The sequence below is a fragment of the Frigoribacterium sp. VKM Ac-2836 genome, from assembly GCF_013248995.1.
In the GTDB taxonomy this organism is placed as follows: Bacteria; Actinomycetota; Actinomycetes; order Actinomycetales; family Microbacteriaceae; genus Frigoribacterium.
Genome location: NZ_JABRPK010000002.1, coordinates 337928 through 395598 on the forward strand (window position 1 = coordinate 337928; position 57671 = coordinate 395598).

The 57671-nt window shown below is 72.1% G+C and carries 52 protein-coding genes (2 of these 52 running past the window's edge); 25 read left to right on the plus strand and 27 right to left on the minus strand.

Features of this window, described 5'->3' with window-relative positions; genetic code table 11:
• The 4 genes from HRF36_RS07960 to HRF36_RS07975 all read right to left on the minus strand — a co-directional run.
• A protein-coding gene (locus HRF36_RS07960) for an ABC transporter substrate-binding protein (protein WP_173208729.1) crosses the window boundary here: on the minus strand, positions 1-214 show its 5' portion. The gene continues 1139 nt to the left of window position 1, outside the view; the window shows 214 of its 1353 coding nt (coding positions 1-214); it begins with the start codon at positions 212-214; its stop codon lies off the left edge, out of view.
• Between the two features lie 76 nt (positions 215-290).
• Entirely contained in the window at positions 291-2477 is a 2187-nt protein-coding gene (locus HRF36_RS07965; protein WP_173208731.1) for a beta-galactosidase, read from the minus strand.
• Between the two features lie 473 nt (positions 2478-2950).
• Positions 2951-3949, minus strand: coding sequence for a LacI family DNA-binding transcriptional regulator (locus HRF36_RS07970; RefSeq protein WP_173208733.1), 999 nt, complete (start codon positions 3947-3949; stop codon positions 2951-2953).
• Positions 3950-4039: 90 nt separating this feature from the next.
• The gene (locus HRF36_RS07975) at positions 4040-4519 is read right to left on the minus strand and encodes an SRPBCC family protein (protein WP_173208735.1); all 480 of its coding nucleotides are present in this window, start codon (positions 4517-4519) and stop codon (positions 4040-4042) included.
• 129 nt (positions 4520-4648) lie between these two features.
• Between HRF36_RS07975 and HRF36_RS07980 the strand changes: the two genes are divergently transcribed.
• From HRF36_RS07980 to HRF36_RS07995, 4 genes are all read left to right on the plus strand, one after another.
• Positions 4649-5578: an aldo/keto reductase gene (locus tag HRF36_RS07980; protein WP_173208737.1), complete on the plus strand. Its 930-nt coding sequence runs from the start codon at positions 4649-4651 to the stop codon at positions 5576-5578.
• Positions 5579-5775: 197 nt separating this feature from the next.
• The gene (locus HRF36_RS07985) at positions 5776-6228 is read left to right on the plus strand and encodes an S-ribosylhomocysteine lyase (protein ID WP_056259958.1); all 453 of its coding nucleotides are present in this window, start codon (positions 5776-5778) and stop codon (positions 6226-6228) included.
• The gene (mtnN, locus tag HRF36_RS07990) at positions 6225-7064 is read left to right on the plus strand and encodes a 5'-methylthioadenosine/S-adenosylhomocysteine nucleosidase (RefSeq protein WP_173208739.1); all 840 of its coding nucleotides are present in this window, start codon (positions 6225-6227) and stop codon (positions 7062-7064) included. The genes HRF36_RS07985 and mtnN overlap by 4 nt, the downstream gene beginning before the upstream one ends.
• 116 nt (positions 7065-7180) lie before the next feature.
• Positions 7181-8635: a nucleobase:cation symporter-2 family protein gene (locus tag HRF36_RS07995; RefSeq protein ID WP_173208741.1), complete on the plus strand. Its 1455-nt coding sequence runs from the start codon at positions 7181-7183 to the stop codon at positions 8633-8635.
• A gap of 192 nt (positions 8636-8827) precedes the next feature.
• Here the strand turns inward: HRF36_RS07995 and HRF36_RS08000 are convergent, their stop codons facing one another.
• Together HRF36_RS08000 and HRF36_RS08005 are read right to left on the minus strand one after the other, a co-directional pair.
• Positions 8828-11599: a molybdopterin-dependent oxidoreductase gene (locus tag HRF36_RS08000; protein WP_173208743.1), complete on the minus strand. Its 2772-nt coding sequence runs from the start codon at positions 11597-11599 to the stop codon at positions 8828-8830.
• Complete coding sequence (locus HRF36_RS08005; RefSeq protein ID WP_173208745.1) at positions 11596-12564, minus strand: FAD binding domain-containing protein; 969 nt, start codon at positions 12562-12564, stop codon at positions 11596-11598. Before HRF36_RS08005 ends, HRF36_RS08000 begins: the two co-directional genes overlap by 4 nt.
• Positions 12565-12792: 228 nt before the next feature.
• Between HRF36_RS08005 and uraD the strand changes: the two genes are divergently transcribed.
• Both uraD and uraH read left to right on the plus strand, forming a co-directional pair.
• Positions 12793-13356, plus strand: a complete 564-nt coding sequence (gene uraD / locus HRF36_RS08010) for a 2-oxo-4-hydroxy-4-carboxy-5-ureidoimidazoline decarboxylase (RefSeq protein ID WP_173208747.1) — start codon at positions 12793-12795, stop codon at positions 13354-13356.
• Positions 13353-13679, plus strand: a complete 327-nt coding sequence (uraH, locus tag HRF36_RS08015; RefSeq protein ID WP_173208757.1) for a hydroxyisourate hydrolase — start codon at positions 13353-13355, stop codon at positions 13677-13679. The genes uraD and uraH overlap by 4 nt, the downstream gene beginning before the upstream one ends.
• Positions 13680-13697: 18 nt before the next feature.
• Here uraH and HRF36_RS08020 read toward each other — a convergent pair whose 3' ends face one another.
• On the minus strand, positions 13698-14228 hold the full coding sequence (locus tag HRF36_RS08020; protein WP_173208759.1) for a nucleoside deaminase: 531 nt from the start codon (positions 14226-14228) through the stop codon (positions 13698-13700).
• A complete protein-coding gene (gene pucL, locus HRF36_RS08025; protein ID WP_173208761.1) occupies positions 14225-15118 on the minus strand; it encodes a factor-independent urate hydroxylase in 894 nt (297 codons plus the stop codon). The genes HRF36_RS08020 and pucL overlap by 4 nt, the downstream gene beginning before the upstream one ends.
• A gap of 113 nt (positions 15119-15231) precedes the next feature.
• Between pucL and HRF36_RS08030 the strand changes: the two genes are divergently transcribed.
• From HRF36_RS08030 to HRF36_RS08050, 5 genes are all read left to right on the plus strand, one after another.
• Positions 15232-16377 carry an acetamidase/formamidase family protein gene (locus tag HRF36_RS08030; RefSeq protein ID WP_173208763.1) on the plus strand — a complete coding sequence of 382 codons (1146 nt, stop codon included), beginning with the start codon at positions 15232-15234 and terminating at the stop codon, positions 16375-16377.
• Complete coding sequence (locus HRF36_RS08035) at positions 16370-18058, plus strand: AtzH-like domain-containing protein (protein WP_371740080.1); 1689 nt, start codon at positions 16370-16372, stop codon at positions 18056-18058. Before HRF36_RS08030 ends, HRF36_RS08035 begins: the two co-directional genes overlap by 8 nt.
• Before the next feature lie 90 nt (positions 18059-18148).
• A complete protein-coding gene (locus tag HRF36_RS08040; protein ID WP_371740081.1) occupies positions 18149-19396 on the plus strand; it encodes an alanine--glyoxylate aminotransferase family protein in 1248 nt (415 codons plus the stop codon).
• Positions 19393-20649, plus strand: a complete 1257-nt coding sequence (locus tag HRF36_RS08045; RefSeq protein ID WP_173208765.1) for an allantoate amidohydrolase — start codon at positions 19393-19395, stop codon at positions 20647-20649. Before HRF36_RS08040 ends, HRF36_RS08045 begins: the two co-directional genes overlap by 4 nt.
• Positions 20646-21566, plus strand: a complete 921-nt coding sequence (locus HRF36_RS08050) for a MurR/RpiR family transcriptional regulator (protein ID WP_217271257.1) — start codon at positions 20646-20648, stop codon at positions 21564-21566. Before HRF36_RS08045 ends, HRF36_RS08050 begins: the two co-directional genes overlap by 4 nt.
• A 24-nt stretch (positions 21567-21590) precedes the next feature.
• Here HRF36_RS08050 and HRF36_RS08055 read toward each other — a convergent pair whose 3' ends face one another.
• From HRF36_RS08055 to HRF36_RS08070, 4 genes are all read right to left on the minus strand, one after another.
• Positions 21591-22313 (minus strand): MBL fold metallo-hydrolase, encoded by a 723-nt coding sequence (locus tag HRF36_RS08055; RefSeq protein WP_173208766.1) that lies wholly within the window; start codon positions 22311-22313, stop codon positions 21591-21593.
• The gene (allB, locus tag HRF36_RS08060) at positions 22310-23704 is read right to left on the minus strand and encodes an allantoinase AllB (protein WP_173208768.1); all 1395 of its coding nucleotides are present in this window, start codon (positions 23702-23704) and stop codon (positions 22310-22312) included. Before allB ends, HRF36_RS08055 begins: the two co-directional genes overlap by 4 nt.
• A complete protein-coding gene (locus HRF36_RS08065; RefSeq protein WP_371740082.1) occupies positions 23697-24482 on the minus strand; it encodes a DUF1275 family protein in 786 nt (261 codons plus the stop codon). Before HRF36_RS08065 ends, allB begins: the two co-directional genes overlap by 8 nt.
• A gap of 443 nt (positions 24483-24925) precedes the next feature.
• Complete coding sequence (locus tag HRF36_RS08070; protein ID WP_371740083.1) at positions 24926-26332, minus strand: carboxylesterase family protein; 1407 nt, start codon at positions 26330-26332, stop codon at positions 24926-24928.
• Positions 26333-26372: 40 nt separating this feature from the next.
• On the opposite strand from HRF36_RS08070, the gene HRF36_RS08075 reads away from it, so the two are divergent.
• The 3 genes from HRF36_RS08075 to HRF36_RS08085 all read left to right on the plus strand — a co-directional run bounded on the left by HRF36_RS08075 (position 26373) and on the right by HRF36_RS08085 (position 29222).
• Positions 26373-26594, plus strand: coding sequence for a DUF1653 domain-containing protein (locus tag HRF36_RS08075; RefSeq protein ID WP_173208770.1), 222 nt, complete (start codon positions 26373-26375; stop codon positions 26592-26594).
• Between the two features lie 103 nt (positions 26595-26697).
• Entirely contained in the window at positions 26698-27951 is a 1254-nt protein-coding gene (locus HRF36_RS08080) for an AI-2E family transporter (protein ID WP_254281160.1), read from the plus strand.
• Between the two features lie 377 nt (positions 27952-28328).
• A complete protein-coding gene (locus HRF36_RS08085) occupies positions 28329-29222 on the plus strand; it encodes a phospholipase (RefSeq protein ID WP_254281161.1) in 894 nt (297 codons plus the stop codon).
• Positions 29223-29463: 241 nt separating this feature from the next.
• Here HRF36_RS08085 and HRF36_RS08090 read toward each other — a convergent pair whose 3' ends face one another.
• The 4 genes from HRF36_RS08090 to HRF36_RS08105 form a co-directional block, all read right to left on the minus strand.
• Positions 29464-30177 carry an ATP-binding cassette domain-containing protein gene (locus tag HRF36_RS08090; protein ID WP_217271089.1) on the minus strand — a complete coding sequence of 238 codons (714 nt, stop codon included), beginning with the start codon at positions 30175-30177 and terminating at the stop codon, positions 29464-29466.
• A 112-nt stretch (positions 30178-30289) separates the two neighbouring features.
• Positions 30290-32392 carry a hypothetical protein gene (locus HRF36_RS08095; RefSeq protein ID WP_217271090.1) on the minus strand — a complete coding sequence of 701 codons (2103 nt, stop codon included), beginning with the start codon at positions 32390-32392 and terminating at the stop codon, positions 30290-30292.
• 100 nt (positions 32393-32492) lie between these two features.
• Positions 32493-32879: a lactococcin 972 family bacteriocin gene (locus tag HRF36_RS08100; protein WP_173208775.1), complete on the minus strand. Its 387-nt coding sequence runs from the start codon at positions 32877-32879 to the stop codon at positions 32493-32495.
• Between the two features lie 185 nt (positions 32880-33064).
• Positions 33065-33361 (minus strand): hypothetical protein, encoded by a 297-nt coding sequence (locus tag HRF36_RS08105; RefSeq protein WP_173208777.1) that lies wholly within the window; start codon positions 33359-33361, stop codon positions 33065-33067.
• A 113-nt stretch (positions 33362-33474) separates the two neighbouring features.
• Between HRF36_RS08105 and HRF36_RS08110 the strand changes: the two genes are divergently transcribed.
• A complete protein-coding gene (locus HRF36_RS08110) occupies positions 33475-34329 on the plus strand; it encodes a transglutaminase family protein (protein ID WP_173208779.1) in 855 nt (284 codons plus the stop codon).
• Positions 34330-34389: 60 nt separating this feature from the next.
• On the opposite strand, the gene HRF36_RS08115 is transcribed toward HRF36_RS08110, so the two are convergent.
• A complete protein-coding gene (locus HRF36_RS08115; RefSeq protein WP_173208781.1) occupies positions 34390-35838 on the minus strand; it encodes a glucose-6-phosphate dehydrogenase in 1449 nt (482 codons plus the stop codon).
• A 62-nt stretch (positions 35839-35900) separates the two neighbouring features.
• Here HRF36_RS08115 and HRF36_RS08120 point away from each other — a divergent pair, with 62 nt between their 5' ends.
• A complete protein-coding gene (locus HRF36_RS08120; RefSeq protein ID WP_173208782.1) occupies positions 35901-36113 on the plus strand; it encodes a hypothetical protein in 213 nt (70 codons plus the stop codon).
• Between the two features lie 103 nt (positions 36114-36216).
• Here the strand turns inward: HRF36_RS08120 and HRF36_RS08125 are convergent, their stop codons facing one another.
• Complete coding sequence (locus HRF36_RS08125) at positions 36217-36891, minus strand: SDR family oxidoreductase (protein ID WP_173208784.1); 675 nt, start codon at positions 36889-36891, stop codon at positions 36217-36219.
• 16 nt (positions 36892-36907) lie between these two features.
• Positions 36908-37237, minus strand: coding sequence for a DUF3140 domain-containing protein (locus tag HRF36_RS08130; RefSeq protein ID WP_173208786.1), 330 nt, complete (start codon positions 37235-37237; stop codon positions 36908-36910).
• Between the two features lie 54 nt (positions 37238-37291).
• Here HRF36_RS08130 and HRF36_RS08135 point away from each other — a divergent pair, with 54 nt between their 5' ends.
• A complete protein-coding gene (locus HRF36_RS08135; RefSeq protein ID WP_173208788.1) occupies positions 37292-38332 on the plus strand; it encodes a glycosyl hydrolase family 18 protein in 1041 nt (346 codons plus the stop codon).
• A gap of 177 nt (positions 38333-38509) precedes the next feature.
• Here the strand turns inward: HRF36_RS08135 and HRF36_RS08140 are convergent, their stop codons facing one another.
• Entirely contained in the window at positions 38510-38953 is a 444-nt protein-coding gene (locus HRF36_RS08140; RefSeq protein WP_173208790.1) for a hypothetical protein, read from the minus strand.
• 178 nt (positions 38954-39131) lie between these two features.
• Here HRF36_RS08140 and HRF36_RS08145 point away from each other — a divergent pair, with 178 nt between their 5' ends.
• From HRF36_RS08145 to HRF36_RS08170, 6 genes are all read left to right on the plus strand, one after another.
• Positions 39132-39755, plus strand: coding sequence for a hypothetical protein (locus tag HRF36_RS08145; RefSeq protein WP_173208792.1), 624 nt, complete (start codon positions 39132-39134; stop codon positions 39753-39755).
• An 85-nt stretch (positions 39756-39840) separates the two neighbouring features.
• On the plus strand, positions 39841-40731 hold the full coding sequence (locus tag HRF36_RS08150) for a hypothetical protein (protein WP_173208793.1): 891 nt from the start codon (positions 39841-39843) through the stop codon (positions 40729-40731).
• Positions 40732-41176: 445 nt separating this feature from the next.
• The gene (locus HRF36_RS08155) at positions 41177-43225 is read left to right on the plus strand and encodes a glycosyltransferase family 2 protein (RefSeq protein ID WP_254281162.1); all 2049 of its coding nucleotides are present in this window, start codon (positions 41177-41179) and stop codon (positions 43223-43225) included.
• Positions 43222-43953, plus strand: coding sequence for an efflux RND transporter periplasmic adaptor subunit (locus HRF36_RS08160; protein ID WP_173208795.1), 732 nt, complete (start codon positions 43222-43224; stop codon positions 43951-43953). The genes HRF36_RS08155 and HRF36_RS08160 overlap by 4 nt, the downstream gene beginning before the upstream one ends.
• Before the next feature lie 179 nt (positions 43954-44132).
• On the plus strand, positions 44133-46160 hold the full coding sequence (locus HRF36_RS08165) for a glycosyl hydrolase (protein WP_173208797.1): 2028 nt from the start codon (positions 44133-44135) through the stop codon (positions 46158-46160).
• 134 nt (positions 46161-46294) lie between these two features.
• Positions 46295-48004, plus strand: coding sequence for an ATP-binding protein (locus tag HRF36_RS08170; protein WP_173208799.1), 1710 nt, complete (start codon positions 46295-46297; stop codon positions 48002-48004).
• A gap of 115 nt (positions 48005-48119) precedes the next feature.
• Here HRF36_RS08170 and HRF36_RS16280 read toward each other — a convergent pair whose 3' ends face one another.
• Positions 48120-49760, minus strand: a complete 1641-nt coding sequence (locus HRF36_RS16280; protein ID WP_173208801.1) for a PQQ-binding-like beta-propeller repeat protein — start codon at positions 49758-49760, stop codon at positions 48120-48122.
• 212 nt (positions 49761-49972) lie between these two features.
• Between HRF36_RS16280 and HRF36_RS08180 the strand changes: the two genes are divergently transcribed.
• Positions 49973-50128 carry a hypothetical protein gene (locus HRF36_RS08180; protein WP_173208803.1) on the plus strand — a complete coding sequence of 52 codons (156 nt, stop codon included), beginning with the start codon at positions 49973-49975 and terminating at the stop codon, positions 50126-50128.
• Positions 50129-50335: 207 nt separating this feature from the next.
• Here HRF36_RS08180 and HRF36_RS08185 read toward each other — a convergent pair whose 3' ends face one another.
• The 5 genes from HRF36_RS08185 to HRF36_RS08205 form a co-directional block, all read right to left on the minus strand.
• Positions 50336-51004 carry a response regulator transcription factor gene (locus tag HRF36_RS08185; RefSeq protein WP_173208805.1) on the minus strand — a complete coding sequence of 223 codons (669 nt, stop codon included), beginning with the start codon at positions 51002-51004 and terminating at the stop codon, positions 50336-50338.
• Entirely contained in the window at positions 51001-52314 is a 1314-nt protein-coding gene (locus HRF36_RS16285) for a histidine kinase (protein ID WP_173208807.1), read from the minus strand. The genes HRF36_RS08185 and HRF36_RS16285 overlap by 4 nt, the downstream gene beginning before the upstream one ends.
• Before the next feature lie 10 nt (positions 52315-52324).
• Positions 52325-53500 carry an amidoligase family protein gene (locus HRF36_RS08195; RefSeq protein ID WP_173208809.1) on the minus strand — a complete coding sequence of 392 codons (1176 nt, stop codon included), beginning with the start codon at positions 53498-53500 and terminating at the stop codon, positions 52325-52327.
• Positions 53501-53577: 77 nt separating this feature from the next.
• A complete protein-coding gene (locus HRF36_RS08200; RefSeq protein WP_173208810.1) occupies positions 53578-54330 on the minus strand; it encodes a hypothetical protein in 753 nt (250 codons plus the stop codon).
• Between the two features lie 201 nt (positions 54331-54531).
• Positions 54532-55032, minus strand: coding sequence for a MarR family transcriptional regulator (locus HRF36_RS08205; protein WP_173208812.1), 501 nt, complete (start codon positions 55030-55032; stop codon positions 54532-54534).
• Between the two features lie 128 nt (positions 55033-55160).
• Here HRF36_RS08205 and HRF36_RS08210 point away from each other — a divergent pair, with 128 nt between their 5' ends.
• Positions 55161-55961 carry an SDR family NAD(P)-dependent oxidoreductase gene (locus HRF36_RS08210; RefSeq protein WP_173208814.1) on the plus strand — a complete coding sequence of 267 codons (801 nt, stop codon included), beginning with the start codon at positions 55161-55163 and terminating at the stop codon, positions 55959-55961.
• Positions 55962-56215: 254 nt separating this feature from the next.
• On the opposite strand, the gene HRF36_RS08215 is transcribed toward HRF36_RS08210, so the two are convergent.
• A protein-coding gene (locus tag HRF36_RS08215) for a PQQ-binding-like beta-propeller repeat protein (protein ID WP_173208816.1) crosses the window boundary here: on the minus strand, positions 56216-57671 show its 3' portion. It continues 215 nt past the right edge of the window; only the last 1456 of its 1671 coding nucleotides appear in the window; the start codon falls outside the window, past its right edge — the gene reads right to left on this strand; the stop codon is at positions 56216-56218.

Sequence of the window (57671 nt, forward strand, 5' to 3'; positions counted from 1 at the left end):
CCTCGAACAGGTCGACCTCTTGCTGGACGTCGGGCACCCAGGTCCAGAAGGTCAGGGTGGTGTCGGTGTCCATGGCCTTGTCGATGTCGGCCTGCGACACCGGGGCGGTGGTCGCGCCGCCGCCCGATCCGCCGGACGGCGCGCAGCCGGTCAGCACGAACGCCGACACGACGGCGAGTGACACGAGCGCCTTTGCTGTGGTCTTTCTCTTCATGGTGGTTCTTCCTCGAGGGGGTGGGGGAGTGGTGCGGGGTCGGGTGGTGCGGGTGCGGCGGGGAGGAGCGGGTCGCCTACGACGCCGTGTCGACGAGTTCGTAGACCTGGGCCGCGCGCGGGGCGAGGGTCAGGGTGGTGCCGGCGGCGACGACCTCGCGGGTCTCGAGGTCGCGCACGGCGGAGGGGGTGGTGACGGCGGCCTCGTGGGCCGACCAGTTCGAGACGAAGGCGAGCCCGGGGGCGTCGACTCGTGAACCGGTGGTGACGGTGACCGTCTCGGTCGCCGCCCACGCGCGCGCCGCCGTGGCCGGCACGAGCCAGCGGGCGATCGAACGCGAGAGCTCGGGGTTGGGCACGGTCGCGACGTAGCTGACCCGCCCGGCTCCGGAGGCGCGGGTCGTCAGCAGCGCGTCGGCCCCGATCTCGGTCGGCGCGGCCCGCAGCACGACGGTGGCGTCGTCGACGTGCAGGACGTCGGCCCAGCGGGTTCCGGCCGAGCCGGGCTCGAGGGCGAAGGGCGGGTCGGCCGGGTGGGCGCCGGTGCCGGGGACCGGACCCGCGCCTCCTGCGGTCGTGTCATCGGCGCGCTCGGCGGTCCCGCCGCCCTCGACGTGGACGGCGAGGGGCTCGTCGAGGTTGGTGTACTCCTCGTACCAGACGCCCGCGGAGCCCGAGAGGCGGGCGGGGGCGGGGTCGCGTCGGGCTCGGGCGAGCTCGTCGCCGTAGGCCGTCCGGATGCCGATCACGAGGTGGCCGCCCGCCTCGGCGTAGGCGGTGAGCGCGGCGAGGGTCGCGTCGTCGACCACGTAGAGCGCCGGCACGACGAGCACCGGGTGCGACGCGACGAGCTCGGCGGGGTCGGCGGCGACGAACTGCGCCACGTGCTGGATGCGCACCTGCACACCGGTCTCGGCCAGGCCGCGGTAGTGCGCGTCGAACAGGTGCAGGTACGACTCGGGGTCGGGGCTGCCGTCGGCCCGTGCCAGCGGCGGGTAGGTCTCGAACGACCACTTGGTCTCGGTCGACCAGAGCATCAGCACGTCGGCATCGGGCTCGAGGCCGTCGATCGCGCCGCCGACGGCCTTGAGGGTGGCGCCCAGGGCCGCGACCTCGCGGTAGATGCGGCCGGGGCGCTGGCTGTGCGGCAGCACGCCACCCCAGTAGGTCTCGACGCCGAAGTGCAGGGTGTGCCAGTGCCAGTACTCGACCATGCGGGCGCCCCGGGAGACGAGGGCCAGGGCGGCCTGCTTGATCTGGCCGTCGAACGGCGGGTGGTTCTGCCAGGGGCCGCCGATCGACTGCGCGTTGGTCTCGGTGACGAGGAAGGGCGCCTGCGCCGACGAGAACGCCCGGTCGCCCCATTGCTGCAGGGCCCAGACGCCGGTGTGCCACCAGCCGGCCTCGCGGGGCACCTCGACGCCGAGGGTCAGGCCGTCCTGCATCTTGTAGTACGGGTTGCCGGCCGTCACGTCGAGGCTCTCGACGAGCCGTTCGTCGGCAACCTGCGGCCGCGAGTACGAGATGCAGGTGGTGACGAACTGGTCGTCGCGGGCGTAATCGCGGACGACGTCGGCCTGCCAGGCGATCAGCTCGTCGGCCAGCTCGCCCTGGAACCGTCGCCACTCGAGGTCGTACTGCGGCTGCACGTTGCCGTCGGGGCGCCAGAGTTGTGACCACTCGGTCAGACGGTGTGACCAGTAGACGAGGCCCCACTCCTCGTTGAGACGTTCGACCGTGCCGTACTTGCGCTGCAGCCAGGCGACGAAGCGGTCGAAGACCTGGTCGTTGCGCGGACGTTCGTTGCCGGGCTCGTTGTCGACCTGCCAGCCGATCACGGCGGGGTGCTGCGCGTAGCGTTCGACGACCTTGCGGACGACGCGTTCGGCGTAGAAGCGGTAGGCGGGGTGGCTCTGGTCCATCTCCTGGCGGGCGCCCCAACCGGCGCGGACACCGGTCGTGCGCTCGGCCGCGATCTCGGGGTGACGCACCTGGAGCCACGGCGGCACCGCGTAGGTCGGGGTGCCGAGGACGACCGCGATGTCCCGGGCGTGGGCGCCGTCGAGCACGGGCTGCAGCCAGTCGAGGTCGAACTCGCCCTCGCGCGGCTCCCACGTCGACCAGACCGACTCGCCCACCCGGATCACCGTGAAGCCCGCCTCGACCATCAGGTCGAGGTCGCGGTCGAGGGTGCCCGCCTGCTGGTACTCGGCGTAGTAGGCGGCTCCGAAGAGAACCCCGGAGTGGCGTGGTGCTGACGTCATCGTTGACCCGTTCGTGTGTGTCGGCTGCGGTGGCGACCGCCGATGTCGTCTGGGTGTCGACGGTGATGTCGACCCGTGATGTTGTCGATAACATCGGCGTCTGCGGAGAACGTAACCCACGCCTCGGCGCCAGCGCAAGACCCATTTCCGACGGGCTCCCGCGTGTCGGTGCCGCGCCTCCTGCCCCTGCGCCTCTCGCCCCGGCGCGTGCCCCGGCCTCGGTGTGCACATCGCGACCGCAGCGGTCTTGATCGGGCCTCCGCGTGGAAACGAGCGGCGTGTCGGGGGCTCGTTGTCGCGATGTGCACGCCCGGGACGTCTCGGCCGGTCGGGTTCGGCACGTCGAGCGCGTGCGACGGTGCGGCGGTGCGGCGGTGCGGCGGTGCGGCGGTGCGGCGGTGCGGCGGTGCGGCGGTGCGACGGTGCGGCGTGACGGAGCCCAGGAGGCACGGGGCGGCCCGCACCCCGGGGCGTCAGCCGCGCGCGGGTGCGGTCGAGGCCCGCGGGACCAGGGACGGCACCGGCAGGCGGGTGGCCGTGTCGGGGCTGCGCCCCTCGATGCGGGCGATCAAGGTGGTGATCACGTGCGCCCCCTCGAAGCCGAAGTCGAGCGCCACGGTCGACAGCGACGGCACCATGAACCGTGCCTCGGGTGCGTCGTCGTTGCCGACCACGCTGACCTCGTGCGGCACCGAGACCCCCGCGGACGCGAGGGCGGCGAGTAGTCCCATCGCCATCGCGTCGTTGGCGACGGCCACGGCGGTGAAGTCGTCCGTGCGGGCGGCGAGCCGCAGCCCGATGTCGTAGCCGGCCGCGGCGGACCAGTCGCCGACGTCGGTGACCGTCACCGCGCCTCCGGATCGGGTCATGGCCTGGCGGAACCCGTCGGCCCGCTCACGGGCGGCCAGCCATTGGTCGGGCCCGGCGACGTAGGCGACGCGTCGGTGACCGAGGCTCACCAGGTGTTCGGCCGCGACCCGACCGGCGTGCTCGTTGATCGACTCGGTGGTGCCCTCGACCATCAGGCCGAAGTCGCGCGCGACGGGGACGGAGATCGCGCGACGTTCGAGCGCGGAACGCGCGACGGCGGTCTGCGCCGTGACGACGATGCCGGCGATCTGCTGCCCGAGCATGAGGTCGAGGGCGTCGTCGACCGAGCGCTCGTCGACGCCGTCCATCGACACGATGTCGGTGACGTAGCCGAGCGAACGGGCGGCCTCGGTGGCGCCGGAGATCGTTCGAGCGGGCCCGGACTGGTGCATGTTGTCGGCCAGCAGCCCGATGCGGTTCGACTGCTGGAGGCGCAGGTAGCGGGCCGCCGAGTTGGGGCGGTACTCGAGCTCGGCGAGTGCCTGCTCGACCTTGTCGCGGGTGGCGGGGCGGATGCCCTCGAAGCCGCGCAGGAACCTGCTGACCGTCTGGTGCGAGACGCCCGCACGCCTGGCCACGTCGTAGATCGTGGCGTCCTTCATGACCCGAGGCTAGCGCTGCCTCGTGCCCGCGTGGGTGACGGCGAGACCCCGGGGCCTCGGTGGGGCCGGCGCCGGGACCGGGGGCTTCGGCTAGGGCGAGCGCTCGATCTCGCGGGTGATGCCGACGAGCACACGGCGCATGTAGGGCGCCCAGGCGAAGCGGACGATGCCCCGAACGATCAGGCCACGCCCCGGGCGGGCGAAGAACGAGTAGGTCCAGTCGACCCGGGTGCGTCCGCTGGGTGTCGCGCGGTAGGTCCAGTCGGCGCGGCCGCCGGTCACCAGACGCCCGAGCAGCCCGGTGAACTCGCTCAGTTCGTAGACGAAGACCCCGTCGGGCTCCACGCGGACCAGGCTCTCGACCACGCTGCTGCCGTCCGACAGCTCGAGCCGGCGGGTGCGCCCCACGGCGTCCCACGGCCCGGTCTGGTCGTGGACGGCGACGACGGCCGGGATCACCCCGGCCCGCGGATAGAACCCGACGGGGGTCAGCGGCGTCGCGACGCTCCACGCCCGGTCGAGCGGGGCGGCGGCGACGCGTGCGGTGCTCGCGCTCGCGGTGACGGTCATGAGGGTCGTTCGGAACGGAGGGCGGGAACGACGGGACGGGTCCTCCCCAGGCGCCCCGCACCTCCCCGCGGTCCACCGAGGAGGCGCGGGTCGGCGACCGAGGGCGCCCGACGAGAGCAGACTGGCCGCGTGAAGACGACGACGTTACCCACCACCGACCGCCCCGCCTCGACCATCGTCCTCGGGCTCATGCGCATCTCGGGCATGACCGACGACTCGATCCGTGAACTCGTGGCCGAGGCCAGAGACCTCGGCATCGACTTCTTCGACCACGCCGACGTGTACGGCGACCACCCGCACCACTGCGAACAGCGCTTCGGCGACGCCGTCGCCATGACCCCGTCCGAGCGCGACGCCGTCCAGTTGCAGAGCAAGGTCGGAATCCGCGACGGCTTCTGGGACTTCTCCACCGAGCACATCCTCGAGTCGGTCGACGCCTCGCTCGCGGCCCTGCGCACCGACCGCCTCGACGTGCTGCTGCTGCACCGCCCCGACGCCCTGGTCGAACCCGACGAGGTCGCGGCGGCCTTCGACCAGCTGCACGCCAGCGGCAAGGTGCGGCACTTCGGGGTCTCGAACCACACCCCCGCCCAGGTCGAGTTGCTGAAGCGGAGCGTCACGCAGCCGTTGATCGCCAACCAGGTGCAGCTCAGCATCACCCACGCTCCGCTGATCGCCGCCGGCGTCGCGGCGAACATGGCCGGGCTCGACCAGTCGCTCGACCGCGACAACGGCATCCTCGACTACAGCCGCCTGAACGACATGACGCTGCAGGCCTGGTCGCCGTTCCAGAAGGGGTTCTTCGACGGGGTCTTCCTCGGCGACCGCGAGGGCTACCCCGAGCTGAACGACGTGATCGACGAGCTGGCGGCGAAGTACGACGTGCCGCCGTCGGCGATCCCGGTCGCCTGGATCACCCGGCATCCCGCCGAGATGCAGGTCGTGCTCGGCACGACGAGCGTCGCCCACCTGCGCGACAGTGCAGCCGGGTCCGACGTGCCGCTGACCCGGCCCGAGTGGTATCGGCTCTTCACGGCGGCCGGGCACACCCTGCCGTAGCGGCGCGGGGTCATCGGGGCCGGGGGTCGCCGGGCTGCGCTGCGCCCGTCGGCCCCGTGAGGGGTCACACTCCGACCACCTCCGAAGGAATGTCCTAGGGTCGACAGGGTGTTGGGACGCACAGATCGGTGCAGAGGCCGAGGGTGCCTCCCGTGCCCCGCCCGCACCCCGAAGGGACCATCGTGACCCAGCCCAAGATGAACGTCGAGTCGTTCAACCTCGACCACCGCACCGTCGCCGCGCCCTACGTGCGCGTCGCGGACCAGAAGACCCTGCCGCACGGCGACGTCATCACGAAGTTCGACGTCCGGTTCGCGCAGCCGAACGAGGGCCACCTCGACATGAAGTCGGTCCACTCGCTCGAGCACCTCTTCGCCGAGCATTCGCGCAACCGGTCCGGCGACGTGATCGACTTCTCGCCGATGGGTTGCCAGACCGGCTTCTACCTCATCCTGCAGGGCGACCCCGCGATGGACGACGTCCTGTCGCTCATCGAGGGCACCCTGACCGACATCACCACCGCGACCGAGGTCCCCGCGGCCAACGAGGTCCAGTGCGGCTGGGGCGCCAACCACTCGCTCGAGGGCGCACAAGAGGTCGCCCGCGACTTCCTCGCGGCCCGCGACGAGTGGTCGACCGTCACCCGATGACCGGGACGCACGCCGCGCCTCCTGCCGACGGGGTCGCGGCGGTCGCCGCACCCTCGATCATCGTGATCGTGGCGATGAGCGACGAGGCGGAGCCCTTCGTCTCGCGCGCCACCCGCGTCGACGAGCCGATCGCGGTCGGCGGGTCGCTGCAGCGCGTCGTCGAGATCGACGGCGTCGAGCTGTTGCTCGTGCAGAGCGGCATCGGCTTCGTCAACGCGGCCGGGGCGGCCACCTCGGCCATCGTGCGGTCGGGTTCGCTCGAAGGCGTCGTGCCGACCGTGATCAGCGCGGGCACCGCCGCCGGCATGGGCGAAGGCATCGAGATCGGCGACGTCGTCGCGGGTGCCGAGTACGTCAACCTCGACGCGGACGCACGCGTCTTCGGCTACCGGCTGGGGCAGGTGCCCGGCATGCCGGCCAGCTTCCACGCCGACGAGCGGTTGGTGGAGGCCGCGGTCGCGTACGACACCTCGGTCGCGTCGGCTGCGCGTGCCGGTGACGCGTCGAGTGCGGGTGACCCGTCGGGCGCATCTCGTGGCGGCTGGGCCGTGCGGCCCGGGCTGATCGCCTCGAGCGACGCCTTCATGACCGCCGAGCGCGTGATCGGTGTGCGCAGCGCGTTCGCCGACGTGGTCGACGTCGACGCCGTCGACATGGAGTCGATGGCGATCGCCCAGACCTGCCACGTCCACCACGTGCCGTTCGTCTCGGTGCGGGGAATCAGCGATCTCGCCGGGCCGGACGCCCACGACGTGCACGACGAGAACCTCGCCCTCACGGCGGGGCGGTCCGCCGACGTGACGATGCACCTCGTCCGCGCGATCGTCGCGGGCTGAGCTCCGGCGGGGGCCGCACCGACGACACGAGCCCGAAACACCCGTGCCGTCGCGACGAAACGCGTGTTTCGTACGCTTGCGGCCACCACCCGGCATCCCCACGATCAGGAGTCCCGATGTCACAGTCCCCGCCCGAGTCACCCGAGCCTCAGACGTCCACGGTCGCGACCTCGGGGTCTCCCGAGGGGACCCACCCCGTCGACCGTGTCCCACCCCTGCGGCGCCTCTTCCCGCTCGGCCTGCAGCACGTGCTCGCGATGTACGCCGGGGCGGTCGCCGTGCCGCTCATCGTCGGAGGGGCACTCGTCGGCATGGGGCAGCTCGAACCCGGTGACATCGCGTACCTGATCAGTGCCGACCTGTTCGTGGCGGGCATCGCGACGATCGTGCAGTCGGTCGGGTTCTGGCGTTTCGGGGTGCGGCTGCCGTTGATGCAGGGCTGCACCTTCGCCGCGGTCGGGCCGATGATCGTGATCGGCGGCGAGTACGGCATCACGGCGATCTACGGCTCGGTCATCGCGAGCGGCGTCTTCATGATGTTGCTGGCGCCGTTCTTCTCGAAGCTCGTGCGGTTCTTCCCGCCGATAGTCACCGGCACGGTGATCCTGATCATCGGCGTCTCCCTGATGGACGTCGCCGCCGGGTGGGTCGGAGGAGGCGCGGGTTCCGAGGACTTCGGACGCCCGCTCGACGTCGCCTTCGCGGCCGGCACCCTGCTGCTGATCGTCCTGATCGAGCGGTTCGCGCCTCCTTCGCTCCGTCGCCTGTCGATTCTGCTGGGGCTGGTGGTGGGGACCCTCGTGGCCTGGCCGTTCGGGCTGACCGACTGGAGCGGCGTGGGCGAGAGCGCCTGGTTCGGTCTCGCGTTGCCGTTCCACTTCGGGCTGCCGACCTTCCCCGTGAGCGCGATCGTGTCGATGTGCATCGTCGGCCTGGTGATCATGACGGAGACCACCGGCGACATCATCGCGGTGGGCGAGATCGTCGACCGACCGGTGACGCCGCGCCGGCTGGCGGACGGGCTGCGGGCCGACGGCCTGTCCACGGTCATCGGCGGCGTCTTCAACACGTTCCCGTACACGGCGTTCGCGCAGAACGTCGGCCTCGTCAGCATCACGGGGGTGAAGTCGCGGTACGTGGCGACGCTGGCGGGCGGCATCCTCGTCGTGCTGGGCCTGGTGCCCGCGCTGGGAGCCGTCGTCGAGGGTGTGCCGGTGGCGGTGCTCGGCGGGGCCGGGGTCGCGTTGTTCGGCATGGTCGCGGCGAGCGGCATCCGGACGCTGTCGAAGGTCCGCTTCACGAACAGCAACATCCTGATCGTGGCGATCGCGCTGGGCGTCAGCCTGCTGCCGACGGTCAGCCCCGAGATCTACGCGCAATTCCCGACCTGGTTCACCATCGTGTTCGACTCGGGCATCAGCGCCGGGGCGATCGTCGCCGTGCTGCTGAACCTGCTGCTCAACTCGCCGCGGGTGCAGGCGCGGGACGAGGGTGCGGACCGCGACGTGTCGGCCCACGACGCCGTGCGGGGTCCGGCCGCACCGGCCGGGTTGACCGACCGCCAGGCCTGAGCCGGGGCCCGGCCCCGGCCCCGGCCCCGGCCCCCGCCCCGGGGCCTGCGTCGCACCACGAACTGAACGTCGCACCGCGCGAATTCGCGGTGCGACGTTCAGTTCATGGTGCGACTCGTGATCCGGTACGTACCGGATCAGGCTTGGGGAGAGGGGCCCAGCACGGCTCGTCCCGGCTCGGCCCGGCCCGGCTCAGCTGCCGCCGGCGAGGCGCCAGAGGCGGTCGCGTGACATGGGCAGCTCGTAGGGCCGCACCCCGAGGGCGTCGCGGATCGCGTTCGCCAGGGCCGGGGCCACCGGGTTGTAGGGCGCCTCGCTCATCGACTTGGCCCCGAGCGGGCCGAGGTCGTCGTGGGTGGTCGCGAAGTGCACCTCCGTCTGCGGCACGTCGCCGAACTTGGGCATCCGGTAGTTGCGGAACGCCGTCGTCAGCACGCGACCCTCGCCGTCGAGCATCATCTCTTCGTAGAGCGCCGTGCCGATCGCCTGGGCCGTGCCCCCCTCCACCTGTCCACGGAGCTGCTCGGGGTTCAGAACGACCCCGGCGTCCGCAGCCTGCACCGAGCGCAGCAGCCGCACCTCACCGCTCGACCGGTCGACCGCGACCTCGAAGCCGTGCACGTTGAACGCCACCGAGCGCGGGGTGCCGTCGTGGGCGCCGTCGGCGGTGAGCGGACCGTCCGCCAGCAGCCGCTCGCCGGAGACCAGCACGGTCGCGTCGGCACCCGGACCGACCCGCACCACGACTCCGCCCGCGACCACCTCGGGGGCGGTGCCGGTGTCGACGGCGTGACCCGCGCCTCCTGCGATCGCCAGGGCACGGTCGACCATCGCCGCACGCAGCTTGTGGGCGGCGGCGAGCAGGGCCTTGCCCGCGACGACGACGCCCGCCGAGCCGTAGGCGCCCGTGTCGTAGCGGGCCACGTCGGTGTCCGACTGCCGGACGACGACCCGGTCGGGCGTCGTGCCGAGCGCCGACGCGACGAGCTGGGTGTGCACCGTCGTGGTGCCGTTGCCGAACTCGGCGGTGCCGACGCCGACGTCGTAGCGGCCGTCGGGCAGCAACTCGATCGACGTGTCGGCGAAGTGACCCCGTGGCGGGATCGTCGCGATCATCGCCAGGGCCATGCCGCGTCCGGTCGACCAGGTCGGGCCGACGGGGGCAGGAGGCGCACCCGCGGGGGCAGGAGACCCCAGCGCCTGCTCGACCAGGTCGAGGCACTGGTCCAGCCCGTAGCTGCCGATCAGCAGGTCGCTCTCTTCGTCGGGGTCGGTGACCACCATCGGATCGCCGGGGACGACGACGTTGCGCCGGCGCAGCTCGAACGGGTCGATGCCGAGCTCGCGGGCGAGCTCGTCCATCGCCGACTCGACGGCGAACACGACCTGGCCGAGCCCGTAGCCGCGGAACGCCCCCGAGGGCAGGTTGTTCGTGTAGACCGACTCGGCGTCGACGCGCTTGTTCGGGCAGCGGTAGACGCTGGTCGACTCGTGCACCGAGTGGTACATCACGCCGACGCCATGGTTGCCGTAGGCGCCGGTGTCCATCAGCTGGTCGACGTGCAACGCGGTCAGCACGCCGTCGCTCGTGGCCCCGACCCGCACGCGGACGCGCATCGGGTGACGGGTCGGGGCGATCGTGAACTCGTCCTCGCGGGTGAACTCGTACTGCACGGGTCGACCGGTACGCAGCACGGCCAGGGCCACGAGGTCTTCGGTGATCAGCTCTTGCTTGCCGCCGAAGCCGCCGCCGACACGGGCGGCGACGACGCGAACCTGCTCCTGTGGCAGGTCGAAGACGTGGGCCAGCTCGTCTCGCACGAGGAACGGCACCTGGCTCGCCGTGCGGATCACGAGGCGTCCGTCGTCGTCGAGCCAGCCGCGGGAGGCATGTGTCTCGAGCGCTCCGTGCGAGACGCGCTGCGTCCGCCACGTGCCCTCGACCACCGCGTCGGCCGCCGCCAGGCCCGCCTCGACGTCTCCGGTCTCGTCGTGCATCGCGGCCACGGTGTTGCGCTCGGGGTACGCGATGCGCGACACCTCGCTGGTCTTCTCCCCGTGCAGCAGAGGGGCGCCCGGCGTCCGCGCCGCCTCGGGGTCGAACACGGCGGGGAGCGGTTCGTACCCGACGACGATCGCGGCCAGGGCGTTCGTCGCCGTGCGGACGTCGTCGGCGACCACCGCGGCGACCCGCTGCCCGCGGAACCGCAGCACGGGGTCGAGCACGAGACCGTCGTCGGGATCGTCCTCGCGGTCCTCGTGACGACCGGTCGAGAACAGCGTCGTGGGGGAGTCGCGGTGCGTCAGCACCAGGTGCACGCCAGGCATCGCCTCGGCGGCGCTCGTGTCGATCGAGGTGATGCGGGCGTGGGCGTGCGGGCTGCCGAGCACGGCGAGGTGCAGCAGTTTCGTCGTGCTCCGGAAGTCGAGCGTGAAGGGTTCCGCGCCGGACACGACGCGCATCGCCGCGGGGGCCTTGACCGACCGACCGGCCGCCTCGCCGTCGGCCGGGGCCACCGTGTTCGTGACACCACAGATCGCGTCGCCGATCGCCCGGTAGCCCGTGCACCGGCAGAGGTTGCCCTTCAGGAGGCGCGGCAGATCGCTCGCGTCGGCCTCGGTGAACGTCGAGGCCGTCACCACCATGCCGGCCGTGCAGAAGCCGCACTGGAATCCGGCCGCGTCGGCGAAGGCCTGCTGCACGGGGTGGGGATGCTCGGGGGTGCCGAGGCCGGCCGCCGTCGTCACGGCCCGACCCTCGAGTCGGTGCGCCGGGTAGATGCACGAGTGCACGGGCTCGCCGTCGACCAGCACCGAGCAGGCGCCGCAGTCGCCCGCGTCGCAGCCCTTCTTGACCGAGTGCACACCGTTCTCACGCAGTACCGTCCGCAACACCTGACCGGGTGCGACCTCGGCGTCGAGGGGCAGGCCGTCGACCTCGAACGTGACGTGTCTCGGGGTCATGGCGCGCCTCCCGGGCTCGTGGGGGTGGTCGGGGACGGGGTGCCGGTGAGGGCACGGGCAGCGGGGCTTCGCGGGTCGTGGGTCGGCTCGCCGTGTGGTCGCGTGCGTTCCGCCCCGGTGCCCGCGGTGGCGGACGGTGCGGGCGCGGGCCGGCCGAGTTCGACGCGCAACTCGTCGGCGAAGCGCGCGCTCATGGCGCGACGCCAGTCGGGGGCACCGTGCGGGTCGGAGTACCAACAGTCGACGCCGGCCACCGCCTCGGCCAGGGCCCGTTCGCCGGGCAACTCGTCGAAGCGCAGCTGGACGGGACGGGTCGTCCCCGCCGTGATCGTGACGACGAACTCGCCGTCGAGGCCGAGGCGGGCCGTGACCAGCGTCCCCGAGCGGCCCAGGGGGCTCAACGAGATGCGTCGGAACCCGGTGCGCGATCGCAGCGAGTCGAGTGGCACCTCGAGCGTGCGCAGCACCTCGCCCGGCTCGAGTGCGTTCTGCACGACCCCCGTGACGAAGGTCGCGACGGGCAAGCGCCGCTCACCGCCGTCGGTGGTCCAGACGACGGCCGTGGCGTCGAGGGTGGCCATCAGCGACGTCATGGCGCCCGCCGGCAAGCCGAGGGCGACGTTGCCGCCGACCGTCGCGACGTTCCAGATCTTGAACGAGGCCAGCAACGAGTTCGCGCACTGGTCGATCAACGGGTGGGCGGCCCAGTCGTCGTCGGCGGGCAGCCTCAACAACTCGGCGATGGTGCAGGTGGCGGCGATGCCGACGACGTCACCGCTAACGGCGTCGGTGCCGCGCTCGATCGGCGTCCACCCGAGCGAGGTCAGGTCGACCAGGCCGGTCAGCCCGGGCTGCCGTTCGGAGAACAGCCACGTGCCTCCGCCGAGGGGGCGTTCGCCGGGCGCGAAGACGACCTCGTCCCGTCGTGACGGGGTACGGATCTCGCGAACGGTGGTCAGGTCCATGGGACGACCCACTCTGCACGACCGGGGTTTCGAGCATGTGTCGGAACGCTCGGCGTCGAACGACCGTCGCGTCGTCGAACCACGCCCGGGGGTGGTTCGGTGACACGGACGTGGTGCGACCCGCCACCCACCATGACGGGCCAGGGGGCCGTCTCACCCGACGCCCGGGAGGCGCCGGTCGGCCAGCCGCACCCGTCGCCTCGGGGCACCGTGGCTAGGGTGTGCGTCATGATCGAGCTCGACGAGGCCACCCTGCGTTCGCACCTGCTGACCGCCCTGAGTGTCGAGCGATGGGCCGACGGTGTCGCCGCGCAGGCGCCGTTCGCCGACGCCGACGCACTGATCACGGTCGCGGCCGCAGCCGCCACGCCGCTCAGCGCCGCCGAGATCGACGAGGCCATGTCGCACCACCCGCGCATCGGCGAGAAGCCGGCCGGCGACGGCGCCGCGCAGGAGTTCAGTCGACGTGAGCAAGGGTCCGCGGTCGACGCCGACGACGAGGCCCTCGCACAGCTGCTGGCCGAGGGCAACGCCGCGTACGAGCAGCGCTTCGGCCGGGTGTTCTTGATCCGTGCCGCCGGTCGGAGTCGGGCCGAGATCGTTGGTGAGCTGCAGCGGCGGCTCAGGCTCGACGACGACACCGAGCTGAGGATCGTGGGGGGCGAGCTGCGCGACATCGCGCTGCTGAGGCTCCAGGCGACCTTCGCGGACGCCGGAGACTCCGCCGACGCCGCCGATTCCGCCGACGCCGCCCGGGCGACGTCCACCGACCGCGACGAGGTCGGAGCATGAGCCACGTCACGACGCACGTCCTCGACGCCGCACTGGGCCGCCCGGCGGCCGACGTTCCCGTCGCGCTCCACGACGACCATGGAGTCGAACTCGGCACCGGCGTGACGAACGCCGACGGGCGCGTGCCCGAACTCGGCCCGGACGCCCTGCCCGCCGGCGATTACCGACTCGTCTTCGAGACCGCCGCCTACTTCTCGGCCGCGCAGCGAGACACGTTCTACCCGCGGGTGACGATCGACTTCACCCTCGCCGACGAGTCGAGTCACTACCACGTGCCCGTTTTGCTCAGCCCGTTCGCGTACTCGACCTACCGCGGCAGCTGACCCCCCTCGCACGCCGGCTCAGTAGTCGGTGCGGTGGTCGTGGGTCGCCCACGCCTCGAACGGCGCCGGCGCGTTCGCCGGGCGCACCTCGTCGACGGGGAGGTCCCAGGTCGACCGGTCGCGCGCGAACAGCTCGTAGAACTCGAGGTCGTCGAAGCCACCTCGTGCGGCGTCGTGGCGGTCGGCCGCGTAGACGACCCGGTCGACGCGCGCCCAGAGCGAGGCCGACAGGCACAGCGGGCACGGCTCGCACGAGGTGTACAGCGTCGTGCCGGCGAGCGAGAAGTCTCCGACCACCTGGCAGGCCGCACGGATCGCCGTGACCTCGGCGTGCGCGGTGGGGTCGAGGTTGGCCGTGACCCGGTTCTGCCCCTCGGCCACGAGCTCGTCCCCGCGGACGATGACCGCGCCGAACGGCCCGCCTCCGTTCGCGACGTTCTCGACGGCCAACTCGATCGTTCGTGCCAGCCAGCGGGCGTCGGCGGCGTCGGTCACGGTGTCTCCTCGGGGTGCGGCAGGCGTGGGATCGGTCGACTCGGCGACGCTCATGCGAGACCCGCCGAGGCGCGCCAGGCGTCGTGGGCCGGCGGCGCGTCGTCACGCAGCACGGTGGCTTCGATCAGACCATACGGCCGGTCGGCGGCCCAGAACACCTCGCCCGGGTTCTCGAGACCGAAGGGTGCCAGGTCGTAGGCGAAGTGGTGCCTGTTGGGCGCCTTGAGGCGTACCTCGACGATCGACGGGATCGCCTCGAGGACTGCCGTGCCCATGTGCCACAGGGTCTGTTGCAGCGCGAGCGACTGCAGGGTGGCGAACTCGCGGACCATCAGGCGCTTCACGTCGGCGTACGTGGCCTCCCAGTCGACGTCCGTCGTGCCGAAGCGCCACTTCGCGTCCAACGACGTCGCCATGACCCGGTCGTGCGTCTCGGGCAGGGTCGTGAACTCGTCGGTCAGGAATCCGGCGAACTCTGACCCGGTCGACTTGAGCAGGACCAGGTCTTTCAGGCCGCCCACGACGTACTCGCCGGTGTCGTCCACCGTGACGGCGGCGGTGCGTACCTCTTGCCCCGAGCGCAGCCAGGTGTGGTCGTGCTCCGCGCCGTCGACGACGGCCCGCTGCCAGTCGTACTGCTCGATCTCGACGCGGGCACCGGTGACCGGCTCGACGTCGTGCACGAAGTGGCGGGCGAGTTCGAGCCCGAAGCGCTCGACGGCCTCGACGCCCTTCGACTTCGCGAAGGCGAACGCGGTGTTCTTCTGGGTGTCCGTCGGCAGGACGGCGCTCTGGTCGCCCCGCAGATACGCCGCGTCGAACGGACCGCGCAACGCCGTCGTGACGTTGACGTCGCGGATCTCGTGTCGGGGCCCGTCGCGGTAGAAGCGCACGAGTCGCGACTCCGCTTTGCCGTACTGGTTGTCGCCGAGGATGATCGCCATGCGGCGATGATCACACAGCCGTGTGAACGACTTGTTTCACGATCGGCGCATTGTGAACAACTCGTTTCAGAAGGCTTATCGGGACGAGGCGTCCACTCGCTACTGTGCTGGGCATGGCGATCTCCGACGCGACTCCGGCACCCCACGCGGGCCCCGTTCCCGCGACCCCGATCCTGCAACCGTTGGCTCGGGGCGATCGAGACGAGGGGGTCGTCTACCTGCCCGCGACCCCTGCCACGACGCTGTGGGGGCGCCTGCCCTGCGCTGCCGACGAGCCCGTGCTCACGATCGACCCGGGCACCGCCGTCCTCATCGACACCCTCAGCCACGAGGGCGTGCTCGACGACCAAGGGCGTGACCCCCTGGCTTTCTTCGCCCGCCACGGGGTACCCGCCGAGCACGTGCTCGACGACGCGGTCGCGCTGGCCGCGGCCGATGACGACCAGCACGGTCGCGACCCGGGTGCCGACGGTCCGCACGTCGTGACGGGGCCCATCGCGATCCGCGGAGCGCAGCCCGGCGACGTCGTCACGATGACCCTGCTCGACGCGACACCGCGGGTGCCCTACGGCGTCATCTCGAACCGGCACGGCCGCGGCGCCCTGGCCGGTGAGTTCCCGCTCGAGGCCGGCCCGGTCAGCGTCTTCGCGGCGGTGGACCACGAGCCCGACGGCTCGCTCGTCGGCACCTTGCCGCTCGTGCCGGGTGCCGACCACACCGTGCGATTCCCCCTGCATCCCTTTCTCGGCATCATGGGCGTCGCCGTGGCGGGCGACGAGCGACCGCATTCGGTGCCTCCCGGGACGCACGGGGGCAACATCGACATCGCCCTGCTGACCGAGGGCGCTTCGCTGCACCTGCCCGTCCAGGTGCCCGGGGCCCTGGCGTACGTCGGCGATCCCCACTTCGCCCAGGGCGACGGCGAGGTCGCGCTCACGGCGATGGAGGCCAGCCTGCGGGTCACCGTCCGGTTCGACCTGGTGCCTCGGGCCGAGGCCGTGGCGCTGTTCGGCGAGATCGCCGGGCCGCTGGCCGAGACGGCCGAACTGCTCGTGCCCACCGGTCTCGACGAAGACCTCGACGAGGCGGTCCGCGCCTGCGTCCGGGCGGCGATCGATCTGATCGAGGCCCGCTACGGCATGGACCGCAGCCTCGCCTACGCCTATCTCTCGGCCGCGACCGACTTCGACATCTCGCAGGTCGTCGACCTGGTCAAGGGCGTCCACGCCCGCATCCGCAAGGCGGACTTCGGTGGCTGACGCGATGCGTGCCGACGTGCCCGGTCCCGAGGAGGCGCGGGTCGGCTCGGGCACCGTCCCCACGACCGTCGACGGCGACCTGCCCGACGGCCTGATCGCCGCGTTCGACGCCTACGAGCAGGCACTCGCGGCCGATGACCAGGTCGCGCTCGCGGCGTCCTTCGAGCCGACCGCCACCGTGATGCGCGCCGACGCCGGTGGTCTGCTGGTCGGGCACGACGCCATCACGGCCTTCCGGGGCCGGCGCGGGTCGGGGCCGGTTCGTCGTGTGGTCGAGTGCCACGTGCGGGTCGTCGACGCCGACGCCGCGCTGATCGTGTCCGTGAACGCTCCGGCCTCCGGCGGGCGCGGGGTCGTCACGCAGCTCTGGCGCCGCGAGCCGCGGACGGGGTCGGGTCGTGGTCGCCCCTGGCGCATCGCGTCGGCGCAGGTGCAGGCGCCGCCTCCCGCGATCGACCGGCGGGTCTGGCGGGTCGTGGGCGAGCCGCTGGTCTCGGGGCGTCGCGACGACGGGGTGACCGGTGCCGCGCCTCCTGCGGGCTCTCGGGCCCTCGTCGGCGAGACCGTCGCCGTGAAAGACCTGTTCGCCGTCGCGGGCCACGCGATCGGTGCCGGGGTGCCTGCCCGTCTCGCCGGTGCGGCCCCCGAGCCCCGGCACGCGGCCGCGGTCCAGCACCTGCTCGACGCCGGGGCCGACCTGCGCGGCATCGCGCAGACCGACGAGTTCGCCTACAGCATCGCCGGACGCAACTCCGCCTACGGCACCCCGCCCAACCCGGCCGCGCCGGGGGCGATCTCGGGTGGTTCGACCAGCGGCCCGGCGGCGGCCGTGGCCCTCGGGCAAGCGAGCATCGGCCTCGGGACCGACACGGGCGGGTCGCTCCGGGTGCCGGGGTCGTACCAGGGGCTCTGGGGCATCCGTACCACGCACGGCGCCGTCGACCGTGCCGGGCTGCTGCCCCTCGCGCCGAGCTTCGACACGGTCGGCTGGGTGACACGTGACGTCGACACCCTCCGCCGGTCGGCCGCGTCGTCGCTGCGGTCGGCCGACCAGGTGTCGGTCGAGCCGTCGTACGTGGTCGACCCGGGGCTGCTCTCGTCGGTCACGCCCGGTGTACGAGCCGAGTTCGGGCGGGCCCTCGACGAGGCGACCGCGGCAGGGCGCATCCCGCGTCCCGAGCCGGTCGTCCTGGGCGACGTCGCGCACCTGTTCGAGCTGTTCCGTGTGCTGCAGGCGTTCGAGGCCTGGCAATCCGACGGGGACTGGATCACCGCGCATCCCGGCGAACTCGCCGCGGACGTCTCGGCTCGTTTCGCGTTCGGCGCGACGGTCTCGCCCCGGCAGGCCGAGGAGGCGCGGGTCGCCCTCGCCCACGAACGTCGCCGCCTCGAGGCCCTCCTCCAGGGGCGTGTGCTGCTGCTGCCGAGTGCGTCGTCGGCCGCCCCGTCGCTCAGTGCCACGGCGGCCGAGGTGGATGCCGTCCGCTCGGCCACGCTCGGTCTGACCTGCATCGCCGGCGTGCTCGGGGCTCCTGCCGTCTCGGCGCCCGTCCTCGAGGTGCCCGTCGCCGCCGGGCGGCGCGCACCCGTCGGGCTGTGCCTCGTGGGGCCACGCGGCGCGGACCTCTCCTTGGTCGAGCTCGCGGCGACTTGGGCGACCTGGGCGACCTGGGCGACCTGATGCTCGCCTCGGACGGCGACCTGATGCTCGCCTCGGACGGCCGCCGACGCGTTCACCTGCATGAAACACGGGTTGCGTAGGGTGGGCCGGGTGAAACGAGTCTTCCAGCCGATCGACCCGCCCGCCCGCCTGCTGATGGGCCCCGGGCCGATCAACGCCGACCCCCGGGTCCTCCGCGCGATGTCGGCTCAGCTCGTGGGGCAGTACGACCCCGCCATGACGGCCTACATGGACGAGACGCAGGCGCTGTACCGCGAGGTGTTCCAGACCGCCAACGAGCAGACCCTGCTCGTCGACGGCACCTCGCGGGCCGGCATCGAGGCCTCGCTCGTGTCCCTGATCGAGCCGGGCGACAAGGTGCTCGTGCCCGTCTTCGGTCGATTCGGGCACCTGCTGCGCGAGATCGCCGAGCGTTGTGGGGCAGAGGTCCACGTCATCGAGGTGCCGTGGGGGCAGGTGTTCGCCCTCGAGACCATCGTCGAGGCGATCGAGCGCGTCCAGCCGAAACTGCTCGCGGTCGTGCACGGTGACACCTCGACGACCGTCGCCCAGCCCCTCGACGGGCTCGGAGAAGCCTGCGCCCGCCACGGCGTGCTGTTCTACACCGACGTCACGGCATCGATCGTCGGCAACACCTTCCGCACCGACGAGCTCGGGCTGGACGCCGTCAGCGCCGGCCTGCAGAAGTGCCTCGGCGGCCCCTCGGGGTCGTCGCCCGTCACCTTCAGCGAGCGAGCCGTGGACGTCATCCGGGCCCGCACGTCCATCGAAGCCGGAATCCGTGGTGACGGCGACACGACGAGCGCCCGCCGCATCGCCTCGAACTACTTCGACCTCGCGATGATCTTCGACTACTGGGGGCCGCAACGCCTCAACCACCACACCGAGGCGACCACGATGCTCTGGGGCGCCCGTGAATGCGCCCGCCTGGTGGTCGACGAGGGCGTCGACGCCGTGGTCGCCCGACACGAGCTGCACGGTCGCGCCATGCTCGCGGGCGTGCTGGGGCTCGGCCTCGAGACCTTCGGTGACCTCGCTCACAAGATGAACAACGTCGTCGCCGTGGTGATCCCCGACGGTGTCGACGGCGACCGGGTGCGCGGCGCCCTGCTCACCGACTTCGGCATCGAGATCGGCACCTCGTTCGGCCCCCTGCACGGCAAGGTCTGGCGCATCGGCACGATGGGCTACAACGCGCGTCGCGACACCGTGCTCACGACCCTCGCCGCGCTCGAGGCCGTGCTCCGGCGCGAGGGTGCGCCGATCACGAGTGGCGGCGGGGTCGGCGCCGCCTACGACGTCTACCTCGACGCCGACCGAGCAGGAGGCGCGGCGTGAGCGACGAGGCCCGTCTCGTCCTCGAGCGCTGCGATGCCCTGGCCGCCGTCTCGAGCAGTCCGACCGGCATCGAGCGCGTGTACCTCTCGCCCGAGCACGCTCGCGTCAACGCGATGGCCGGCGAGTGGATGACACAGGCCGGCATGACGACGTGGCAGGACGCCGCCGGCAACCAGCGCGGTCGCTACGAGGGCACCGAGCCGGGCCTGCCCGCCCTGCTGCTCGGCTCGCACCTCGACACCGTGCCCGACGCCGGACGCTACGACGGCATCCTCGGCGTGCTCCTCGGCATGGCCCTGGTCGAACGTCTCGAGACCGCGGGCAGTCGTCTGCCCTTCGCGATCGAGGTGCTCGCCTTCGGTGACGAAGAGGGCACCCGCTTCGGTACCGCGCTGCTCGGTTCGCGGGCGGTCGCCGGCACCTGGCAGCCCGAGTGGTGGTCCCTGGTCGACGCCACGGGCACGACGTTGCGCGACGCGTTCCGAGCCTTCGGCCTCGACCCCGACCGGGTGACCGACGCCGCGTACGACCCCGCCGACGTCGTGGGCTACCTCGAGACCCACATCGAGCAGGGCCCCTACCTCGAAGAGGCCGACCGGGCCCTCGCCGTGGTCTCGTCGATCGCCGGCGCGCGGCGCTTCGACCTGTCCCTGACCGGGGTCGCCGGCCACGCGGGCGGCGTGCCGTTCCACCGGCGCCACGATGCGCTCGCCGGGGCCAGCGAGATCGTCCTGGCGGTCGAACGCCTGGCGCGAGAAGCCGGCTGCGTCGCCACGGTCGGCCGGCTGCAGGCTTTCCCCGGCGGGGTGAACGTGATTCCCGGGTTCGTCGAGTTCAGCCTCGACCTCCGCGCCGAGCACGACGACCGACGTGACGAGGTCTGGGCCGACATCCAGGCCGTCGCCGCCGAGGTCGGAGGGCGTCGCGGCCTCACCTTCTCGGTGGACGAGACCCACCGTGCGCCGGCCGTCGTCGCCTCACCGCGCCTCCGGGGATTCGTCCGCGACGGCATCGCCGCCACGGGAGACGTCGACCCGATGGTCCTGTTCTCGAAGGCCGGGCACGACGCCATGGCCGTCGCCGAGCTGACGGAGTGGGCCATGGTGTTCGTCCGCTGCGGCAACGGGGGCATCAGCCACCACCCCGACGAGACCGTCACGATGGCCGACGTGGCCGTCGCACTCGATGCCTTCGAGGCCACCGTGCAGGCGATCGCGGCGGCGCACCCGGCCGTGGCGCAGGCCTCCGCGTGAGCGGGCTCCGCATCGACGACACGCTCGGGGACGCTGCCGACGGCGCCAAGCCGGCGAAGGACGCAGGAGGCGCGGGCCCGGTCGAAGGGGCGGGCATCCGCGACCGCATCGATTCGGGCTACGGCCGCCTCTCGCCACGAGAACAACGAGCCGCCGACTTCATCCTCGACCACCTGGACGATCTCGCCGTCTACACCGCCACCGAGATCGCCGAGCGGAGCGGCGTCTCGAAAGCCACGGTGTCGCGGTTGTTCCGACGGCTCGGCTTCACCGACGCGCAAGAGGTGCGCGACCAGGCGCGGGCGTCGCGGAGCCGTGGCGTACCGGTCGGGCCGACCCGCGCCTCCGGCGGCCTCGCCGAGCACGCCGAGGCCGAACGACGAAACCTCGACCTGATGCTGTCGGGGCTGGCCGACGGCCGGCTCGAGCGGGCCGCCACGGTGGTCGCCGGTGCCGAGCGGGTCGTCGTGGCGGGATTCCGCAACAGCTACCCGGTGGCGCTCCACCTGCGGCAGCAGCTGGTCCAGGCACGGGACGACGTGCGCGTCGCGCCGCAGCCGGGCCAGTCCATCGGCGAAGAGCTGGTCGGGCTCGGGGCACGGGACGTCGTCGTCCTGGTGGGGTTCCGCCGTCGGCCGGCCGGGTTCGCCGGCGTCCTGTCGGCGCTGGCCGCCCGCGGTGTGCCCGTGGTGCTGATCGCCGACCCGTCGCTGCGCGGGGTCGAGGTGACGGTACGACTCGATTGTCCGGTCGAGACCCCGGCACCCTTCGACAGCTACGCCGGCGCGATGAGCCTGGTCGCGCTGCTGGCGGGTGCCGTGCTGACCGAGACCGTCCGGGCCGGACGACCAGGGGCAGGCCGCAGCCGTGTCGCCGAGGTCACCGAGCTGTACGCCGAGCTGAGCGAACTCGAATAGCACGCGATCCGCGTCACGGCTCGCTCAGTGCCGCAGAGCCGGCCCGTGGCCGGGCAGCACGACCCGCGCCCCTCGGTCGACCAGTCGGCCGTAGGTGCGCCCCGCCTCGGCGAGGTCGGAGTGGAAGATCGGGTGAAGCATCTGCACGCCCTCGAGCCGCGAGGTCGGGTGGCCGGTGACGAGGGCGTCGCCGGTGATCAGCACGTCGTCGTCGGGCAGCGCGAAGACGGTGTGCCCGGGGGTGTGGCCCACGGCCGTCGTGGGGACGACGCGATGACCGCTGAACGTGCGGGTCACCCCGAGCTCGAGCGGCAGGACGTCGGCCACCGCCACGTCGCCCAGGCCGCCCGCGCGCACCGCGTGCAGGACCCAGCGGGCGAACCGGGGCTTGTACAGGTGCGGCAGCACGTCGCGGACGCCGACCTGGTGCAGCTGTTCGCGCGTCACGTTCGGCACCTCGGCGGGTGCCGCGAGGACCTCGAACCGGTGTCGCCGGCGCAGGGCCGTGATCGTGCCGATGTGGTCGCTGTGCCCGTGCGTCACGAGCACCGACGTGAGACGCGCGTCGCCCTCGTTCGTCGCCGCCACCGCCCGCAGCGACGACTCCACGAGGTCCAGGTCGGCCGGATACCCCGCGTCGACGAGCGTCAGGGTGCCGCCACCCACGAGGATCGTCCAGTTCGACGCCGGGCCCTCGACGAAATGCACTCCCGGTGCGACCTCGACCGGGGCGCTGCTGCCCCTCACGAGGCGAGCCCCGGGTCGGGTCGGACGAGCAACCGCGCAGGAGGCGCGCTCGGCCCCGCCAGCCGGCCGCCCACCCACGTCGCCGCGACCTCGCCGAACAGGCGTGCGTGGTCGTACGCGGTCACGGGGTTGCGGTGCGAGAGGTCGTCGACGTCGATCGTCACGCGTGTCTCGGGGGCGAAGGCGACGAGGTCGGCATCGGCGCCGACGCCGATGCGTCCCTTCGTGGGCAGTCCAACGAGGGCTGCGGTGCCCCGCGACATCCAGCCCACGACGCTCTCGAGGGCGATGCCCCGCTGACGGGCTCCCGTCCACACGGCGCGGAAGCTCAGCTCGAGGCCCGAGATGCCGCCCCACGCCACGTCGAAGTCGCCGTGTGCGGCGTCGGGGCCACCGGCGAACTTCAGCTCGCGGGTCGACGGGGAGTGATCACTCGCGACGATGTCGATCGTGCCGTCGACCAGCGCCTGCCAGAGCAGTTCGCGGTTGGCCTCGCCACGGATCGGCGGGCAGCACTTGAACTGCGTCGCGCCGTCGCCGATGTGCTCGGCGTCGAAGGTCAGGTAATGCGGGCAGGTCTCGACCGTCAGCCGCAAGCCCTCGGCCTTGGCGGCCCGGATGGCCTCGAGTGCCGTCGCCGACGAGAGGTGCAGCACATGGGCGCGCCCGCCCGTCGCACGGAGGGCCTCGATCACGTGCTCGATCGCCGTGCACTCGACCACGTCGGGACGCGAGCGGACGAAGGCGTCGTACGCCGCGCCTCCTGCCGGGGTCGCGGCCGCGGCCGCGGCCGCATCGAGCCCCTCGGGGTCTTCGGCGTGCACGATCAGCAGCCCGTCGAACTCGGCCAGCTCGGCCATCGCCGCGTGCAGCTGCTCGGTCGACAGGTGGGGGAACTCGTCGACACCCGATGGGGACAGGAACGCCTTGAACCCGAAGACGCCGGCCTCGTGCAGCGCCCGCAGGTCGCCCGTGCCGAGGTTCGCCGGGATCGCCCCGCCCCAGAATCCGACGTCGACGACCGACTGCGGGCCGGCGGCGGCGCGTTTCTGGTCGAGGGCGTCGACGGTCGTCGTCGGTGGGATGCTGTTCAGAGGCATGTCGACGATCGTCGTGACACCGCCGGCGGCAGCGGCGCGAGTCGCGGTCGCGAACCCCTCCCACTCGGTGCGGCCGGGCTCGTTGACGTGCACGTGACTGTCGACGACGCCGGGCAGCAGCACCTGGTCGTCGGGCAGGGTCACGTCGACGGTGGCATCCACCTCGTCGGCGTAGTCACCGATCGCGACGACCCGGCCGTCACGGACGACGACGCTCGCCTCGCGCCAGTCGCCGTCGACCAGCGCACGGCGGGCCCGGACGACGAGGTCGTGCCGGTCGGTGTCAGGCACGAGCGGCCCCGTTCGCCCCGCTGGTCGCCGAGCGAGCCTCCTCGATGTCGCCCGAGCCCGAGGCGGCGGCCGCAGCCGCTGCCTCGCGTGCCTCGAGCTCGCGCCGCCGCTCACGCAGCAGGTGACCGGCCAGTGCGACGAGCAGCGTCAGCCCGCCCGCGACGCCCATGCCGACGCCGATGTGCACCTGCAGCAGCAGGGCCCCGACGCCCGCCCCGGCGAGGATGAGCACCACGGCGAGCACCCGTCGTGGGAAGTTCTTGCCCGTGCCCCCGGCGAGCTTGGACTCGGACGCGAGGCCCACGATCGTCGACGTGACGACGACGGTCGTGACGTCGGCGACGGCGATCTTGCGGGCCGCAGCCGCCTGCAGTCCCATCGCGGCGCCGAGCAGACCGGTGATCGTGAAAGCCCACGGCGTGTTCTCTTCGGGAACGAAGAAGAACGTCGAGACGCCGAGCCCGAGCAGCACGCCGCCCGTCACCCCGAACGAGGTCGTGCTGCGGCCCGACCAGCCGGCCCGGCCGCCACGCAGCACCCGGCCACCGATCGCGGCACCGAGCAGGAAGGCGGCGAGGGCGACGATCGGCCCGACGATCGGAAGGCCGTCGGCCTGAGCGATGGCCATGCCCAGGATGACCACGTTGCCCGTCATGTTCGCGGTGAACACCCGGTCGAGGCCGAGGTAGCCGACGGCGTCGATGATGCCGGTGGTGAACGTCAACGTCAGCATCATGACGAGGTGCATGCGCGCCTGGTTGCGGCGGAATCTCTTCACGGGGGTCCTCTGGTGCTCGGCGCCGCGGGACACGGCGGGGCGGGCGACTGCGGCGGCGTCGGCGCATCGGGTCTGCCGTCGATCGTATTGTCGGGGTGGCGTCGGGCGCGAACACCGGGCCGTCCCTGGGGACGGATGGAGGCGCGGTGCGGCTGGGGAGGAACGGTCCGGCCCGCCTGAGCCGGGAGGACGTGACGAACCCGACCGTCGCCCGGCGGCGGGGCGTGCCGAACCCGACCGTCGCCCGGCGGCGGGGCGTGCCGAACCCGACAACGCCGAGCCGACACGCCGTCGCCGAGCGAAGGTGAGCGGCGTGTCGAGGGTCGACCGTCGCGATTTGCACAGCGCCGAGGACAGCGCCGAACACAGCGCCGAGTGCAGCGCCGTGCGTGGAGGGGGAGGGGGCAGGCGGGGCGGGGCGGCGGGCGCGGGGAGGCTCGTGGTCAGCGGCGGTGGACGACCAGGGTGTCGGCGAGACCGGCCGTGGCGTCGGCGGCGACGGTGCCGGTGCGGGCGAAGTCGGCCCAGACCTGACGCACCTTGCGGCCACGGCGGTCGACGTCCTCCCAGGCGGTGCTGCCGATCAGGCGGGTGTGTCCCCAGGCCTCACGACCGCCGAGCAGCAGTGGCAGCTCGGTGATGTGGGCCGCACCGAAAGCCGTGCCCTCGGGCTCCCAGGTGAACTCGAAGGTCGAGACGCGCCCACCGGCGGCCCGGTGCCGCTCGGCGAAGGCCCGACCGGCCCGGTGGTAGACCGCCCTCGTCGTGGCGTCGATCATCACCCGCCGGATGGCCCGGCCGACCACGGGCAGCCCGAACAGTCCCTGCAACAGTGGCGAGAACTCGGCGAAGACGGCGGTCTCGTCGGACGTGGCGCCGATCAGCAGGTCGATCTCGGGTGCGACCTCACGCCAGGCGGCGTCGGCGTCGGGCTCGGCCGGCAGCGGTGCCCGGCCGTACTGGACGCCGAAGGCCATGCCGCCACGCAGTCCGAAGCGCTTGGCCGCACGCTCGGCCACGGATTGCCCCGCGAGCAGTTCGTCGAGCGGGGCGTCCGCATGGAGCGTGCCCACCGCCTCCGTCATCGCCCTCACCATGCGACGGCGCCCCCGCACGATGCCGAGCGGTGCGCTCTGCACGATGGCCCGGGCGAACAGCCCCCGGGTGCCCTCGCTGATCATCAGGTGCGCGATCGCGTCACCGCCGGCCGACTGACCGAACAGGGTGATGCGCGAGGCGTCACCGCCGAACGCCTCGATCGTGTCGTGCACCCACCGGACCGCAGCGAGCTGGTCGAGCAGACCCAGGTTGGCGGGCACCTCCACGCCGTCGCCGAAGAACCCGAGCATGCCGAGCCGGTAGGTCACGGTGACGACGATCACCCTCTGCTCGGCGACCAGGGCGCGCGGGTCGTAGACCCGCAGATCACCCGCCCCCGACACGTACGAGCCGCCGTGGATCCACACCATCACCGGCACACGCTCGTCGGCCGGAAGGTCGGCGGGCAGGGTGATCGACAGACGGTGGCAATGCTCGTCGTCGACCATGCCGACGGCGGCTCCCTCGATCAGGGCGTCGAGCCCGGGTGACGCCACCTGCGGAGACGCGGGGGCGCGGTCGAACGCGAGCAACGGCGACGACCACGGGGTGACCGGACGCGGCGGCTCGAACCGGTCGGCCTCGGCGTAGGGCACGCCGAGCACCCGGACGACGTCGCCGTCGACTCGGCCCACGACCCGGCCCGAGGGGGTGTCGAACTCGCGTCTCGCGGCACGGTCGTCGGTGTCGACCACGGGCTCGCCCGGGGTGGTCGGCGTGCTGGCGGTCGATCGAGGAGCGTCCTGGGTCACCCGACCATCGTGCCCCTCCCGTCCCGTCTAGGCTCGCGGGATGACCGCCCCCACCCCTCCTGCGCCCGGGTTCTACCGCCACTTCAAGGGTGGGCGCTACGAGGTGCTCGGCACGGCTCGCCACAGCGAGACCGACGAACCCCTGGTCGTCTACCGTGCGCTCTACGGCGAGCAGGGGCTGTGGGTGCGGCCGCTCGCGGCCTGGTCCGAGCGCGTGCGGCGCGAGGGGCATGACGGCCCGAGGTTCGAGCCCGAGGCCTGACCGCCGACCCGCCCGACCCACCCGACCCACCCGGACGAGGAGGCGCGGGCCGGGTCAGCGAAGTCACAGCCGGTTGATAGCCGCGCGGCCGGACACTCGGCTCATGAAGTTCTCACGTCGCTCCCAGCGCCCCCAGGGTGCAGCCACAGACGGGGGCGCCACGGATGACGCGACCCGCGCCGCCGCACCGACCTCGGACACCGCCCTCGCGGGTGACCCGACCCGCGCCTCCTCGCCCGGAGCCGCGCCGCGCGGAGCCGCGCTGCCCGGAGCCGCGCTGCCCCCGGGCATGCTGATCGCAGGTGCCTGGGCCTGGCGTCTGCTCGCGGTCGCCGCCGCGCTCGCGGTGCTCTTCTGGTTGATCGCCACGCTCGAGGAGATCGTCGTCCCGCTGTTGATCGCGATCCTCGTGTCGGCGTTCCTCGTGCCGGTCGCGGGGTTCCTGCGCCGGCATCGCTGGCCGCGCTGGCTCGCCATCGTGGCGGCCCTGCTGGCCGGGGTGATCGTCGTCGGCGGGCTCGTGCTGCTCGCCGTGACGCAGATCCGTGCCGGGCTGCCGCAGATCGAGAGGCAGTCCGTGGCGCAGTACGACCAGCTGACGACCCTGCTGCAGGGGCCGCCGCTGAGCCTCACGAACGCCGACGTGAGCGGCTACCTCAAGGACGCCCAGAGCGCCCTGCAGACCGAGAGCAAGACGATCCTCAGCGGCGTGCTGTCGATCGGCACCGCCGCCGGCCACCTGCTGGCCGGAGGCCTGCTGACCCTCTTCGCGACGATCTTCCTGATGATCGACGGTCGGGGTGTGTGGGCCTGGACGGTCCGTCTGTTCCCGAAGGCGGCCCGCCCGGCCGTCGACGGGGCGGGGCAGGCGGGCTGGCACACGCTGACGTCGTTCGTCCGCGTGCAGATCGTCGTCGCCGCGGTCAACGCGGTCGGCATCGGCCTGATCGCGTTCTTCCTCGGACTGCCCCTCGCCGTGCCGATCGCGATCCTGGTGTTCCTGGCGTCGTTCATCCCCGTGGTCGGCGCGATCGTGACCGGGGCGCTCGCGGTGATCGTCGCCCTGGTCTTCGCCGGGCCGATCCAGGCGGTCGTCATGCTGGCCGGCGTGCTGGTCGTGCACCTGCTCGAAGCCCACGTGCTGCAGCCGTTGGTCATGGGGTCGGCCGTCCGGGTGCACCCGCTCGCGGTCGTCTTCGCCGTGGCGGGCGGGTCGTACGTGGCCGGCATCCCGGGTGCGCTCTTCGCCGTCCCGACGGTGGCCGTGCTCAACGTCATGGTCGAGTACGTGGCGACGGGGGCGTGGCGTCGATCGCGCGTCGCGGCCGACGTCGTCGAGGCGCCCGAGGCGTCGTGATGGCGGGCTGCTGACCCACCGGGCCCGCACCTCCTTCGCTGGGATGAGGGTCGCGCGGGTCGATGTCATCCGCTGGACCGATGCGCCGGACTGCGTGGTTCGACAGTCGACTGTGTGGTTCTACTCAGGAAGTGTCTGCATACTCGTCACTTCGCCCGGGCGCGTGCGCCCCTCCCGAACGAGCACCGACTCGATCGGGCAGCCGCGGCGGACGAGTCGGGGCCCCACGGCCTCGCGAGACCGACACCGACCTGTCACGGCCCCTCGCCCCGTTGCGTGGAGATCTGCCACCCGCGAGCGCTTCGAGCGTGCGGTGCGGCGCCGCCGTGTGCGCCCCGCCCGTCCGGAGGCGCGGGTCGGCCGAACACGAGGACCACATGACCCCCGAGAACACCCCTGCCACCGACGAGAACTCCGTGGTCACCGAGGCTCCCGCCACGCGCCGCTCGCTCGCAGCCGGCCGCCGTCGCTCCGCCCGCCGTCGACTGTCACTGATCGGTGGCGTCGCCGCGGTCGCTCTCGTCGCGGGCACCGGCTTCGCGGTCACCTCGATGTCGGCCGCCGGCGCGGACACCATCTCCGCCGAGCAGCATGCGTCCGACGTCAAGCAGCAGAAGGCCGACATCGCCACGTCGCTGGCACAGGCCAAGGCGCGCTCCACGATCCAGATCGCGAACCAGGTCGTGGCCTCGACCTCGGGCAGGACCGACGCCAGCGAGCTGCAGACTCAGGTCGCCTCGCTCGCGGACTACGAGAAGCTCGACGCCTCGACCCTGAACGCCCGTGTCGAGAAGACCGCGCTCTCGGCACAGACCGTCCAGACAGCCGCCGCCGAGGCCGACCGCCAGGCCGCTGCCGCTGCCGCCGCCGCCCAGGCAGCCGCCGAAGCCCAGGCCGCTGCCGAGGCGAAGGCCGCCGCCGAGGCAGCCGCTGCTGCCGAGGCCGCGCGTGCCGCCGCCGACAACTCGGTGGCCGGGGCCAAGGCCACGGCCCAGTCGCTCGCGTCGTCGCAGTACGGCTGGGGCAGCGACCAGTACTCGTGCCTCGTCTCGCTCTGGACCAAGGAGTCCGGCTGGAACTACAAGGCCTACAACCCCAGTGGCGCGACCGGCATCCCGCAGGCACTGCCCGGCAGCAAGATGGCCTCGGCAGGCAGCGACTGGGCGACGAGCGCCAAGACGCAGATCACCTGGGGCCTCGGCTACATCAAGTCGGTCTACGGCACGCCCTGCGGTGCCTGGTCGCACTCGCAGTCCGTCAACTGGTACTGACGGGAGCAGCCCGGGTCTCGGGTCGCACCACCTTCTGGACGTCGCACCACGAACCTTCGTGGTGCGACGTCCAGTTCGTGGTGCGACGGTGCGACGAAGGTGTGGCCGCTAGTTCTGCGGGGGGATGGTCTGCCGGTCGGTGGGTTTGTCGGTCGTGACGGGCATGGGGAGCGGGCTGGGGGTCTCGGGCGTCGACGACGGGCTGACGCTCGGGCTGACGGTCACCACGGGGTCGTCGTCGTCACCCCCGCAGGCCGTCAGCACTCCCAAGGCGAGGACCGTCGTCACGGCAGCCGCCCCCACACGAGCGGTCGTCGTCAGCAGCGTTCGCGTCGTCGTCGTCCCCATGTCGGGAGCCTACGCGCGGCCTGACGAAGGCCGTCGCGCCGTCGAGCTCGAGTACTCGTTCGCTCGCGGCGACCAGCCGCAGGTCGTGGGTTGCCACGATGACGACGGCGCCGTCGTCGGCCAGTTCGCGAAGCACGTCGAGGACCGTCTCGGCATTCGCGTCGTCGAGCGCCGCGGTGGGTTCGTCGGCGAGGACGACCCGGGGCTCGTGCAGGACGAGGCGGGCCAGAGCGACCCTCTGTTGCTCACCCCCACTCAACCGGGACACCTTCGTCGCTTCCACCCCCTCCAGGTCAATTCGTCGGAGGGCTGCGGATCGTCGCCCGGCCCGCTCCCGTGACGGGACCCTCTGGGCCGTGAGGGCGACGTCGAGGTTCTGGGCGACGGTCCAGCTGTCGACGAGGCCGTAGTCCTGGAAGAGGAACCCGACGACGTCGCGATGCAGACGTCGTCGTGCCCGACCTCGCGCACGGCTGAGTTCTGAGCCCTCGTAGGCGATCGACCCCGACGTCGTTGTCTCGAGCAGCCCCAGGCACTGCAGGAAGGTGGACTTCCCCACCCCGCTGGGGCCCACGATCGACGTCGTGGTCCCCGCGTCGAACGTCACGGTGACGTCTTTCCAGAGCTCTCGCCCCGAACGGGCCTTCGACAGATTCGTGACGACCAGAGGCGAACGCGGACTGCCGGATGACGGCGGGCCAGGGGTCGTGGAGGGGGCATCAGGACGCACCATGGTTGTCTCCTTCGGTCGGGCGCCGACCGGCTCTCCTGCCGGTCGACGAGGCTGTGCCCCGCGAGCGACCCTCACACCAGAGGGCCGTCGGCCAGGCCAAGAGGACGAAAGCTGCGGCGAGTGCCAGGCCGGCGGTGATCGCTCGTGCCATGACGATCTCGGGCGTGGTCATCTGCTGGGTGCTCAGGAGAGAGGCGAACGGCCCGGCGGCACCGAGCGCAGCGATGAGGATCATCATCCGGCCGTGACGACGGAACGGGCCGAGGCCGTGGATGCGTTGGACGGACAGAGAGCGGGCACGGGAGCGGACGGACGCCCAGACGAGGAGAAGGACCATCGCCGCAGCCAGCAGGGAGCAGAGCCACAGCGTGAGGAGAGACTGGTCTTTCCAGGCGCGCCATTGCGGCACGAGCGAACCGGTCTCGTCCCGGACCTCCGTGTGGGCGAACACGAGATCGCGGATGCCGTGTTCCTCGAGCGCTCTGTCGAGCTCGTCGTGCGATCCGATGTACAACTCGTCGCCCGTGCTCATGGCCGCCAGGTGATAGTCCACGCTGAGGACTCGCCGGCCCGAGGGGATGACGACCACGACGGGATCGACGAGTACGTCCTCGCCGGTATCCGTCCGCGGATAGGCCGTCAGGAGGGGAAGTTCGAGAGGGGAGCGATACGTCTGGACGGTCACGGCTGCGACGGGGACCCCGGCGAAGCAATCGGCGTCGGGGCAGGTGAATCGCGTCTCGACCTCGCGTTGGAATGCCACGAGATCTTTGACGCTGGACTCGAGAGCCCTGGCCTCGGGTGCCAGACCGAGGGGCACGAAGACCCGCACCCGGTCGTCGGTGTCGTCGAGGAATTCGTCGACCCCGCTCGTTGCCTGCGATGCCGCCTGCTGCAGGTAGGTGCTGGTGACCACCACGCAGTCGACCGGCAACGAGAGGCCCAGGCATCCGGGTTCGAGGTAGTCCAGCAGGAGGTGGCCGGTCGCCTCCTCGCTGGCGACGAAGCGGGACCAGCCGGGTGCCTCGCGGTCCACGACGGACTGCTCCGTCGCCCGCAAGGAGATGATCCGGGCCGATCGGTCGCGCCAGGAGTCGTGCTTCGCCGTGGCGGCGAGGAGGCCGGCGTCAGCTTCCGCCAGTGCCTCCGTCGCAGTGAGCATGGATGCCCCGATGGCCAGGAGGGCGGCGCCCGCGGCCACCCCGAGGATCGTCCTCGCGCGGCGGTCGCGCGGCCGCATCGCCGGTCGTGACCCGCCGTGGGTCACGAGGGCCGCGAGCGTGGTGATCGCGATCATGGTCCCTCCCGACAGCGCCGTGATCTGCGCCACGAGGAGACCGGTCGGGCCGATGGTCTGACGGGAGCCCCACGCGAGGGTGGCCGTCGCCAGCCAGCCGAGCCAGGTCGTCGCCCACAGGGCCACGACGAACGTCGCCGTCTTCGCGAGGTCGCCGCCCGACACCACGCAGCGGGAAAGCCCGTGGACGCGACGAGCGCGTCGTGAGTCGGCGGTCAGAGACCAGGCTGCCGCCGACGTCGCGAACAGGAAGGCGGCGACGGCGAGCACGAGGAGGGGCGGGACCACCGTGACGGCTTGCGCGGCCGTCGCTGCTGCATCGTTCCACACGACCTCCGCCGTGAATCCGTCACGGCGGAGGTCGTCAGCGGAGCGTTCGATGTCGCCGTCGGAACCGAAGACGGTCCACTGGCCGTAGACCGTGTCGACGCCGGCCTCGAGGACGCGGATCTGCGTCGACGCGAGACGGGTGCCGAAGTCGTCACCGTGCCCACCCGGTGTCAGGGCGTCGGGCGCACCGGGCTGGCCCGTGAAACCAGGGGAGAGGACGACGAGGCGTCGGACGCCGTCCGGGGTCGCATCGAAGGTCACGAGGGCTGCGGCCAGGTCGTTGCCCTCGAAGTCAGCGACCACGGCCGCAGGTTCGTTCTGGCCGCCTGGGCCCGACGTGATGTGGATCTGGGCGGGAGCCGACAGGGGAAACAGCTCTTCGGTCCTCTCGGCGATGAGGTGGGCGGCCACGACCGAGACCATCGACACGAGAACGAGGGAGGTCCGGAGGATCACGTGCATCGAGGATTCCTGACGGGGAGGTCGAGTGGTGGCGGTGGCGGTGGCGGTGGCGGTGGCGGGAGCGGTGGCGCGTCACGCGGCGTGGGACGCGCCACGCAGCTCAACTCGTGATGCGGTAGTACGCGTAATCCACTCGGTTCGGGGTGGCAGTGCCGTAGGCGTACGACCACTGGCCCGGGGGCGTGTTCCTGCTCTGCGTGATGCGGCCGGCGGCCGTCTTCACCGAGGACCTGTGCCACCTGCTGCGGTGGAAATAGTTCGAGTACAGGCGAGGCTTCGTGCCGTAGGTCCAGGACGACTCGACAACGAAGCCTCGGCTGCGGACGCTAGCGCTCGTCTCTCGCGTGCCGGACTGAACCGCCACCGAGCCGGACTCGACGACCGTCGACCCAGGAACGGACAGGGTCTCTGCGTTCGCCGCGGTGGTGCCGGTCACCAGCAGAGCGAAAGCGAGAGCGCCGGTGGCGAGAGGGGTGAGGAACTTCATGGGGTGCCTTTCCGGAGGGGCGAGCACGTGCTCGACCCACCCAGGAAAGCACCGATATGTGATCTGCACAATGCCAGACATCGACCTGTGGACAACCGTCTTCACGACATCCGGTGCGAGTGCGGTGCCCTGCACTCCCTGGTGGCGCCGCGGCGCCGTCGATCATCGACCTCGGCGCGCCTGCCTCAGACCGCGCCGACCAGCGTCCACGCCCCGCCGTCGCGTCGCGTGACCCGGCCCTGCACGACGTCGGCCAGTTCGCCCACGGTGGCCTCGACCACGGCTCCGATGCGGTGCGCGGGCTCGTCGGCGGCGCATTCGTACCGCACCACCAGTCGGGGTTCGCCCCGCACGAGCGTGATGTCGCTCGCCTCGACCGTGGTCAGCTCTGCGGCACTCGCCGCGGCCGCCGGCAGGACGGCGTCGGGTCGCACCCCGGGTCGCAGGGTGCCGACGGTGAGCGTGACGCGGTACGAGGGCATGGGCTCATCCAACCCGGCACCACCGACGTCACGCCGTGGTCCCAGCAGGGTCGCAGCGCCTTCACGGCACACCCCGAAACTTGCCCGACCCATGAACGTGCCACCCTCTCGTCATGAAGCGCACCGCGTCCGCCCGGCTCGAGTTCGACGTCGACGGCCCCGCAGAGTTCGTCCTGTCGATCGCCGTCTCGCGCGACCACGCCGCCGCGGCCCCCGGCACGCCCGGCGCCACCGGCGCCGCTGACCGTGCGGGCACGGCCCGCATCACCGAGGAGGCGCTGGCCGTCACCCAGCACGGCTCGCCCCTCGAGGTCCGCGAGCTGCACGACCACCACGGCACCCTCCTCCACCTGTGCGACGTCGGGGCCGGTCGGGTCACCGTGGACTACCGGGTCGTCGTCGACGGTCGCCTCGACGAGCCCGGCGTCGACGAGCTCGACCTCGTGCGGTACCGCCGTCCGAGCCGCTACTGCGAGTCCGACACCCTCAGCCCCACCGCCCGCGCCGAGTTCGGCGGGCTCGAGGGGCGCGAGCTGCTGGCCGCGGTCGCGACGTGGGTCGGATCTCACCTCGCCTACGTTCCCGGGGCCAGCGCCCCGACCGACGGCGCCGTGCAGACCCTGCTCGACCGGCAGGGCGTCTGCCGCGACTACGCCCACCTGGTGATCGCCCTGCTGCGCGGGCTGGACGTGCCCGCGCGGCTGGTCAGCGTCTACGCCCCGGGTCTGTCACCGATGGACTTCCACGCGGTGGCCGAGGCCTACGTCGACGGCGCCTGGCACGTGGTCGACGCCACCGGGCTGGCTCCCCGCCAGACGCTGCTGCGCATCGCGACCGGCCGGGACGCCTCCGACACCGCGTTCCTGTCGAGCCACGGCGGCCGGGTCACGGTCGCGGGAATGCAGGTCGGAGCCGTCGCCGACGTGTTGCCGCGCGACGACGTGAGCACCTTCGTCAGCCTCGGCTGACCGCCAGCCGGCACCGCGCCTCCTGCGCTCGGCTCGGCAGCCGTGAGACGGCCGCCCGGCTCAGTCCTCGCGGTGCGCCAGTTTCGCGCCCTCGCGGGCCCGAACGGCGGGTTCGTTCTGGTGCACGCCCGCCGGCCACGACTCGGGCCCGGCCGACCCCGCCGGGTACTCGTCGATGGCCACGTCACCGGCCTTCCAGGCCTCGACGACGGGCGCGACGATGCGCCAACCCTCCTCGGCGGAGTCGCCGCGCACCGACAGCGTCGGGTCGTCGTCGAGGATGCCCTCGAGCACCTCGCCGTAGGCCGTCAGGTCGGCCGCACCGAAGTCGGCGTGCAGGGAGGCGCGCGACAGGTCGTACGAGTCGCCCGGCCCGTTGACGTTCAGTTCGAGCGACATCTCGTCGGGCGAGATCGCGATGCGCAGGCGGTCGGGGGTGCCGCCGCCGACGAACTCCTTCGGGACGTGGGTCGGCGGGCGGAAGGTGATGACGATCTCGCGGCGACGCGATGCCAGGGCCTTGCCCGACCGCAGCAGGATCGGCACGCCCGCCCACCGCCAGTTGGCCACCTCGACGACGACCTCGGCCAGGGTCTCGGTCTCGAGCGACGGGTCGACGCCGTCCTCGTCGACGTAGGCGGGCAGGGTGCGGCCGTCGACCTTGCCCGTGCCGTACCGGGCGCGACGCGTGTTCGCGACGGCGTCGTCGTCCCAGACGTGGGTGGCGCGCAGCACGAGCTCCTTCTCGTCGCGCAGGTCGGCGGGGCCGAGCGTCGCGGGGGCGTTCATCGTCAGCACGGCCATGACCTGCAGCAGGTGGCTCTGGATCATGTCGACCATGGCACCGGCGTGGTCGTAGTAGCGGGCGCGGTTCTCGAGGCCGAGCTCTTCGTCGTAGACGATCTCGATGCTCTCGACGTGCTGGTTGTTGAGCATGGGCTCGATCAGGCGGTTCGCGAAGCGCAGACCGAGCAGGTTGAGCACGGTCGACCGGCCGAGGAAGTGGTCGACGCGGTGCACCTGGTCCTCGTGCACCAGCTTCAGCACCTCGTGGTTGAGCTTCTTCGCGCTGGCGAGGTCGGTACCGAACGGCTTCTCTAGCGCGAGGGACGTGCCCTCGGGCAGGTCGACCTTCCTCAGCGCGGCACAGGCCTTCTCGGTGATGGCGGGGGGCAGGGCGAAATAGATCGACGGAGGCGCGTCACAGGCCTCGACCAGGCTGCGGAGTCCGTCGACCCCGGTCACGTCGGCCGTGATGTACGTGGTCGACTCGAGTAGGGCGTCGACCGCGGGGCCGCTCGCGTGGACGCTGTCGAAAGACGTCTTCACGCGCTTCTTCCACTCGGCGTCGGTGTACTCCTCGACGCCGGCGCCGATCAGCTGCACGCGACGCGTCGGCTCGAGCGCCAGCAGCCCGCCCAGGCCGGGCATCAGGAGGCGCGCGGCGAGGTCCCCGCTCGCGCCGAGGATCAACAGGGTCGCCGGTTCGGGGGCCTTCTTCGCGCTCATGCCGTGCACGGTAGCGGGTCGGCCCCGGCCGTGCCCGGAGGAGGGCGGCGTAGCGTGCGGGCATGAGCGACCAGACCTACACCGCCCGCTTCGTCGGACACGACGAGACCACCACCGAAGAGCTCGACCTGATCGACGGCCTTCCGCAGAAGAGCGTCACCCGCCCCGGAGCCTCCGACGGCGAGGACCTCATGTGGGAGCTCGACGACGACGCCAGCGAGGGCGGCGAGTACGTCTACCGCTCCCTCGGCGTCTCGGGCCACGACTACAGCTGAGCCGGCTCGTGGGTCGCACCACCGGCTGAACGTCGCACCGCCGAAAGAGACGGTGCGACGTTCATTCCGTGGTGCGACTCGGCGTCGGGTCAGGCGGCGCGGGTCAGGCGCGGCGGGTGGGGCGCACCGACACGACCTCGGCGGTCGCCCCGTGGGGAAGGTCCACCACGAGCCGCACGGCGTCGGCGACCGACTCGGGCTCGAGGTAGAGCGACGCGTCGTACGTGCCGCCCTCGGCCGTGACCAGCTCGTGCTGCATGTCGGTGTCGACGCGGCCCGGGTGCACCGAGCTGACCCGGACGCCGTGGGGGCGTTCCTCTTCGCGCAGGGCGTCGGTCAGCGCCCGCAGGGCGAACTTGCTCGCCGCGTAGGTGCTGCCGTTCGGTCCGGCCGTGAACCCCGAGCCGCTGTTGATCGACACGACCGTGCCCTGGGCCGACCGCAGGGCGGGCAGGAGCTGACGGGTGACCTCGGCCACGGCGAACACGTTGACCTCGAAGACCCGCCGCCAGTCGTCGCGCTCGGTGTCGGCGATGGCGCGGCCGCCGATCACGCCGGCCGCGTGCACCAACACGTCGAGTTCGTCGAGCGGCGGTACCGTCAGGGCCGGTCCGGAGAGGTCGGCGGCCCACGCCGTCGCGGACGGGAGGTCGACGGTGATCGCTCGCAGCGCCTCCTCGTCCCGGCCGTGGACGATCACGTGGTGCGTACGGGCGAGGTCGCGGACGACGGCGAGGCCGATGCCCCGCGAGCCGCCGGTGACGAGTGCGGTCTTCATCGGCCCAGTCTGCCCGTCAGGCCAGCGGGTCGTGCCCCCAGTTCATGAGCGACCACCGCCACTTGGTGTCGGTGACGTCGCCCGAGGGGCGCTGTTTCGAGTGACGGGCCACGTAGCCGTGCACCTTCTCCATGTGCTGCCAGTCGGCGTCGGTCAGGTCGGCCTTCTTCTTCTCGAGGATGCGCACGATGTGCCGACCGCTCTCGTGCCCGACGGACTCGCCGCCGTCCTTCTGCCCGACGTCGCGCGACTCGTCGGTGTCGAGCCAGTCGCGCAGGGTCGAGGCCGTCATGTTCACGTCGTCGTGGAACTCGTCCCAGGTCCGCTGTCGTTCGTCGTCTGCCATGCGACGAGCCAAGCACGCCCCGCATCGCCGCGCCGGATCGGCGAAGATGGCACGGTGCGCACCCTGACCGCCGGCACCGCCGCCCTGCTGCTCGCCGCCTCGCTCGCCGTCACGCTCACCTCGTGCTCGGCCGACGGGATCAATCCGACGGTGGCCCCGCAGGCGAAGATCCCCGCCGGGCTCGCCGTCGAGGGGTACGCCATCGCCTCGCCCGACACGACCACGGCCGCCGTCGACGCGTTCGACCGCAGCGAGGCCGCGATCGACACCATCGGCGTCTCGGGTGTCGCGATCACGACCGGAGGGGGCGGCGTCGCCCCGAGCGACGAGTCCGCCAACGCCCTGCGCGAGGCCGCCCAGTCGGCCGGCAAGAAGGCCGAGCTGCTCGTCGTCAACGCCGATCAGGACGGGTTCAGCGGCGAGCTCGCGTCACAGCTGCTGTCGAGCCGGGCCAACCGCGAGTTCGTCGTGTCGGGCCTCACCGGAGAGGTCGTCAACGGCGGCTGGGACGGCGTCCAGATCGACTTCGAGTCGCTCTCGGCCGCGGACTCCGCAGGGCTGGTCGACTTCGCCGCCGAGCTGCGCGACGCCCTGCCCGACGATGCCACGATCTCGATGGCCGTCCAGCCCAGCACCGACCCGGCGGGGTACGACGACCTCGGCTACGACCTCGCCGCCCTGTCCGACTCGGTCGACCGTTTCGTGCTGATGGCCTACGACCAGCACGGCACCGGCTTCAGCGAACCCGGGCCCGTCGGCGGCCTGCCGTGGGTCGGCGAGGTGCTCGCCTCGGCGCTCGAACTCGTCCCGGCCGACCGCCTCGACCTCGGCGTGGCGGGGTACGGCTACCGCTGGACGGGTGAGGGCACCGCAGGAGGCGCGGTGTCGGTCGCCGAGGCTCGCACCGGGGCGCGGTCCACGGGTTCGTGGGACGCCGAGCAGGCCGAGTACACCGCGTCGCCCGACGACGGATCGACCCTCTGGTGGTCGGACGGCCGCTCGATCACGGCCCGAGCCGACCTGGCCGCGTCGAAGGGCCTGCACGGGGTCGCGATCTGGCAGGTGACGACGGGCGACCCGGTCCGCCGAGGCTGATGCCCGGGTGGTGGTCCTTGCCGGCGGCTGATCCGGTACCTGTCGGATCGTCGGGAATCGAGGGGCCGGGTGTCGGATTCGCTGATCCGGTACCTGTCGGATCGTCGGGAATCGAGGGGCCGGGTGTCGGATTCGCTGATCCGGTACGTACCGGATCAGCGCGAGAGGGGGCAGCCCTTACGGCGTGACGATGCCGATCGGGCCGGTCAGCTGGGGGATGTCGCGGTCGCTGAGCAGCCAGTGCTCGCCGCCACCGGTGATGAGCAACGCCAGCGGGCCCGGGCGGCAGACGACGAGCGCCCCGCCTTCTTGGTGCAGCACCCCGTCGAGCGCGCCACCGAGGTCGCGGTCGTCCTCGGAACCCGAGGCCGACAGGACGGCGCAACGGCCTTCGGCGCCCATGGCCTGCAGCAGTCGACGCATGCCCTCGGGGTCGCTGCGATCGGGGCCGAGCGGGTGGGCGACGGCCATGTCGACCCACTCGACCGAGCCGGTCAGGTCGGCGAGGGCCTGCTCTTCGGGCCCGGCCGGGTCGACGGCGAGGTCGTGCACGGACTGCTTGCGATCGGGCGCGGCGAAGGCCTCGAGTGCGGTGATGACGGATGGGGGGAGCGACGCCACGGGTGTTCTCCTGTCGAGGGGTTCCGACCATCCTCCCACCCGGGGTGCCCTCACAGGTCCGTCCACCGACGGAATCGCGATCGGGCGTCCGGGCGAGCCGCCGCACTACGCTGCCGGAGAGCCGCACGACGCGCGACCACGAACCGACCTGCCCACCCACGACGACGACGGAGCCACCGTGAGCGACGCCCCCGGCCAGCAGCCCTGGCAGAACCCCCAGAACCCCCAGAACCCCCAGAACCCGCAGCAGCCGCACCAGCAGCAGCCCTATCAGCAGCAGCCGCACCAGCAGCAGCCCTACCCCGGCCCCGGCGGGTACTCCGACCCGCTCAAGGGCACCAACCCCGGCGTCAGCACCTCGACCCCGTTCATCTGGGTGCTCGTCCTGCTACCCCTCGTGCAGCTGATCGGTCTGGCCTTCTGGGACATCCCGGACTACCTCGAGCGCACCGCCACGATCACTCCGGGCGTCTACCAGTCGCCGTTCACCCCGGGCTACCTGGCCTACATGGGCATCGGCCTGCTCGTCTACGCGCTCACGGTCGTCTTCGCCTGGCTCGACCACCGGGCCCTGGTCGCACGGGGGATCGTCAAGCCGTTCCCGTGGCCCTGGGCCTTCCTCACGGTCGTCTACGTCATCGGACGCTCGGTCGTCGTGAAGCGCCGCACCGGCGGCGGCCTCGCCCCGCTCTGGCTCTTCGTCGCCGTGTACCTGATCACGATCGTCGTCGCGTTCTCGGTCTTCATCTCGGCCTTCGCCGAGTTCGTGCAGACGATTCCGTCGCTCCCGACGTCGCCGTAGTCGGCGACGCGAGGCACAGGAGGCGCGGGCCGACCGAGCAGGCCGGCCCGCGCCTCCTGCGTCCCCCTGCTGCGAGGATGGACCCGTGACCTCCTCCACCGCACCCCGCCTCGGCCTGCTGCTCGACGTCGACGGCCCGATCGCCAGCCCCGTGACCCGCAGCATCGCGCTGCCCGGGATCACCCGTGACCTCGTCGCGCTCGCCGCTCTCGGCGTCCCGATCGTGTTCAACACCGGGCGGTCGGACGCGTTCATCCGCGACGAGGTCGTCCGCCCGCTGCTCGCCGCCGGACTGCCCGCGGGGTCCCGCGTGCACGGCGTCTGCGAGAAGGGCGCCGTCTGGTTCACGATCGGTCCCGAGCACGGCGCCGACGGCATCGGCCCGATCGAGGTCGACTCGACGCTCGCGATGCCCGCCGACTTCGGCACCGAGATGCAGGCGCTCGTCGCCGACGAGTTCTCGGACCTGGTCTTCTACGACACGACCAAGCACGCCATGGTCTCGATCGAGCAGCTCACGAGTGTCGAGTCGTCGACGTACCTCGCCCGGCAGCGAGACCTCGACGAGAAGGCGATGAAGGCGCTGGTCCGCCGCGGGTTCGGCGTGCGCCGTCTCGACGACGTCCGGCCCGACGCGTCCGGCGACGTGCAGTGGCGGGTCGACCCGACGATCATCTCGACCGACATCGAGTCGGTGCGGCTCGGTAAAGACCTGGGAGCCGAGCGGGCTCTCGAACTGCTGGCGGCCGACGGCGAGCCCCCGCTCGCCTGGCGCACGGTGGGCGACTCGCGGAGCGACTACGCCATGGCGGACTGGCTGCACGCGCAGGGCCACACGGTCGCCCACGTGGACGTCCGACCCGCCGACGGCGTTCCCGCGACGCCGTACCCGGTCCTGACGAGCGCCACGGGCGCGATCCACGACGAGGCCGGCGCCGAGTTCCTGGCCGGGTGGCTGGCCGACCTCACCGCCTGAGCCCCGGACGCGCCCGAGCCCCCGGATGCGCCCGAGGGTCGGACGCGTCGACGTGCCCCCCGGACGGGGTGAGACGGGTGAGCGTCAGCCGGCAACGGGTGTCACCTACCCGCTGTCCAGGCGGGCTGTGACCCGTTCGAGGGGGCGTACCCCCCGAACGGGTGTCGCGAAGAGGCTCGATCGACCCTGTACTGTTTCGTCACGTCCCCGGAACGGTCCCCCGAAAGGCCCACACCGGAGACCAGCCCGTCGATCGAGTGGCCCGAACCGCTCGCAGTCGCCGGACCCGAATCGGGAGTCCCTGGCTCCCACCCGACCGCCGTTCACCCCGGTGCGTCACCTCGAAGTCGCCGCTGTCGCCGACGCCCCTCCGGACGTCCGACGGTGGTTCTTGCCGCCGCCGGCGTCCGGTCGTCTCTCAGACCCGAACCCGGAGAGAACCCGCATGTCCCGAACCATGCGCGTCCGCGACAGCGACGCCGAAATCCGACCCGACACCGGTGCACCCGGCACCGGACCCGCCCTGGACGTGGCACCTCGCTCGCGCAGCGAACTGAGGCGCCTGGCACAGGACGACGAGGCGCGCGGGCCGCGCGCACGCCCCTCGACACGCCTGACGAGCGACCATCACGCCTCGGTCGTCTCGCGCACCGAGGGGCGTGCCCACTCGCCGTTCATGGTGTTGCTCGTGCTCGCCTGCACCATGGGCATCCTGCTCTACGGCCAGTTCTTGTTGAACCCCGCGAACCGCGGCGACCTGCTGCCCTACGTCGCGGTGATCATCGCCGAGGCCGTCCTGGTGCTGCAGGCCCTGCTGGCCATGTGGACGATCCTCTCGGGCGGCCAGAACCCCCGCGACTTCGACTTCCACTCGACGCAGGACACGCTCTACGACGAGGACGCCATCGACCGGCTCGGCGTCCGCGACCAGCCGCACCTGTGGCCGATCGTCGTCGACGGCAAGACCGTGGTCGTGGACGTCTTCGTGACGGTCTACGGCGAGGAGCTCTCGAAGATCGCGATGACGGTACAGGCCGCCGTCGCGTTGCAGGGCGCGCACCGCACCTGGGTGCTGGACGACGGTCGCAGCGACGAGGTCAAGGAACTCGCCGCGACGCTCGGTGCCCGGTACATCCGCCGGTTGACCAGCAACGGCGCCAAGGCCGGCAACGTCAACTACGCCCTGTCGGTGGCCAAGGGCGACTACTTCGCCATCTTCGACGCGGACTTCGTGCCCAAGCCGATGTTCCTGCACGAGACCGTGCCCTTCTTCATCGACGAGAAGGTCGCCTTCGTGCAGACCCCGCAGTCGTACGGCAACCTGGTCAGCATCGTCAGCCGGGGTGCCGGCTACATGCAGGCCGTCTTCTACCGCTACATCCAGCCCGGTCGCAACCGGTTCAACGCGGCGTTCTGCGTCGGCACCAACGTGATCTTCCGGCGTGCGGCGATCGACGAGGTCGGCGGCATCGACACCGACTCGAAGTCCGAGGACGTCTGGACGAGCCTGTTCCTGCACGAGGCCGGCTGGCGGTCGATCTACATCCCGATGACCCTCGCCATCGGCGACGCCCCCGAGACCATCGAGGCGTACAGCAAACAGCAGCTGCGCTGGGCGACCGGCGGCTTCGAGATCCTCTTCCGGCACAACCCGCTGAGCCCCCGCCGCACCCTGACGATGGACCAGCGCTTCCAGTACACGTTGACGGCGACCCACTACCTCACCGGCATCGCCCCGTTGCTGCTGATCATGGTGCCGCCGATGGAGATCTTCTTCGACCTGCGCCCGATGAACCTGCACATCTCGGTGCTGCAGTGGCTGCTCTTCTACTCGGGCTTCTACCTGCTGCAGATCGCGCTGGCCTTCTTCACCCTCGGATCGTTCCGCTGGGAGGTGCTCATGCTCGCCTCCGTCTCGTTCCCGATCTACGTCAAGGCCCTCTGGAACGTCCTGAGCGGCAAGGACACCGCGTGGCACGTCACCGGAGGAGGCAAGGCGGCGAGCCCGTTCAACGTGCTCGGGCCCCAGGTGCTGTTCTGGCTCTTCCTGTCGCTCACCTCGCTCGTGGCGATCTGGCGCGACTGGGACAACCGCGTGCTCACCCTCGCCACGGTCTGGAACCTCATCAACACCGCCGTGCTGTCCGCGTTCCTGCTGGCGGCCCTGCGTGAGGCCAAGGCGATCAAGCGTGCCTCCCGCTCGGGCTCGAGCGCTCGCACGACCATGGCCGGGCCCGTGACGACCGGTCCCGTCGCCACCCAGGCGCTGCGGACCCAGGTCGCTCGCCCCCTGCCCCGCAGCCACGACGAGTTCCTCGAACTGTCGGTCGAGCAACGCGTCGAGCAACGGCGCCGAGACAACGAACGACGTCACCTGCTCGAGGCCGAGCTGGCGGTCGTGGACGGCCGCCACACCGATGCGACGCTCCACGACGACGCGACCCCCCGAACCGACCGACACGACACGAACGACCGAGAGAAGGTGGTCTCATGACCTGGGGAAACAGGATCAAGATGACCGTGGGCATCCTCGTGGTGATCGCCCTCGTGGCCGTCTTCACCGTCATCTTCACGCAGCGACAGGCGCAGGTCATCAGCACCAGCGCGGCCATCGCGAGCCAGGACTTCTCGGTCGGAACGGACTACAGCGGCACGGTGACGTCCACCGACGCCGAGGTCGGCGACCGGGTCTCGAAGGGCGACGTCCTCTTCTCGCTGCAGAGCCCCTCGCTGCAGAAGGACCTCGCGGACGACGTGGTCGTCCCCGACACGGACGCCTACACGGTGGCCGACGACGGCACGATCACCTTCATGGCCACGGTCGACGGCACGCTGTCGCAGCTCGACGTCCGTGAGGGTGGGTTCCTCGGTTCGGGTACGACCGTCGCGACCATCGAGAAGGCCGACACGCTCTTCGTGGACGCCGACTTCACGCTCACGCCCCGTGACTACGAGCGCATCCAGGACGGCGCGATCGTCGACGTCATGCTGCCGAACCAGCAGGTCGTCGAGGGCAGCGTCGACCTGGTCAGCGTCGAGACCAAGGACGGCGCGGCCGCGGCCACCGTCCGCGTCGTCAGCGACGGGCTGAGCGAGGGGGCCTACAACGGCCTGGTCGCGAGCGGCACACCGGTCGAGGCGACCATGCACCTCCGTGACGACGGCATCCTCGCCGGACCGGTGGACACCATGCAGGACTTCCTGCGCCAGATCGGGGTCTGACGATCCACGGCGCAGCGAGAAAGACGGCGGGTCGGCCCGACCGACGGGATCGTTCGGGATCCCCGATCGGTTCCGGGTCGGCCCGTCACCCCCAGGAGGCGCGGGTCGGCACCCGACCCGCCCCGCGCCTCCTGACCCTCCGGCGGCTCGTCGCCGGTGCCGCCCTCGGCACGGCCGGCGTGCTCGTGCTGGCCGGCTGCACCGGCGGCTCGGCGACGGACGGTGACTCCGACACCACGGGCCGCCCCGACGCCGCGGGCGACGTGTTCCCGGCCTCGCAGGTCGACCCGCTGGTCGCCGCCCTGCCCCAGGAGTCGGTCGGCGCCGCGCCGACCATGCGCCTCGCCGACGGACTCGTCCCCCCGACCAACACCTGGTTCTCGGGACTCGTCTTCGGCGACGAGCCGATGCCGGTCTTCCCGTTCCCGATCTCGTTCCAGCTGACCGCCGACGGTCTCGCCGCGGGCCTGCCCGCACCGGTGGCCTCGGAGAAGGCCGTCGTCGCCCCCGCCCGGTCGGACGTCACCCTCGACGTCGGCGCGACGGCCACCGAGGTCAGCTCCTACGACAAGGTCTCGGTGACCGTCGCCCACCTCGACGGCGGCACGGTGCTCGGCCACACGACCGTCGCCGAAGGATCGCCTCTCGTGTCGTACACGGCCGCGACCGCGCAGACCGACACTCTCGGTGCCGCCGTGGAGGCCGTGAGCGACGGCCGGGGCACGCTCTCCGTCGGCAGCACCACGTGGGGCGTCGCCGTCACGGGCGGGAGCCTCGACGGCACGGCCGTCCGGCTCGACCAGGGCGGCTCGGTCGTGCTCGTGCCGGTGCCCGACGGCGCCACCGATGACCAGGTGCGGACGGTGCTCGACGCGGCCGCCTCGCCGCTGGCGTCGGTGACCACCGCGCACCGCGCCTCCGGGTCCGGTTCGACGGCCGTGTCGACCACCGAGCTCGGGTACGAGACGGCCGCCGGGGGAGACACCCTGCTCGTGTCGGCACCCCACATGGGCGACTCGGCCACCGACGGCGGCACCGGGCTGAGCTACACGACCGTGTACGGCAGCGCTCCGCTGTCGATCGGAACGGCGTTGTCGTTCGACGCGCCGGTCACCGCGGCCTCCGCGGACCTCGACCTCTCGGGCCTGAGCGACGACGAGAAGGATCGGCTCGGCGACCAGGTCGTCGCCGACGTCGCCGCCACGGAGGCGCCCGCGGCCGACACCTACTTCGGCGGCAAGGCGCTCTACCGTTCGGCCATGCTGCTGCAGCTCGCCGAGCAGCTCGGCGACGACGCGTCGGCCGACACCCTGCGCACCTCTCTCGTCGACCGGCTCGACACCTGGACCGACCCCTCGGGCTGCGAGGTGCGCGACCAGGAGTGCTTCGTGTACGACCCCGCGGTGAAGGGCGTCGTCGGCAAGGTGGCCTCGTTCGGCTCGGACGAGTTCAACGACCACCACTTCCACTACGGCTACTTCCTGTACGCCGCCGGCGTGGTCGCGGCCGACGACCCCGAGCTGGCCGAGCGCTGGCGGCCGGTCATGGACCTGCTCGCGGCCGACATCGCCTCGGGTGCCCACAACCAGGCGTTCCCCGATCAGCGGGCGTTCGACCCGTACTGGTCGCACAGCTGGGCCTCGGGCTACTCGCCGTTCGCCGACGGCAACAACCAGGAGTCGTCGTCCGAGGCGGTCAACGCCTACGCCGGCCTGTCGCTCTGGGCGAAGGCGTCGGGTGACGACGCGCTGGCCGACCAGGCGTCGTGGATGCTGAGCAGCGAGGCCTCGTCGGCCCTGGCCTACATGCTGTCCCCCGACCTGAGCGCCCCGCAGTTCGCCGGGTACGACCACGAGATCGTGTCGCTGACCTGGGGTGGCAAGCGCGACTACGGCACCTGGTTCTCGGCCGAGCCGTCGGCCATCGCTGGCATCCAGCTGATCCCGCTCGACCCGACCTCGGTCTCGTACCTGACGTCGTCGGCGGCGGGCGGGGCCGAGCAGATCGCCCGGGTGGTCGACGAGGCCGGCGCCTCGGGCCCCGACGGGCCCCTGGGCGACTACGTGCTGATGTACTCGGCGCTGCAGGGGCCCGACCAGGCCGCGGCGGCCCTGACGGCGCTCGCCGACCTGCCCGAGTCGGGCATCGGCGACGGCAACTCGCGGGCCTACGCGATGGCGTACGTCCTGAGCGCCGGGTCGCGGTAGGGCCGAGCGCAGGAGGCGCGGGTCACCGCAGGAGGCGCGGGTCGGTTTAAGCGAGAGCCTAAGATCCGCATGTGGTTTTTCGAAAGTTTTCACTTACCCTGGCATTTCACTCACGTGAAAACTGGAGGTAAATAATGGAGATTGCGATCCAAGCTCTCGACAAGGTCGCGGCCGGTGCAGTCGCCAACAGCGTCGAGAACCAACACGTGGATTTCAAGGTGCAGGGACGATCGCTCTCGGACACACTCGACAATCTGGCTGAAGCTGCTGCATGTTTTGCAAACGCTGAGGGGGGCTACGTCCTGGTAGGGGTCAGAGACGACGGGGCTGGCCCAGAGGCGTTCGTGGGTCACGACCTCGACCCGGTGAAGACCCGGTCCCGCATCTACGAGATCACGACCCCCGCCCTGATGGTCGATGTCTTCGAGCTGCAACACGCGGCCGGCTCTGTGCTGGTCATCCGGGTTCCGCAAGGCGTGGCCGTTCATTCGGTGAAGAGCAAACTGCCGACCGAGAGGGTCGGGGAGTCATGTTGGCCCATGGACACGCGGCGGATCGCCGCGATAGTCGACGAACGTAGTGGAGTGGACTGGTCAGCGGTGGGCACGAGCGTCGCGCCCTCAGCCGCCGATCCGCAGGCCATCGCTGTGGCGCGTCGCATGGCCTCGCGTGCAGTGGACCCTTCTAAGAGGCGACTGGCTGACCTCGACGAGCTCGCCCTGCTCAGGCGCCTGGGGGTCGTCGATTCCAAGGGGTACCTGACGAATGCCGGGGTCTTGCTGTTCGTCGGCCCGCCCGGTGGAGCAGCACTCATGTCGTACTCATTCCGGAGGACGCCTGCCGGTCGACTCTCTGCGAACGAGCAGCTCGATGGCCCCCTCGTGGTCGCCGTCGAGCGAGTATTCGACCTCATCTCAGCTCGTCTCGAGACCACGCCTGTCTCCGTCGGAAAAGGTCAGCAGCTTCACCTGGCGGACTTGCCGGAGGCCGCCGTTCGAGAAGCCATCGTGAATGCAGCCATGCACAGGGACTATCGAGTTCAGGATCGCGTGACGATCGAGCATGCCCAGACGCAGCTCTCCGTGACCTCGCCGGGCGCACTGGTCAGCGGCGTCACGCCGACGAACATCCTCACGACTTCGTCGCGGTCACGGAATCCGCAGCTTGCACAGGCTCTGAGGATGTTGGACCTGGCCGAGACGGCGGGTTCCGGTGTGGATCGCATGTATGCGGAGATGACCCGATTGGGCCACCAACCGCCCGTGTTCCTGGCGACGACCCACAGCGTCCAAGTCTCTCTCGTCGGTGGTGCCCCCAACACCAACATGGCCAGTTTCGTCGCGACCCTCCCCAGCCACGAAGCTGACGACGCGGACACCATGCTCGTTCTTCTGCACCTTCTGACCAAGCGCACGCTCTCTGCCTCCGAGATGCAGCCGATCATGCAGAAGGCGAGCTCGGCAGAGGCTCAATCCGTCCTGGCCAGGCTTGCGCGGGACGATGTCGGCATTCTCGAGCCCACCCGCGAGACGGCAAGCAATCGAGAACCCAACTACCGACTTCGGGAACGCCCCTTGGTGCTTCTCGGTCCCGCCGTTGTCTACAAGAGGCGGACGCTGGAGCAGACGGATCGAAAGGTCATCGATCTCGTTCGAGAGACGTCGACGATCAACGCCCGGATGTTGAAGATCATGTTCGATCTGGACAATCGACAAGTATCGCGGGTGCTCGCGGATCTGATTGCGAGGGGTGTTCTGATCAAAACGTCGAGCGCCTCACGCGGCCCGGGCGTCACATACGGCGCGGGGCCGGCGTTCCCAAGGCGACGTGGTGCGACCACATAAGTTTTCACGAAGTTTTACCCTCCCCTGGCGGAATCGCCTGGTGGACTTCGTCGGGTGGTATCAGTCGGTTGGTCGGGCCGGGGCGCGGTAGGCCGAGGGCAGGAGGTGCAGGTCGTCAGCCGACGACGCGGACCCGGTCGACCAGACGCTGCACGCTCCCGTCGGGGCGGTTCGCGACGAGCGTGCCGCCCCAGAAACCGAGCTGATCGCGATCGGCGCCGAGTTGCCAGAGGCGGTGGCCGTCGGACAGGTCGAAGGCGGTGACCATCGAGGTGCGTCCACCGGAGGCGGTCGTGGCGTAGCCGGTCGTGCGGCCGACGACCGCGATCTGGGACTCGCCCGGCACCACCGCCCGGGCCACCTCGTCGCCGGACGCCGGGTCGAGCAGGCGGACGGTGCGCTCACCCGCTTCGTCCGACGTGAGGTCGCCCGAGACCGCCGCCGCGCCTCCCGGTTCGAAGGTCTGCGCGAAGACGAGCGACCCCCGGTCGCCGGCGGGGTCGGTCGTCACCCGGGCGAGCCCGTGGCGGCGGTCGCGGGGCGGCGTCGTCCAGAGCTCGGCTCCGGTGCGGCGATCGACGCAGACCACCCCCGGCGTCGTCGAGAAGACGACGCAGTCGCGTGTCGTCTGCACGCCGCGGTCCTGGCGGAAGCCGTGCCGCCAGAGCTCGCGCCCGTCGAGCGAGAGTGCGACGACGGTGCCGTCGGTGTCACCCGTCGAGGTCGGGATCGCCGGGTCGAGACCGACCAGGACGAGGTCGCCGTCGACGTCGAGGGTCGTGGCGGTCGGCAGGTCGGGCCCCCAGGCGCGGGTCTCGCCGGTGCGCCCGTCGACCGCGGTGATGACACCGCCGTCGAGCAGGAGCAGGCCGTCGGGGGTCAGGGCCTCGTCCTGGCTGCCGGTGGTCTCGCCCGTCCACACGGGGGTGCCGAGGTCGCCGGTGTCGAAGAGCGAGAACTCACCCGTCCCGGGTTCGGAGTCGTAGTAGACCCGGGAGTCCTGGTACGAGAACTGGGGGTCGCTCGAGACGAGGGCCCAGGAGGCGGTGGCATCGGTCAGGCGGGCGCGCCCGTTCGGCGAGGTGGTCACGCCGGTCAGATCGCCGGTGCCGAGGTCGAGGCGGGCGTACGACGAGGCGAAGCCGTCGCTGCCGAAGCCCAGCGTCGAGACGAGGGCCGTGTCGGTGGCACCGTCGGTGGGCCAGACCTGCACGAATCCGCTGCCGGCGTCGAGTTCGGTGCCCAGGTCGACCCACCAGCGGACGGTGCCCCGGACGGGGTCGACACGCGCGAGCCGGCTGACCGTGGGTGCGGTGCCGCCGAAGCTGCCGTCGAAGCGGCAGTCGCCGTCGACGTCGGTGGTCGAGCTCGTGCCGGTGTCGGCGTCGCCCTCGGCGCGGCTGGCGCTGACGAGGACGTCACCGCCCAGCCGATCGGGACCCACCGCGGGCTCGGCCTGCCAGAGCAGGCAGCGGCCTCGGTCCGCCGGCACGCCGACGTCGGCGGGCGTGAGCGTCCACGAGTCGGGCACGGGTTCGTGCCGCAGGTCGTCGCCGTCGACACCGTCGAGCGCCGCGCCCGCCGAGTAGCGCGGCGCCTCGACCAGGCCGACGGTGGTGACGAGCGCCGCGGCGGCGGCGATGGCGACGGTCACGAGCGCGAGGCGGCGAGGGCGGGAGGCGCGGTGCCAGGCGTCGGCTCCGCCGCGACGGGCGCGCGCGACCGGTTGGTCGCTCGGTCGGGCGTCGTCCGTCACCCGGCCATGGTACGAGGCGCGAGTGCCGACGGACCGTGAGCGGTCCCGGGGTCGCGACCCGCGCCTCCTGGGCTCCCGGGGCCGGCCGTTAGGCTGGGGCGGGCCGTCCGGCTCCGCCTGCCGGTGCCGTCCGCCGCTCGCCCGCCCCTCGAAGGAGCCGTGCCATCGAAGCCGTCGTCATCTCGATCCTCGCCCTGGCGATCGTCGTGCTCGTGGTGGTCCAGGTGATCTACCGTCGCCGCGTGCTGCAGCGCCGGGAGGCCGCCGGGCAGCGCGTCGTCGGCCGGGGCACCTACGTCGTGTTCGGCGTGATGGCGGCGTTCTTCCTCTTCGCGGTGTTCGTGTTCCCGTTGCTGGTGCGCGGGTAGCGGCACGGCCCTGCCCTGCCCGGCCCTGCACCGCACCGCACCGCACCGCACCGCCCTGCACCGCACCGCACCGCACCGCACCGCACCGCACCGCCCTGCACCGCGCCGCGTTCCGTGCAGCGCACCATGACTAGTCGTGGTGCCGTGCACGAATCCTGGTGTGCCGCCGCGGCCGCACCGGACGAACGTGCGCTCTGACGGATCGGCTCAGCCGCCCTCGGTGCGCGCGAAGCCGGAACGGAACGCGAAGACGGCCGCCTGGACGCGCGTGCGACTGTCGGTCTTGGCCAGCAGGCTCGAGATGTGGCTCTTCACGGTGGCCGTGCTCACGAAGAGCTCGCGGGCGATGTCGACGTTGCTGAGGCCGCGCGCGACGGCGTCGAGCACGTCCCGCTCGCGGTCGCTCAACGAGTCGAGGGCCGCCCGGTGGCGCACGGCGTCCGGCGACGTGGGGGCCGGGGCGACCCGTTGCTCGATGAGGGCCCGCGTCATGGCCGGGTCGATCAGCGAGTCGCCCCGGGCCGCCGACCGTACCGCGGCGGCGATGAGGTCGGGCCCGGAGTCCTTGAGCAGGAAGCCCGAGGCGCCGGCGGCGATGCCGTCGAACAGGTGCTCGTCGTCGTCGAAGGTCGTGATGAGGACCACGGCGCAGCCGATCGTCGGCACGATGCGCCGGGTGGCGGCGATGCCGTCGAGCCGGGGCATCCGGATGTCCATCACGACGACGTCGGGTCGCAGGGCGAGCGCGTCGGCGACGGCGTCCTCGCCGTCGGCGCTCTGCCCGACGACGTCGACGTCCGGTTCGGCGTCGAGCATCGTCGCGAGCCCCGCGCGGGCGATCGCCTGGTCGTCGACCACCAGGACCCGCAACGTCATGCCGTCCGCCCTGTGCTCGACGCCGACGCCGCAGTCGTGGCCGGCAGTTCGGCGCGGACCCGCCAACCGGTCCCGTCGGCGCTCGGCCCCGTGGTCAGCGTCCCGCCGGCCGCACGGACCCGATCGTGCATGGACGGGATGCCGGCCCCGCCCAGGGGCACGTCCGGGAACCGTTCGCGGGCGGGCCCGGGGTCGGCCACCGTGACGACCGTCGCGCCCGACGTGTCGTCGACCGTGACGTGGACCCGATGCGCCGACGAGTGCAGCATCGCGTTCGTCAGCCCCTCGCGCACCACGGCCAGGACCGTGGCGCGACGCTCGGCCGGCAGGTCGTCGCCGAGGTGCACCGCGCCGTCGACCTCGTAGCCGAGCGACGTCAGGCGGCCGGTCATCAGCGCCAGTTCGTCGACGACCGAGGTCGTGCCGGCGGCCCCAGCGGGTGCCGCCCGAAGCACGCGCAGCACACCGCGGATGCGTCCCAGGACGTCCTGCCCGCTGACGGCGATGTCCCGCATGGCCGGGGCCAGCTGCTCGGGGTGGTCCTCGGCGACCCGGAGGGCGGCCTGCGCCCGGATGACCAGGGCGGCGACGTGATGGCCGACCTCGTCGTGCACGTCCCGGGCGATGCGGGTGCGTTCGTGCTCCGAGATGCGTGCGACCTCGGCTGCCCGCAGCACCAGCAACTCGCGATTCGTCCTTGCGAGCTCGGTCGTGGCCTCGCGCTGACGCCGGAGCAGGACGGCGACCGTCAGCAGGATGCCGCAGGCCAGGAGCCGGCCGAGCACGACGGAACGGTCCTGCCCCGCGTCCGACAGCAGCACCTGCGTGAGCGGCACCCCCTGGACGCCGGCCGCGGCGACGTCGCGCCACGGCAGGACGACGAGCACGGAGAGGGTGACGAAGGTGGCCCCGGCGGCGATGACCGGTCCACGTCCCGAGATGGTCAGGAAGACGACGACGGCGAGCGGCACGAGCGCCTCGGGCGGCCCGAGGTAGAGGCCGTACAGCGCCGGGGGGAGGGGCGCGAGGGTCGTGTACGCAGTGAAGACGGTGACGACGACCAGCGTCTCGACGGGCCACCGGTCGAGGGTCGCGCACGCGACGAGCGCCACGACGCCGACGTAGAGGTACCCGGGAAGTGCCTGCGGGTACCACTCGAGCTGCAGGGCGACGGCGAGTCCGGCGAAGTAGGCGCCCCCGACCAGCGTGAGCACGACCAGTCGGGTTCGCCCCCACCCACTCGCCGCCGGCGACGGCCAGGCGAGTCGACGCCCGCCCGCGCGGGTCGTGGCGGTCCCGTTCGTCTGCACGGCCTCCACGCTAACGCCGCCCCGCCGACGTCGCCTCGGCCGAAAGGACCAATCGGGCCGGGTCGCCGGACCGGGCGAGGTCGAGCAGTCCGGCCGCGGCCGCGCGCGCGTCGGAGCTCGTCGGACGGGGCACGGGCTCCGTCTCGAGGCACCGGGCCAGCAGGCGCTCGACCAGGCCCGCACTCTCGGTGAGCTCGGCGGCGTCGAGGGTGCCCGGCAGGATGCGGATCTCGATCGTGTCGCGCACGGGGCGGTCGGTCACCAGGGCGGTCAGGTTGACGTCGGCGTACTTCGTCAGCCCGGTGCCTGCGGCGTCCGCCTGCAGCTGCGACCAGTCTCGGGCCCGCCCGCCGTCCCCACGGTCCGCCCGGTCGACGAGTTCGACCACGGCGGACGGCAGCGGCGCGAGACGCGTGCACGCGGGATTCGTCGCAAGCACGGCACGCAGCGGGTCGCGCCACCACGAGAACAGGCGCACGAGGTTGGCGAAGGCGGTGACTGACCGGAACGGCGCGCCGTCGACGTGCAGGTGCACGGCCGCCTCGACCGGCACCGTGAAGCCGAGCTGTCGAGCCGGTCCGAGCAGTCGCTCGAGGGTGGCCTCGTGGTCGGCGACGACCGGCGGCGTGACGATCTCGCACGGTCGCTCGCGTCCTGCCGCCAGCGCCGAGGCCAGGGCGATGCTCGAGCCGGCACCGTCGCGCAGGCGTCGCACGGCGCCGACCGTCTCGACCGTGCTGCCGAAGAGCGCGGCCGCCTCGTCGAGGGCGTGGTCGAAGGGTGCGTCCGGGGACGAGTGCCGGGCCACGAGGCGCAGGAGGCGCGGATCGTCGGAGAGCACCCGGTACGGATGGCCGTCGGACCGGTCCGCGTCGGCGGGGCGCGTGTCCGGCGACGGCCCGACCCGCGCCTCCTCGTGGTCGCGGCGGAGGTCGTCGACGAGCGTGACGTCGTCGACGAGCTCGGCGACGGGCCTCCCGAGGCAGTCCGAGACGGCGTAGCCCGGCGTCAGGTGCCAGAAGTGGCCCATGCCCGGCACGAGCGACGGCTCGGAGTCGGTGTGGAAGAAACGCGTGACGTGACCGTCGTGGTCGTCCGCGAGACGATCGGCCAGCGTGCGCCGGCTCGACCCGCGCGGGGCCATCAGCTCGACCTCGAAGCCGATGCGGGAGTGGAGGGTCGTCATGGGGCTTCCGTCAGGGGGTGGGTGCAGGCGGCAGTCGTCGGGCGGCCCGGTGGGACCGCCCGACGGCGGTGCGGGGATCAGAGGGGCAGGTCGTCCCCGGCCAGCAGGGCGGCTCCGGCGCGCACCACGGCGGACCGGGTGTCGCTCTGCCACAGGCCCGCGAGCTGCGCCGCCTGGTCGTCCCCGTAGCCGACCAGGGCGAAGGCCCGGGCGTCCTGGTCGTCGGTGTACGACGTCGGTGCGGCGGGCACCTGCTCGTGGGCGAGCAACAGGCCGCCGACCTTCGCCTTGGCCGTCGAGACGTCGTCGCTGCCCCAGGCGACGGCGAGTCCGAGGGCCTGCGTGAAGTCGTCGACGTACGTCGCGTCGGTGCCCGAGGCGAAGAAGGCGGCACGACGCTGCTCGTCCGTGTAGGCCGTCGTCGTGGCCGCACCTGCCTCATAGGGGAGGGCGGTGCCGGCCGTCAGCGCGGCTCCGGCCTTGCCCTTCGCCGTCGTCGTGTCGAGCCCCCAGACGACCGCGAGGTTGAGCGCGTCGTCGGCGTAGGGCGAGGCGGCGAAGGCCGCCAGGTCGGCTGCGGTGTACGTGACCTTCGGCGCCGTCGACGTCGTGGGCTCCGCTGCCGCCTGGGCGGCGGGGGAACTGCCCGGTGCCGCGAGGGCGCCGAGTGCTCCGAGCCCGGCGATCGAGCCCGCCAGGGCGCAGGCGACCGCGGCGGTCGCCGTCACGCGTCGGAAGGCGGAACCGGTCGAGCGGCGGGGGGTGTCGGCGCGATCGGCGCCGTCCCGGGTCCTCCGGGCCGTGTCGTGGATGACGTTCCTGTCGTTCATGTCGTTCTCCTCGTTGGGAAGGTCGGTCCGGGTGACGGGGTCCGTCGCCTCTCGACCACGGCTGACGTTAGGAGGCGCCGACGCGGGGCGACAAGGCGTCGTGGCGAGGTCTGGCCGGTCGGCGGCGGACGGTGGCCGTGGGGACGAGGGCGCCGCGCCTCCTGCGTCGTCCGAAGGGATGGATCCGCCCCGGCGCGCCCGTCACCGGCCGCCGTCGTCGGTCGGACGCCAGACGGGCGTGGGGTCGACGGCCTCGGCGACGCGTCGGGCGGTGGCGCCGAGCTGTCGTGCCTGGGCCGCGGTCAGGCTGTCGAAGACGAGTCGGCCGACGAGGGCCTGGTGCCCCGGGGTCGCCTGCTCGACCTGCTCGTGGCCGTCGTCGGTCAGCACGGCCAGGGTGAACCGGCCGTCGGACGAGTCGACGAGGCGACGCACCCAGCCCTTGCCCTCGAGCCGCGTCACGGCACGGGACAACCGCGAGAGAGTGCAACTCGCGTAGCCGGCGAGGGTGCTGAGGCGGAGGGTCCGCCCCGGGGCGCCGTCGAGCGCGGTCATCAGGCCGTGCTCGAAGTGCGTGACCCCGTTGTCGCGCAGCAGTTGGGCGTCGAGGGCGGCGGGCAGCCGCTCGAGCAGGGTCGCGACCGCCGCCCAGACGTCGAGTTGCTCGTTCGTCAGGATGCGGGGCGGGGGAGGCGTCGGCACGCCTCGAGGCTACGGCACGCCCTACCGGGCGGCGACTTGCCCAGGCAAGCGTCCGGGCCTAGATTGACTTGCCTGAGCAAGTCAGCATTCGGCGGGCGACAGCCAGGGCAACAGCAACAGGAGAGACCATGGACCTTCGACTCGACGGCACGACCGCCCTCGTCACCGGCTCGACCCAGGGCATCGGCCGGGCCGTCGCCGCCCGGCTCGCCGCCGAGGGGGCGGCGGTGATCGTGAACGGCCGGGACGAGGCCAGGGTCGCCTCCACCGTCGAGGCCCTGCGGGCGGCCCACCCGGGTGCGTCCGTCGAGGGCGTCCCCGCCGACCTCGCCGTCCCCGCCGACACGACCCGCCTGCTCGCCGCGCTCGACGACCGCGGCGGCGTCGACGTCCTGGTGAACAACGTGGGCCTCTTCGGCCTGGACGAGTTCACCTCGGCGGGCGACGACGTCTGGGCGCGCTACCTCGACGTCAACCTCATGAGCGGCGTCCGCCTGTCGAGGCACCTGCTCGGCGGCATGATCGAGCGCGGCAGGGGTCGCATCGTCTTCGTCGGCAGCGAGTCGGGGGTCGACGTGCCGGGCGACATGCTTCCCTACGGCGTCACCAAGGCGGCGACGATCGCGCTCGGCGCCGGGCTGGCCAAACTTACGCGTGGCACGGGCGTCACGGTCAACACCGTCCTCGGCGGCCCGACCTGGTCCGACGGCGTCGCCACCGCGGTCGCCGCCGTGGCGGACGCCCAGGGCGTCCCCGTCGAGCAGCTGAAGGAGGCGCTGGTCGCCCGGCGAGGGACGTCCCTGCTGCAGCGCTTCATCGACCCCGACGAGATCGCCCCGCTCGTCGCCTACCTCGCGAGCCCCCTGGCGTCGGCGACGAACGGCGCCGCGCTGCGAGCCGACGGCGGGGTGCTGACCGGCCTGCTGTGAACCCCGGGCGGGCCGGTGCGCGCCGTCGACGGCCAGGAGGCGCGGTGCGCGCGGTCGGGCACCGCGCCTCCTCGTCCGCTGCCGGCCTCCGGCCACCGGCCGCCGCGTCCGTCGCGCTTCGTCTTCCGCATCGCGCCGTGTCCGTCGCATCGCGCCACGTTCTGGACACTGCACCGTGTCACGTCGCGGTGTCGTGTCCACAACGTGGTGTCGTGCTCGACCCGACCCGACCCGACCCGACCCGCACCGCGGCGTCACCCGCGGTCGGCCACGGCCCTCGGGTCGTCGACACGGCGGACGACGCCGTCCTGGCCCGTGACCACCAGGTGCGGACCCCAGAAGCCGATGTCGACCGCCTCGGTGGGCGAGGTCCTCCAGAGCTCGCGGTGGCTGTGCTCGTCGAAGGCGACGACGGACGATCGGCCGTCGACGTCGAACGCCAGCTGGTAGACCGTCGTGCGGCTCCGGGCCAGAGGCGCCGAGTACCCCGGCAGCGTCGCCGTGAAGGCCACGTGCCCGTCCTCGGCGTCGAAGGTCGTGACGGTCGTGGTCTCGTCCCCGAAGGCGCTCGAGGGCGAGACGGAGACCTGCACCTGGTCGAACGCCGAGTCCGGCAGGGGGTTCCAGCCGGACTGCACGGTCTGCCCGCTGCGGACCGGGAGGCTCGTCGTCCACCGGGCCTCACCGGTCGCGGGCGACAGGCAGGTCACCGAGACCCGTCCGCCGGGGTCGTCCTGGCCGTCGTCGTCGCCCGCACCCCTCGGCCCCTCGACCACGGGGTCGCCGCTCTGGGTGGTGGCCGTGACCGTGACGCAACGGTCCGACACGATCAGTGAGGCGTCCCCCGCGAGGTCGGCCGACCAGCCGATCGCACCGGGGTCGTCCTGCGAGAACGCGACGAGGCGTTGGCCGTCGATCGCCGCGAACGCGACGAGCACGTGGTCGCCGGCCGACTCGGGCCAGCCGTAGGCGTCGTCGGCGATCGGCACCGGGTGCTCGGTGCCGGTCGTGGCGTCGATCACGCGGGACCCGCCACCCGCCGTCGTCAGCACGTACAGCTCGTCGTCGAACAGGGTCACGGTCGCCTGGGACGGCTCGTCTCCGCGCCACGACACGGTGTCGAGGTCGTCGAGCGGGTGCAGCTCGAACCGGGTCCGGTCGTCGTCTTCGGTCGTCGGGCCCGTGCCGTCGGCCCCGAACCGCGACCGCGGCTGGTGCGAGACGAGGACGCTCGACGACGAGAGGCCCTCGATGCGCGTGACCTCGTCGGGATCGCTCGACTCGACGGCCGCCGAGCGGTCGGTGACCTCCCCGGTGGCCAGGTCGAGCCGAGCGAGGGTCGAGCCGGCGTCGACCTCGACGGTCAGGGTCGCGGCACGCTCGTCGTCGTCGGGCGTCACGGACACCGAGCGCACCGCCCGGCCGAGGGTCGTGGCCACGTTCGTGCTCCAGGTCACGTCGCCGGTCTCGCCGTCGACCCGGACCAGGCGCCCGCCGGACCCGCCGCACCGGTCGGACAGCTCGGCCGTCTGGGCCGACATGATCGCGTCGTCACCGACCCCGCCGACCCTCAGGTAATAGGTGCAACCGGCGGGCGTGCCCGGCGTCGACTCGGCGCTCAGGTCGGTCCGCCAGACGGTCTCGGTCGGTTCGCCGCGCAGGTCGTCGACCAGCATCGCGGGTCGCGCCGGGTCGTCGTAGCGCGGTTGC

Bases quoted from the DNA above. Each gene is read 5' to 3' on its own strand.
- HRF36_RS07965 (WP_173208731.1), bottom strand. From the start codon at position 2,477: ATGACGTCAGCACCACGCCACTCCGGGGTTCTCTTCGGAGCCGCCTAC.
- HRF36_RS07970 (WP_173208733.1), bottom strand. From the start codon at position 3,949: ATGAAGGACGCCACGATCTACGACGTGGCCAGGCGTGCGGGCGTCTCG.
- HRF36_RS07975 (WP_173208735.1), bottom strand. From the start codon at position 4,519: ATGACCGTCACCGCGAGCGCGAGCACCGCACGCGTCGCCGCCGCCCCG.
- HRF36_RS07985 (WP_056259958.1), top strand. From the start codon at position 5,776: ATGAACGTCGAGTCGTTCAACCTCGACCACCGCACCGTCGCCGCGCCC.
- mtnN (WP_173208739.1), top strand. From the start codon at position 6,225: ATGACCGGGACGCACGCCGCGCCTCCTGCCGACGGGGTCGCGGCGGTC.
- HRF36_RS07995 (WP_173208741.1), top strand. From the start codon at position 7,181: ATGTCACAGTCCCCGCCCGAGTCACCCGAGCCTCAGACGTCCACGGTC.
- HRF36_RS08000 (WP_173208743.1), bottom strand. From the start codon at position 11,599: ATGACCCCGAGACACGTCACGTTCGAGGTCGACGGCCTGCCCCTCGAC.
- HRF36_RS08005 (WP_173208745.1), bottom strand. From the start codon at position 12,564: ATGGACCTGACCACCGTTCGCGAGATCCGTACCCCGTCACGACGGGAC.
- uraD (WP_173208747.1), top strand. From the start codon at position 12,793: ATGATCGAGCTCGACGAGGCCACCCTGCGTTCGCACCTGCTGACCGCC.
- uraH (WP_173208757.1), top strand. From the start codon at position 13,353: ATGAGCCACGTCACGACGCACGTCCTCGACGCCGCACTGGGCCGCCCG.
- HRF36_RS08020 (WP_173208759.1), bottom strand. From the start codon at position 14,228: ATGAGCGTCGCCGAGTCGACCGATCCCACGCCTGCCGCACCCCGAGGA.
- pucL (WP_173208761.1), bottom strand. From the start codon at position 15,118: ATGGCGATCATCCTCGGCGACAACCAGTACGGCAAAGCGGAGTCGCGA.
- HRF36_RS08030 (WP_173208763.1), top strand. From the start codon at position 15,232: ATGGCGATCTCCGACGCGACTCCGGCACCCCACGCGGGCCCCGTTCCC.
- HRF36_RS08075 (WP_173208770.1), top strand. From the start codon at position 26,373: ATGACCGCCCCCACCCCTCCTGCGCCCGGGTTCTACCGCCACTTCAAG.
- HRF36_RS08080 (WP_254281160.1), top strand. From the start codon at position 26,698: ATGAAGTTCTCACGTCGCTCCCAGCGCCCCCAGGGTGCAGCCACAGAC.
- HRF36_RS08085 (WP_254281161.1), top strand. From the start codon at position 28,329: ATGACCCCCGAGAACACCCCTGCCACCGACGAGAACTCCGTGGTCACC.
- HRF36_RS08095 (WP_217271090.1), bottom strand. From the start codon at position 32,392: ATGCACGTGATCCTCCGGACCTCCCTCGTTCTCGTGTCGATGGTCTCG.
- HRF36_RS08100 (WP_173208775.1), bottom strand. From the start codon at position 32,879: ATGAAGTTCCTCACCCCTCTCGCCACCGGCGCTCTCGCTTTCGCTCTG.
- HRF36_RS08105 (WP_173208777.1), bottom strand. From the start codon at position 33,361: ATGCCCTCGTACCGCGTCACGCTCACCGTCGGCACCCTGCGACCCGGG.
- HRF36_RS08110 (WP_173208779.1), top strand. From the start codon at position 33,475: ATGAAGCGCACCGCGTCCGCCCGGCTCGAGTTCGACGTCGACGGCCCC.
- HRF36_RS08115 (WP_173208781.1), bottom strand. From the start codon at position 35,838: ATGAGCGCGAAGAAGGCCCCCGAACCGGCGACCCTGTTGATCCTCGGC.
- HRF36_RS08120 (WP_173208782.1), top strand. From the start codon at position 35,901: ATGAGCGACCAGACCTACACCGCCCGCTTCGTCGGACACGACGAGACC.
- HRF36_RS08125 (WP_173208784.1), bottom strand. From the start codon at position 36,891: ATGAAGACCGCACTCGTCACCGGCGGCTCGCGGGGCATCGGCCTCGCC.
- HRF36_RS08130 (WP_173208786.1), bottom strand. From the start codon at position 37,237: ATGGCAGACGACGAACGACAGCGGACCTGGGACGAGTTCCACGACGAC.
- HRF36_RS08155 (WP_254281162.1), top strand. From the start codon at position 41,177: ATGTCCCGAACCATGCGCGTCCGCGACAGCGACGCCGAAATCCGACCC.
- HRF36_RS08160 (WP_173208795.1), top strand. From the start codon at position 43,222: ATGACCTGGGGAAACAGGATCAAGATGACCGTGGGCATCCTCGTGGTG.
- HRF36_RS08170 (WP_173208799.1), top strand. From the start codon at position 46,295: ATGGAGATTGCGATCCAAGCTCTCGACAAGGTCGCGGCCGGTGCAGTC.
- HRF36_RS08185 (WP_173208805.1), bottom strand. From the start codon at position 51,004: ATGACGTTGCGGGTCCTGGTGGTCGACGACCAGGCGATCGCCCGCGCG.
- HRF36_RS08195 (WP_173208809.1), bottom strand. From the start codon at position 53,500: ATGACGACCCTCCACTCCCGCATCGGCTTCGAGGTCGAGCTGATGGCC.
- HRF36_RS08200 (WP_173208810.1), bottom strand. From the start codon at position 54,330: ATGAACGACAGGAACGTCATCCACGACACGGCCCGGAGGACCCGGGAC.
- HRF36_RS08210 (WP_173208814.1), top strand. From the start codon at position 55,161: ATGGACCTTCGACTCGACGGCACGACCGCCCTCGTCACCGGCTCGACC.